We start from the raw sequence: 57,671 nt of genomic DNA on the forward strand, positions 1-57,671 counted from the left end.
CGCATTATCACTGCTATTATAAAACATAGCTTTTATGCTTTCATAATCTATGGAGCGAATACCTAAATAGCCTGAAATAGTATAAATTTTATTTACTTCTGCTTCCGTTACATGACCATCGGCTTTGGCTATTCCAAATAGAAAATGTAATAATTGTAAACGCGACGGATGATCCATCATTTGTCTGATTTGTAAACACACTTGCTGCACAGGAATTTCCTGCTTATTAATTCTTTTAAACAACTGAAAAGCATGATTAGCACGCTCTTTCCCGTACATGTGTGCAAACTGCTGACGTACAAAATCCAATTCGCGTTGGTCCTGCTTCCCATCGGCCTTTATAACCACTGATGCTAACACCAACAAACTAACCTCAAAATCGCCAGAACGGGTTTGTGCTCTTGTTGGTCGGGATCCATAGGTTCCGCCCTTTTGACCTTGACCGAAAATAGTATCCAAATCTGTTCTATCTGAAAACACATCCATTAATCCACCTAAAGCCAAGCCTATTATAGCACCAATTGGGCCACCAAACGACCAGCCTATAGCGGCTCCTATCCATTTTGAAAAATTCATGTAAACGCTAATTTTTTATTTATATAAAAACCTGAAACTATTAAAATACTTCTAAAAACTGAAGAATGGATTTTCAGGTTTACGAAATCCATTCTTAAAAATTAAAATTTTGCGTAAATATACTATTTGTTAGTAGATTGCTTACGGCATTTGTTACACAATTGGTATCTTTGCAATTCAATATTTATTAATCATATAAAACAGAATATATATGTATCCAGCAGAATTAGTAAAACCAATGCGTGAAGACTTAACCAAAATTGGTTTTGAAGAATTACACACTGCCGAAGCTGTAGATGCAGCTTTAGCAAAAGAAGGTACAACACTTGTGGTTGTAAATTCCGTTTGCGGTTGTGCAGCAGCCAATGCACGTCCAGGAGCGCGCATGAGTTTAGATAACACTAAAAAACCAGACCATATTGTAACGGTTTTTGCAGGTGTTGATAAAGATGCCGTTAACCAAGCGCGTCAGCACATGGTACCATTTCCTCCAAGTTCACCTTGTATGGCTTTGTTTAAAGATGGCGAATTAGTACACATGCTTGAACGTCATCATATTGAAGGTCGTCCAGCTGAAATGATAGCAGAAAACTTAAAAGATGCCTACAACGCAAATTGCTAAAACAGGTATTTAATTCAAATTTAAACCACGATTTTATCGTGGTTTTTTTTGTGCATGAAACAGTTTAAAGTAATTTAGCAGTACTTATTAGATATCATTAAAATGGAAAAAATTGTCGCCTATATTTTAACGAGTATTTATGCCGTTTTCTTTTTATTAACATTGGTTGTTTTCCACCCAATTCAATGGTTTTGTTTTAATGTGCTAGGTCGTAAAGCCCATAAAATTAGTGTAGATTGGTTGCAATTCTTCATTATGCGCTGTACCAATATTTTAGGAACGCGTTACACTTTTACCAACACCCATGATATTCCAAAAGGTCACCCTGTAATTATTGTGGCTAACCATCAAAGCATGTATGATATTTCGCCTATAATGTGGTATTTGCGCGAGATTAATCCAAAATTTATTAGTAAACAGGAACTTGGAAGAGGTATTCCAAGTGTGTCCTATAATTTACGTCATGGTGGATCGGTTTTAATCGACAGAAAAAACCCAAGACAAGCACTTCCAGCACTGATGAAATTTGGTGAATATATTGAAGAAACCAAGGGTACAGCTGTTATTTTCCCAGAAGGTACGCGAAGTAAAAATGGCCAACCTAAACCATTTCAAACAAAAGGACTCGAAATTTTAATTAAAAAAATCCCGTCCGCCATTATAGTTCCTATTACCATTAACAATTCCTGGAAGCTATTAAAATATGGGAAATTCCCAATGGGAATTGGAAATCATGTAAAATTAACGGTTCATAACCCTATAAAATTAGCTACCTTTGAGAATAAGTCGAAGCTAATTGAGCAAATTGAAAGCACAATTGCCTCGGCAATAGAACTTTAAAATTCAACATTATGTCTTTAAAAAACGTACGATTGGAAGTCATGCAACACCTTGAAAAGGATGTGGATGCACTTATAGAAAAATATTTAATTCCTGTTGATAGTATTTGGCAACCATCAGATTTTTTACCGAATTCTGAAAGTGATAATTTTCTAGAAAGTGTGAAAGAAATCCGTGAGCTTTCTAAAGAATTGCCTTACGATTTTTGGGTAGTTTTAGTAGGTGATATGATTACTGAAGAAGCCTTACCAACCTACGAATCTTGGTTAATGGATGTAGAAGGTGTGGATCAAGTGGGACGAAATTCTTGGGGAAAATGGGTTCGCCATTGGACCGCTGAAGAAAACCGCCATGGTGATGTACTGAATAAATACTTGTATTTATCGGGACGCGTAAATATGAAAGAAATTGAAATAACCACACAGCACCTTATTGCTGATGGTTTTGATATTGGAACTGATCGTGATCCTTATAAAAACTTTTTATACACCAGCTTTCAGGAATTGGCAACTTATATTTCGCACAACCGCGTAGCCAAATTAGCAAAAGATAGAGGCAACAAGCAACTATCTAAAATGTGTAAAATTATTTCTGGTGATGAAATGCGTCACCATCATGCTTACTGTGAGTTTGTAGAACGCATTTTTGCTGTAGACCCTAATCAGATGATGCTTGCGTTTCAACACATGATGAAATTAAAAATCACGATGCCAGCACATTTTTTAAGAGAATCTGGAAATAAAATAGGAACAGCTTTTGAAGAGTTTTCAAACACAGCACAGCGAATAGGTGTCTATACATCTGCTGATTATGTGGCTATTTTAGACAAATTATTAGTACGTTGGGAAATTGATAAAATTACCAATCTGTCTGATGAAGCTGAAAAAGCAAGAGATTACCTCATGAAATTACCAGCGCGTTTAACCCGACTTTCGGAACGCATGAAAGTACCTGAAAACTCATTTCAGTTTAAGTGGGTGGAGCCCGCTTCTTTAAAGTAATATTTCAGATATTAATTTTTAAATTCCTTTCAGTTTACTGGAAGGAATTCTTATTTTTAACACTTTATGAAAAATCAACAAACACTAACAAATACCATCGCTTTTGTAAAAACCCAGTTACAAGATGCCGAAGGGGGACACGACTGGTTTCATATAGAACGTGTATATAAAAACGCCTTACTTATTTCAAAAAACGAAGCTGTCGATGATTTTGTGGTCGCTTTAGGAGCTTTACTTCATGACATTGCAGATAGTAAATTCCATAATGGCAATGAAACTATTGGTCCACAAACAGCACGTGAATTTTTGTTTAAAGAAAATGTGGATTCCAAAACCATTGAGCATGTCGTTCAAATTATTATGCATATTTCATATAGTTCAAGTTTAGATCCCAATAAATCTTTTTCATCACCCGAATTGGATGTGGTTCAAGATGCAGACAGACTAGATGCATTAGGAGCCATAGGCATTGCCAGAACTTTTAATTATGGTGGCTTTAAAAATCGGGCACTTTATAATCCAGAAATTAAACCTGATTTAACTATGGATAAGGAGACTTATAAGAAATCAAAAGCTCCTACCATAAATCATTTTTATGAGAAGCTACTGCGCCTAAAAGACACCATGAATACCAAGACGGGAAAAAAAATAGCTGAAAAACGGCATCAATTTATGCTCGGGTTTTTAGAGCAATTTTTTGCCGAATGGGATGGAAAGCGATAAATTTCATTAAAAATTTTCACCATTTGCCATAAAAAAACCTGAAAACAAAGTGTGTTCAGGTTTTAATTTACTACAAATTATTGAGTTTTATTTCCCTGGGAAATCGGCTTTACGTTTTTCTAAAAAGGCTGTTGTTCCTTCTTTAAAATCGTCTGTTCCAAAGCAATTTCCAAATTCTTCAATTTCTACATCGTATCCATTTACACCATCTTTAAAATTCGCATTAACGGCTTTAATAGCACCTTTTATGGCTACGGATGAATTACGCATAATTTTGCCAGCAATTTTTTCTGCAAGCGGAATAAGTTCTTCTTCTGTTGTTACGTGGTTAACCAATCCGTATTCCAAAGCTTGATTGGCATCAATCATTCCCGCTGTCATAACCATTTCCATGGCACGACCTTTACCTACTAATTGTGGTAAACGTTGTGTACCACCATAACCTGGAATAACACCTAATGACACTTCAGGAAGTCCCATTTTAGCATTCATACTCGCTATTCTAAAATGGCAAGCCATAGCCAATTCTAATCCGCCACCCAATGCAAAGCCATTAACGGCAGCAATAACTGGTGTGCTTAAATTTTCAACAAAATTAAAAAGAAGGTCCTGACCTTTAGCTGCTAATTTCCCGCCATTATATTCATCAAAGTTGGCAAATTCGCTAATATCTGCTCCTGCAACAAAGGCCTTTTCGCCACTTCCCGTAATAATAATAACTTTAGTGGCCGAATCCGAATTGGCAGCTTTAAAAGCATCATGCAATTCCTGAATGGTTTCCTTATTTAAAGCGTTTAATTTACTAGGTCTGTTTATTGTAATGGTTGTTAATCCGTTTTGGGTTTCGGAAAGAATGTTGTTATATGACATGTATATTGATTTTTAACAAGTGGCTCCAAGTAATCAGAGCACTCCTAATTAATATTAAATTTATTTTTTAGGAATCGTTACTGTAAACGTCGTTCCTTTATTTAGTTGTGATGTAAAGGTAATATTTCCGTTATAAGTTTCCACAATATTCTTAACCATTCCTAAGCCTAATCCCATTCCACTATTTTTGGTTGTAAATTTGGGCTCAAATATTTTTTCTTTATTTTCTTCTGAAATACCTTTTCCATTATCGGTTACAATAATGTTTACAAACCCATTATCGTCCCGAACCTCAACAACAATTTTTGGTGTTTTTAAACCATCTTCAGGAATGGCTTGAATACCATTTTTAACTAAATTAGTTACCACACGAATGAGTTGTGTTCTATCAAAATTGGCTATAATTTCCTTCTTTTCGGCTATAAAAACAATGTAATCTTCATTAAAAATATCCAAGGCTAACTTAACAATTTTTACCACATTTAAGGTTTCATTTTCTTGAGCAGGCATTTTTGCAAAATTTGAAAATGCCGAAGCAATAGAACTCATAGTATCTATTTGTTGAATTAAGGTTTTGCTATATTCATCTACTTTTTCGTAAATATTAGGGTCTTCAGGATCAAATTTACGTTGAAAACTTTGGACACTCAACCGCATGGGTGTTAGTGGGTTTTTAATTTCATGAGCCACTTGTTTAGCCATTTCGCGCCAAGCTTGTTCACGCTCGCTAGTTGCTAATTTTACCGCACTGGCTTCTAGCTCGTCAATCATACTATTATACGAGTTTACTAGAATAGCAATTTCTTGACTGGTAGAGCCAATATCAATCTTTTTATTACGTGTTTCAAAGCGTGTTTCATTCATTTTATCACTTATAGTTTTAAGTGATTTTGTAATGTATTTTGACAATAAATAGGCTAAACCAATAGCAATAATTAACATTACAAAATAGGCATAGCTTAAGCGTTCTAAAAATTCGCGTAATTCTTTATTTAGAAAATCATCGTTTTCTAAATAATGTAAATTCAATATAGCTAGCGGTTTAAAACGTTTATCTGTGATGATGGAGTAGGATGATAAATAATTATCAGAATTCTCCAAAGTATTCGTTACGTAGCGATGGTCTAACGAATGAGAAATGGTATTTAATATTTTAGCATCCAAACATTTGGTTAGTGAATCAGATTCAAAACTGGCTTTAGATGATTTTAACAAACCACCTTCTAAATCATACAGATTTATTTCCATATTATGGATGGTAGCTATTTGATAGATGGCATCCTTGAAAATAAGCGTCATCATTTCAGGAATTACCTCGTAAGTGGTTTCCTTAATGGTATACTCTATACTGGCCCGAATGTTTTCCTCCTTACGCTCCAGTCTATCTTGATGATATTCTCGAGCTTCCTCATTATATTGATAAATGGTAACACCCGCAATTAGAATAGAAGCCAATAACACCAACAAAATCATGGCAATAAAAATGCGTAATCTTAAAGAGAGTCTGGCTAATTTCATGTATCGCGTTTAAGTTTTTAAGTCATCAAGAATTACGCCAATATTTTAAGCATTGGGATTTTTGCTTCTAATATTTTTATAAATCTTAAACCCTAACATCAATAAAATACCTAAAACGAATATACCTATTACACCAAATACCCAATTTATAGCGCTTTTCAGGATGACTAAAAACACAACGGCAAATAGAATAAAAGTGGCTCCTTCGTTCCAAAGTCGCATAAAATTTGATGATTTCCGTACATCATCATTCTGAAGTTGTTTATAAAATTGATGTGTTTTTAATTGGTAAATAATAAGTAGTAAAACAAATAGTAATTTAACATGCATCCAAGGTTGTTCCAACCAAACCGGTTGTAAAACCAGCAACCAAACAGCAAAAACAGTTGCTAAAATAGCAGATGGCCAGGTAATGATATTCCAAAGTCGCTTGGCCATTAATTTTAATTGCGTGCCTAAAATTTCTTTGTCTGGTGATGGTTTATGATATGCTTCAATTTGATACACAAACAATCTAGGAATGTAAAACAAACCTGCAAACCAAGTAACGACAAATATAAGATGAAGGGATTTTATGTAGTTGTAATATTCCACGTGATTAAAATTATGAGTTATTTTCAGTTACGGGTAAGGTAAGACTCTTTTTTATTTCCTTTTGAAGAAAAAATCCGGTAACAATAGTTGATAACACATCAGCAATAGGAAAGGACATCCAAACACCCATTTCGCCATAAAAATGGGGCAAAATTAAAATGAGCGGGATAAAGAAAAATCCTTGCCTTGTTAGTGTTAATAGTAATGCCGGAATAGCCTTTCCTACAGCCTGAAAATAGGCAGCACCAATCAGTTGTAGTGCAATAATAGGTGTGGCTGCAAAAACCCATCGCATAGCGCTTGGAGTTTCCGCAATTACTTCGGTATCTGATGTAAATAAACGCGTAATTGCTTCTGGAAAAATCATTAATAAAAGAAAAACTAAAGTAGCTAAACCCGCAGCATATTTTATAGCCGTATATATGGTTTCTTTAACACGATCATACTTTTCTGCACCATAATTATAACCAGCTATTGGCAAGAATCCTTGGGTAACGCCAAAAACGGGAAAAAGCGCAAACATGAGCATTCGTCCTACAATAGCGTACGCCGTAACGGATGTTTCGCCACCTAAATCGTACAGAATATTATTCATAAATAAATAGGTAATACTAACAACAGCTTGTCTAGCAAGAGTAACGAAACCTAATGAACTGATTTCTGAAACGATGCTTTTATTGAGTCCTAAATGCGAAAAATTCAGTTTTAATTCAGAATGTTTAGATAGAAAAAACCAAACGATAAAAGCAAGACATAGAATATAAGAACCCGTTGTTGCCCATGCGGCTCCTGCCATACCATAATCCAACAGGTTTATAAAAACGTAGTCTAAAATTAAATTTCCCACGGACGGAATTAGCATGGCATACATGGCAAATTTGGGTTTGCCTTCTGCACGAATTACCGTGTTTCCCATCATGCTTAATGCTAGAACAGGAACACCATACAATACAATTTTATAGTAAATTTTGGCTGGCTCAAAAATAGCACCTTGACCACCAAAAGCAGGAATAATATCATTTACGTAAATTAAACCAAAGGTAACCATGGCAATGGTTAGCAACAACGTTAAGGTAATTTGATTTCCAAAAACTTTTAAAGCTTTTACGGAATTATTGGCACCAAGAGCTCGGGAAATAATGGACGACCCTCCTATTCCAATGCTCATACCTAAAGCGGCAATAAAGAAGGAAACAGGCAACACAACATTAATAGCTGCAATAGCCGTTGAACCAATCCATTGACCTACGAAAATGGTATCGACTAAAATATTTAGCGACATAACCAAAATACCTATAGATGCCGGTACAGCTTGCTTGATAAGCAATTTACCGATGGGACTTGTACCTAATTCTACAGATGCAATTTTAGCCATATTTATTTCCTAGATAATCGGAATTTCACTACAATTTATACGGTTTCAGTTTCAGAAGTTGCCCAGTTATTAATCCATTTAGCTAATAAATCAACCCAAGGCTTATCAGCGTTTAAACAAGGAATTGTGGTAAATTCATTACCGCCCATTTCGTGGAAAATTTCTTCACCTTCCATGGCAATTTCTTCTAAAGTTTCTAGGCAATCACTCACAAAGGCTGGCGTTACAATTGCCATGTTTTTAATGCCTTCTTTTCCTAGTCGTTCAATGGTTCGGTCTGTATATGGTAACAACCACGGATCGAAACCTAAACGGGATTGAAAACTAGACGAATATGTACCAGGTGCAAAACCTAATTTTTCAGCCACTAAACGCGTCACTTCGAAACATTGATGTCTGTAACAAAATTCATGTGCTGGAGATGGTGTTGCACAACAACTTCCATCAATTTTACAATGCGACTTGGTAATATCACTTTTTCGAATATGACGTTCCGGAACACCATGATACGAAAACAACAAATGTTCGTAATTTTTGCCTTCTAAATGTCGGGCAATACTATCGGATAGCACGTTAATATAATCAGAATTATTATAAAAAGCAGGTAAACTAGTGATGGTAACGTTTGGAAAATGTGCTTGACGAATTTCCTCTGCCAACACCAAAATAGTTTCCGTTGTTGCCATAGCAAACTGCGGATATAATGGTATTAAAAACACGGCATCAACACCTTTATCTACTAATTCTTGAATTCCCTTTTTAATAGTCATACTGCCATAACGCATGGCCAAAGCTACAGGATAATCCACCTCTTGCTGAATACGTTCCTGCAACTGTTCAGAAAGCACAATTAATGGCGAACCGTTTTCCCACCATATTTTTTTATAAGCAGCTGCTGATGCTTTTGGACGCGTATTTAAGATAATACCTTTTACAATCAAGGTACGTGCCCAAAGTGGCACATCAATTACACGTTCATCCATTAAAAATTCTCCTAAATACTTTTTTACATCTTTCGGTTCTGGACTATCTGGTGAACCTAAATTAACGAGTAAAACGCCTTTTTTCATTCAATATTTTTTTTGGTAACTAAAGCTCTTTTTGTATTCCGAATTTGAATTTACGAAGATACTGACATTATGTATTTTTTTGGCGTTGTGCCATATTTCTTTTTAAAGGCGGCAATAAAATGACTAGATGTACTGTAACCAACTTTTAAACCTACTTCATTGACGTTATTATCACCAGATTCTAATAATTTTCTGGCAACTTCCATTTTATAATCAAATAGAAAACTAAATACAGAATCGCCATAAATTTCTTTAAAACCTTCCTTTAGTTTCTTTAAACTTAATTGAATTTCATCTGCTAATTCCTGAAGCGTTGGAGGTTCAGACATGCGTGAAATAATAATATCTTTCGCTTTCTTAATTTTCAATACATTGGTTTCATCCGCTAAAAATGGACATTGTTCAATATTAGCATCTTCGCTTCTATTAAAATACAAACTCAATAATTCGTATGCTTTCGCTTTAAAATACAAGCTTTTAACAGATGAGTTTAAATTATAATTAATCAATTGATTAAGCACAATAGCCATTGATGGCGAAATGACACTATCCTTATAATACTTTTTGTCCTTATTGTCACCACTTAAAAACGTGATGTAATTGGCTTCTTGCGAAAATAATCCGTGAAATTTTTGAATCGAAAAAATCATGGATACCAACCAAGATTTTGGTTGAACACTCATGTGTATCGGTAAATCACGTTGCGGATTGTATAATAATAAAGCCGTTTCTTCTTTTATATTTAAAGAATAACTCCCATTATTAAACATAAAGACACTAGAACCTTTTACACAGAAATGAAATTGAATAAAGCTACTATCAATCTCGCGTTCAACTATTTCGGCTTGGTCATTATCATTTTGATAGGTTAAAATGATAAATCCATCATCTACATTCGTTTCTTTAAAAGTTCTTTGAGCGACATTTTTTACAGTATCTGCCATAGATATTTTTTCTTTCTATTTAGATTCATTCTAAACTAATAAGTCTAAATTCGTTGGTACGACTGCAAAAGTATGACATTTATCATATTATTTTGAAAAATAACGTTAAAAAACCCGTAACGATACTAATAGTTCTTTGAGCGTTACTTTATTCCACATTACCAATCTACATTTGTTAGGAATTTTGAAAACGATTATGGAGCAATACCAAATTTCTAAAGGAACCTACTTCTACGCCATCGGGATAAGTTATAAAAAAGCGGATGCCGAAATACGTGGCCACTTTAGTTTAGACGATTCTGGAAAACAAGCCCTGTTAGAACAAGCCAAAAACAGTGGTGTTGAAAGCTTGATAGTTACCTCTACGTGTAATCGTACAGAAATTTACGGCTTTGCAGAACATCCATACCAACTTATCAAACTCTTGTGTGATAACACCAAAGGTACCGTTGATGAGTTTCAAAAAGTAGCTTACATATATAAAAACCGTGATGCTATCTCACACATGTTCCGCGTAGGTTCTGGATTAGACAGTCAAATTTTAGGTGATTTTGAAATAATAGGTCAATTGAAAAACGCCACGATTGCGTCAAAAAAATTAGGTCTTGTTAATTCATTTTTAGAACGTTTAATAAATTCCGTTATTCAAGCAAGTAAACGCATTAAAACAGAAACAAATATTTCATCTGGAGCTACATCGGTTTCATTTGCATCTGTTCAATATATTTTAAATGAAGTTACTGATGTTGCTTCAAAAAACATCCTATTATTTGGAACAGGCAAAATAGGGAGAAACACCTGTGAAAATTTGGTGAAACACTCTAAAAATTCACACATAACCCTTATTAATAGAACAAAAAATAAAGCAGAACGCATTGCAGGTAAATTCAATTTAATTGTAAAAGATTACGCCAATTTACAAGAGGAAATTAGCGCGACTGATGTTTTAATTGTTGCAACAGGCGCACAATTACCAACCGTTGATAAAGATATTATTCAGAACAAAAAACCGTTATTAATTTTAGATTTATCCATTCCGAAAAACGTTAATAGCAACGTTACAGATTTACCAAACGTAACTCTAATTCATATGGATCAATTGGCGGAAATGACAGATGCCACGCTTGAAAACAGACGTTTGGACATTCCGCGTGCAGAAGCTATTATTGAAGACATCAAAGCCGAGTTTAGCAGTTGGTTGGTAACTAGACGTTTTGCACCAACCATTAAAGCTTTAAAGTTAAAATTAACGGATTTTAAAAATGCGGAACTAGATACACAACGAAAAAAAATAGCCGATTTTAACGAATCGCAAGCTGAACTGATCAGCAATAATATTATTCAAAAAATTACCAATCATTTCGCGCATCACTTAAAAGATGATGCCGTTACTACTGATGAAAGCCTAGAACTTATAAAAAAGGTATTTCAACTTGAAGAAACCATAAAACATGTCTAAAACAATACGCATTGGCACACGTGATAGTGAACTAGCACTATGGCAAGCCAAAACAGTCCAAAGCATCATAGAGCAACTTGGACATAAAACTGTAATTGTGCCTGTAAAATCTACAGGCGATTTAGTTTTAAACAAACCCATTTACGAACTTGGAATTACAGGTGTTTTCACAAAAACATTAGATATTGCCATGTTAAATGATGACATTGATATTGCAGTACATTCCTTTAAAGATGTACCAACCTTATTGCCAGCTGGCATTGTTCAGGCAGCCGTAATTAAAAGAGGAAATGTTAGAGACACGTTGGTATTTAAAAATAACGAAGAATTCTTATCACAGAAAGATGCCGTAATTGCCACTGGTAGTTTACGCAGACGTGCACAATGGCTAAACCGCTATCCAACACATACTGTTGAAGATATTCGTGGAAATGTAAACTTACGTCTACAAAAATTAGAAGATAACGAACACTGGAATGCCGCTATTTTTGCCGCTGCTGGATTGGGACGTATTGATAAAAGACCCGAAAATGCCATTAACCTAAATTGGATGATTCCGGCTCCTGCTCAAGGTGCTATTATGGTTACGGCTTTAGAGGAAGATGAAGAAATTCGCGCCATCTGTGCCGAAATAAATCATGAAGAAACCGAAATTTGTACAACCATAGAACGCAAATTTTTAAACCTATTAGAAGGTGGTTGTTCTGCTCCTATTGGTGCATTAGCTTTTATTAAAGACGAAGAAATAAACTTTACAGGTGTTTTATTAAGTCCTGATGGAAGTAAAAAAATTGAAGTTACTAGAAACGAGAAATTAGGTGAGCACCATAATTTAGCACAATTTTGTGCCGAGTATGTTATTGAACGTGGCGGAAAACGCCTCATGGATGATATAAAAAATTCAGATAGAAAAATAAATATCTATTCAACCAAAAGATTAACGGAAGACCAACGATTATTGTTTCATAATGATGTGGTTGCCGATAGTAGTGATTTTGCTAAAATCAACTTAAATCGTATTCACCCAAGTATTTTAAAGAAAGAGATTGAAAACGTGATTATTACTAGTAAAAATGGCGTTGAATCTTTAACCACAAATTATTCTGCTGCCGAATTACAGTTTAAAAATATTTACTGTGTAGGTCGTCGTACCAAGCGTATGATTGAAAAACGCATCGGTCCCGTTAAGTTTGCTGCTAATTACGCACAAGATTTAGCAGAATATTTGGTAGAATTTATGGAGGGTACAGAAGTTACTTATTTCTGTAGTAACTTACATTTAGACACCATACCAACTATTTTGGCCGAGAATAATATAACTGTTAATGAGGTAGAAGCTTACGAAACAAAATACGATGGAAAAGTTATAGCCGATTCGGTTGAAGGTGTTATGTTTTACAGCCCATCAACGGTTGAAAGTTATATACAAAAAAACAAAGCCAAAGGTGTTGCATTTTGCATTGGTACGACCACAGCAGACGAAGCCAAGAAATATTTTAAAGATGTGCGTATAGCAAAAGTACCAACGGTTGAAAGTGTGGTAGAATTGGTTAATGAATTCTATATTTAAAATTTAAGGATTTCAAATCTGTCAAACGATTTAAAGTTAAGTATTAAAATAAAAACAGCTAGTAGCAAATTGCCAGTAGCATATAGCAAGATATGATTAAGAACGATTTATTTTTAAGAGCATTAAAAGGTGAAACCGTAGAGCGTCCTCCAGTTTGGATGATGCGTCAAGCAGGGCGTTATTTACCAGAATTCATGGAAATAAAAGCCAAATATGATTTCTTTACGCGTTGTCAAACCCCAGAGTTAGCAAGTGAAATTACGGTTCAACCTATCCGCAGGTACGGCATGGATGCAGCCATTTTATTTAGTGATATTTTAGTGATTCCGCAGGCTATGAATATTGAGGTTCAAATGAAACCTAATTTCGGGCCTTACTTACCCAATCCTATTCGCACGCAAAAAGACGTGGACAACGTTATTGTTCCGGATGTAACGGTTGCTTTGGATTATGTATATCAAGCTATTAAAGCTACCAAAGAAAAGTTAAACGATGAAGTGCCATTAATAGGTTTTGCAGGTTCACCATGGACTATTTTATGCTACTGTGTACAAGGGCAAGGCAGTAAAAACTTTGATAAAGCGAAGGAATTTTGTTTTACAAATCCCGTTGCTGCACACCAATTATTACAAAAAATTACAGATACAACTATTGCTTATTTAAAAGAAAAAGTAAATGCTGGTGTTAATGCCGTTCAAGTATTCGATTCTTGGGGTGGCATGTTATCACCTGTTGATTATCAAGAATTTTCTTGGCAATATATCCAACAAATTATTGATGCTTTAAAAGATGAAACGCCTGTAATTGCTTTTGGTAAAGGCTGCTGGTTTGCCTTAGATACTATGGCAAAATCTGGCGCATCAGCTTTAGGCGTTGACTGGACATGCTCACCAAAAAATGCCCGTTATTTAACTGGTGGGAACATTACTTTACAAGGTAATTTTGATCCAACGCGTTTGTTTTCGCCACCAACGGAAATTAAAAAAATGGTTCATCAAATGATTAATGAGTTTGGAAAAGATAAATATATCGTAAATTTAGGTCACGGTATTTTACCTAATATTCCTTTGGATAATGCCAAAGCGTTTATTGATGCTGTAAAAGAGTATCGTGCCTAAACGTCATTATGAAGTTAAAAACAGAATCCTTTTCATTGGAAGTCTTAAAACCACAAGATGCGCAAAGCTTAAGTCGGTTAATGATTTCCAATGGAAAACGATTTCAACAATATCTGCCTAAAACCTTATCTGAAAATTTATCTGAAGCAGATTCTAAAAATTATATACAGAGAAAAACAAAGCAAATAAAAAATAAAACGGAGTTCACTTTTGCCATTAAGGATATTGATTCTGATGATGTTGCGGGTTTAATTATATTAAAAAATATAGACTATCAATTAAAACAAGGCGAATTTTCCTATTGTTTAGGTCAGAAATATTCTGGACGAGGCTGGATGACACGAAGTATAAAAGCTGCAAAAAACTTTGCTTTTAATGAACTAAAACTAAAATCCTTACAGATAATCATCCATAAATCCAATCTGGCCAGCATTCAGATTGCCGAAAGAAATGGCTTTACTTGGATAAAAACCTTGGACAATGAATATGTTTCGGGTAAATCGGTTTTAGATATGGAACTATACGAATTACAGTATGAAAAATAAATTCTACCAATACATTCAAACATTACAGGATACCATTACAGCTAAATTAGAAGCGGTGGATGGTAAAGCTACATTTCAAGAAGATATTTGGAAACGACCAGAAGGTGGTGGTGGACGAACACGTGTTATTGAAAATGGTGCTGTTTTTGAGAAAGGTGGTGTGAATATTTCTGCTGTTCATGGCAAATTACCAGACTCCATGCAAACCTATTTTGGCGTGGAAGATGCTGATTTTTTTGCCTGCGGATTAAGCTTGGTTTTGCATCCAAAAAATCCAATGCTTCCAACCGTTCACGCTAATTGGCGCTATTTTGAAATGTATGATAAAGATGGAAATATTGTAGATCAATGGTTTGGTGGTGGACAAGATTTAACACCCTATTATTTATTTGAAGAGGATGCAATACACTTTCACCAAACCTGTAAAACGGCATGCGATAAACATGATCCGGAGTTTTACCCAAAATATAAAGCCAGATGTGATGAATATTTCTATAATACACATAGAAATGAAGGTCGCGGTTTAGGTGGTTTATTTTTCGATTATTGCAAAGCTACCGAAACCATGAGCATGGAAAACTGGTATAATTTTGTAACCGAAGTTGGCGATAGCTTTTTAGAAGCTTACGTGCCTATTGTAGAAAAAAGAAAAAACCTACCCTTTACATCAGAACAACGCACCTGGCAAGAAATTCGTCGTGGTCGTTATGTAGAATTTAATTTGGTTCATGATAAAGGCACCCTTTTCGGACTGAAAACAAATGGTAGAATAGAAAGTATTTTAATGAGTCTGCCACCTCATGTTCAATGGGTTTATGATCATCATCCAGAAGCTGGTAGTGCCGAGGAAAAGCTCCTTGACGTTTTACAAAATCCAAAATCATGGGTTTAAAACGTGCTATAATCATATTATTTATTGCTTTTACAACAAGCCCACTTTTTGCACAGGACAGCATTCCAGAAATTATTTACCTAAAACAAACAGAATACAAAGAACTATTTCCTAATAGAATTACAGCCCGCTTGTTTTATGTAAACACCTCCAATTCTTTAGAGCTTAAGGACAGAAATTCCGATTTGTTTTTCAAACTAAATCCGAATAAACAAAATAGAATTGGTGCTTCTATATCGTTTAGATCGCTTACCATATCGTATTCGTTTGCTCCGGATTTCCTTTCAGAAAATAAGGATAATGACGACTCTAAACTCTTTAATTTAAATTTAAGACAATACTTTGGAAAACATTGGATGCAAACACTGGATGTGTTTTCAGAAAAAGGATTTTATCTGTCAGATGGCAGTAACTCGGCATATTTTCCAAAATTTAAAAACTTTAAAATAGGCGGAAGTACATCCTATATTTGGAACGAAAACTTCTCGTTTCGTGCTATTGTAAGCCAAGATGAAAAACAACTTAAAAGTGTTGGCAGTTTTATTCCTAGATTTGTTTATTATTACTCAAAATTCTCTTTAAAAACAGAAGATAATTTTCTTGATAGCGACTACTATACTTTTGATATTGCTTTTGCTCCTTCCTATTATTACAATTTTGTCCCTACAAAAAACCTATTTATTTCGGCTGGAGCTTCGGTTGGAATGGGGTTAAATTATTCCACGTCAGACGAGGAAAGTCTATTCTCATTATTAACGGAATTAAATTTTAGAGGCGCAATAACTTATGATATTAATGACTTTTATTTAGGTGCTGATTATAGTTACCTCATTATAAATCACAATACAGACCGAGAAACCTATGTAAAGGATGATATCCCTTTTTTTCAAATCTTTTTAGGCTACCGGTTTAAAGCTCCTAAAAAATTGGTTTATAAAACGGAAGAATTAAATAAAAAAATAAAGCTAAAAAAATAATATGTATCCATTAAAAAGAAACAGACGTTTACGTAGCAATGAAGCTATTCGCTCGTTAGTTCGTGAAACTATAATAACGCCAAACGATTTTTTAGTACCACTTTTTATAGTTGAAGGTAAAGGCGTAAAAGAAGAAATAGCATCCATGCCAAATTATTTTCGCTATAGTTTAGACCTTTTGGAAAACGAAGTAAAAGAGCTTTGGAATCTAGGTTTGAAATCGGTTTTGCTGTTTGTAAAAGTACCTGATAATTTAAAAGATAATAAAGGAACGGAAGCTTTAAATCCAAACGGTTTAATGCAACGTGCCATTAAAACGGTTAAGAATACTTGTCCAGATATGCTGGTTATGACTGATGTGGCTATGGATCCATATTCCTCTTATGGTCATGATGGTGTTGTAAAAAACGGCCTAATTTTAAACGACGAGACTGTTGATATATTAACAGATATGAGTCTGTCTCATGCTGAAGCTGGCGCCAATTTTGTAGCACCAAGTGATATGATGGATGGTCGTATTTTAAGCATTCGTGAAGCTTTTGAAAATAACGGTTTTCACAATACAGGAATTATGAGTTATTCAGCTAAATACGCATCGGCTTTTTATGGCCCGTTTCGTGATGCTTTGGATTCTGCACCTGTAGATATGGAAAATGTCCCAAAAGACAAACAAAGCTACCAAATGGATCCAGCAAACCGTTTTGAAGCCATCCGAGAAACCGAAATGGATATTGACGAAGGCGCTGATATGGTTATGGTAAAACCGGGTTTATGCTATTTGGATATTGTTCGTGAAATTAAAAATGCGGTTGATGTTCCTGTTGCTGTTTATCAAGTTTCTGGCGAATATGCCATGCTTAAAGCAGCTGCCGAAAAAGGCTGGTTAAATCATGATGCCGTTATGATGGAACAAGTAACAGCCATTAAACGTGCTGGAGCAGATGTAATTGCTTCCTACTTTGCCAAGGATGTGGTAAAATTATTAAACAAATAAAAAAGCAAAAAACCTTACAGTTCAGAAATTCATAGCTGTAAGGTTTTTTTATATTATTTAGGAATGGATACCACAAATTGCGCACCTGTACCTTTTCCTGCACTATAAGGCTCAAGCGTTCCACCGTGTTTCTCTACTATCTTTTTAGTTAAATAAAGCCCCAATCCTGTTGTTGGTTCGCCACTAGTTCCTAAATGACCGGGCACAAATTTTTTGAATAAAGTGCTTTTTGTGCGATCGTTAAAACCAATTCCATAATCTTTTATTATAATTTTCACCTCATTTTTGGTTTCTTCACCTGAAATACGAATTTCACCGTTTTTTTGCGAAAACTTAATAGCATTATTTACTAAATTTTCAAAAACCTGTGTTATCCCATTGGCATGTCCACGTATGGATAATTGAGCGGGTAAGTTGATACCAATAACCAACTGTTTGGCTTCAATAGGTTTTTTATAGGTGTGAATAATGGCATTAATAATTTCAGAAGCCGATAGCATTTCAAAGTTTTTAGATGATATTTCAAGATGTTTTGCCTTCAAAATTTTAAGCATATCTTCTAAAAATTTCACTTGTTTAGTAGCAACCTCGTTTAATAGCGTAATATACTCTTGCCGTTTTTGAGGATCATCACCATCTTCTTTTAAAAAATCAATAATACCTAACGTTTGTAAAACAGGTGTCCGTAAATCGTGCGAAATGAGTTCAATTATGTCTTGTTTTTCTTGATCTACCTCATCCAAACGCTCAATAGTAAATTGAATGTTTCTTAACATTTCCCCTACCTCATCTGTATAATTGGTAGGTAAATCTGGCTCTGTTTTGTCCTGAACAAAAGCATTAAGTGCATTTTTACCTTTTATAATGGGGTCTAATAATGCATCTAAAACTTTTAAAGTTAATGCCGTTGCTCCCAACGTTAAGCCTAACGTAATAAGTATAAACGTAGTCGTAGAAATTGTTGTAGCAAAAAGCGCATACATAATGATACCTAATAATGGTATGTGGATTCCTAAAAAAGCAACAAAGAGAAATTTATACGAATATTTTTTAAGAAAAGATACTTGCGAAAGTTTGTGATAAGTTTTCATGTATTTAGGGCTTTAGAGAGTATTAAATTGTTAAGACAAGATGAAACTTTTTTTCTACATTAATTACCTTAATGCCTTATATTAATAACCCAATGCCATTTTATAGTCTTAAAAAAAAGCCCACAAACTTTTGAAACTACATTTAAAATCTGAAATTCCCTTACGATTTTGTAAATTAGCAAGAAACTAAAAATACGTTAATGACCACACTCATTCTTTGGGCTACAGTATCTATTTTCTTTTCATTTTTATGCTCCATTTTGGAAGCTGTATTATTAAGTATCACACCTACGTTTATTACTGTTAAAAAACAAGAAGGCAAGGATTATGCGCTCAAGTTGGAAGCGTTAAAAAAAGATGTTGATCAACCACTTATTGCCATTTTAACCTTAAACACCATTGCGCACACTTTAGGCGCCATGATGGTTGGTATTGAAGCTGAAAAATTACCATTTAAAATTGAAGTTTTTGGTATAAATACCGTTGGTATCGTCTCGGCAATAATGACCTTGCTTATTTTAGTCGTTTCTGAAATTATACCTAAAACTATTGGAGCATCCTATTGGAAATCATTGGCTGGGTTTACAGCAACAACGCTTAACATTTTAATGTTTCCTTTAAAGTATTCAGGAATTTTATGGCTTCTACGCCTTACAACCAAACTGATTGGTGGCAGTCCACATGGTAGCGTATTAAGCCGCGAAGATTTCCATGCTATGACCAATTTAGCAGAAGAAGAAGGTGTTTTTCATGAATCTGAAAGTAAGGTTATAAAAAACATGCTCACATTTAAAGAGGTTTTAGCCAAAGACGTCATGACACCTAGAACGGTGATGTCTTTAGAAAATGAAAATCAAACCATCGAAGATTTTTTTAAGAAAAATGCCAACACCAAATTTTCGCGAATTCCTGTTTATACAAAGAAGTCAGATAATATAACAGGACTCGTTTTAAAAGATGAAGTTTTTAAGGAAATGGCTTTTGGAAATGGTGACAAGCTACTTTCAGCTATTAAAAGACCAATTATTATTATAAATCGCAACCTTCCTATTCCCCGCTTATTCGAACAGTTGGTAGAAAGTAAAAACCACTTGGCTTTAGTGGTAGATGAATATGGCTCTGTGAGTGGTTTAGTTACAATGGAGGATGTTATTGAAACTCTTCTAGGTTTAGAAATTATGGACGAAAGTGATGACGTTCCAGATTTACAAGTTTTAGCTAGACGTGGATGGGAAGCGCGCGCTAAACGACTCGGTTTAATTGATAACGAAAAGCCAACCGATTAATGGAACAAGAGCGTTGCATTATAAAATCACCACTTGGGTTCACCCAAATTACAGGAGATCCAGATGGTATTTCGGCTATAACCGTTTTAAATTCCGAAGAAAAACTAACGGATATTATTCCGGAACCTCTTCAAGATTGCGTCTATCAGCTTAATGAATATTTTGAAGGAAAACGTAAGCAATTCGATTTAATATTAAATGCAGAAGGCACCATTTTTCAAAAAAGCGTTTGGGATGCTTTGCGTAAAATCCCCTATGGTAAAACGGTGTCGTATTTGGAACTTTCTAAAAAACTAGGAGACATAAAAGCCATTCGTGCTGTAGCAAATGCCAATGGTAAAAACCCACTTTGGATTGTAGTTCCATGCCATCGGGTAATTGGTTCAGATGGGAGTTTAACAGGTTATGCTGGTGGTCTGCACCGAAAAAAATGGCTGTTAGAGCACGAAAGCCCTTATAAACAACAAGCCTTGTTTTAACCTAACATGTGGCGTAATTATAATTGGTATTAATCACATCAACTACAACAAGCCTCAATAAAAATTCCTATATTTATTTTCTAAATCTTACGGTATGAAATTCCTAAAATCGATCTTGAAATGGATCCTAATTGTTTTTGTTCTACTCATTGCAACCTTGTATATAACCGATACCGATTACCTTATAAAAGCCGTTAGAACTATTTATTTAAAGGGTTATTCCACAGCATATTTAGAAGATTATAAAGAATTTGATAATCAAGTTGTGGAAAATGGCACACCACAACCATGGCCAAATCATCAAGATTATAATAGCGTAAAAGAAACTGAAGCCTTAAATAAAATTAATAATGAAAACGGCACCATTGCTTACGTAATCATTAAAAATGATAGTATTTGGTTCGAAAATTATTACGATGGTTTTGATGAAAGTTCCAAATCCAACTCATTTTCCATGGCCAAAAGTTATGTATCCGCTATGTTAGGAAAAGCACTCATGCAAGGCCATATTAAGAGTTTGAATCAACCTGTTAGTGATTTCCTTCCTGAATTCACAGAAGGTTTAGCCGCCAAATTAACGGTTGGCGATTTATCATCTATGGCATCAGGAACCGATTGGGACGAAGCCTATTATTCGCCTTTATCTATCACTACACGTGCCTATTTTGATGATGATTTAGATAAGGTGATTAACGGTTTAAAAGTCGTGAAAGAACCAGGACAATCTTACACCTATTCAAGTGGTGACACCCAAATGCTAGCTATGGTTATTGAACGTGCAACTGGCAAAAAACTATATGATTATTTAACCGAATCGTTTTGGAAACCATTAGGTTCAGAAAACGCAACACTTTGGCAAGTAGACAGCGACGATCATGACATGGTAAAAGCATATTGTTGTATTGCTAGTAATGCGAAAGATTTTGCACGTTTAGGCAAACTCTATAAAGATCATGGAAAATGGCAAGGCAAGCAACTTTTAGATTCGGCCTTTGTTGCTAAATCTATTAAACCACGTTTTCCTGCTAGTCCAGAATACGGCTATGGTTGGTGGTTAAAAAATATTGATGATAAGGAATTTTTTATGATGCGTGGCCACTTGGGTCAGTACGTTATTGTGGAACCAAATGACAACGTAATTATTGTAAGATTAGGGCATTCTAAAGGACCAGGAGACGCACTGGCAACGTTTACGCCCGATATTTTTACGTATATTGAAGAGGCTTACAACATGCTTAATAAAAAATAAACCATGATTTCTAAACTAAATCTCGAAAACATTCTATTCCTGGATATTGAAACCGTTCCAGAAACGAGGCATTTTTCAGATTTAGATGAAACCAAACAAATGCTTTGGGACGCCAAATCCAAATACCAACGTAAAGACGAATTTACTGCTGAAGAATTTTATGATCGTGCTGGAATTTGGGCTGAATTTGGAAAAATAGTCTGTATTTCGGTGGGATATTTTAAAATGGAAGGCGATGTTCGCACCTTTCGGGTAACGTCCTTTTATGGTGAGGAAATCAAGATTCTAAAAGACTTCAAAAATTTATTAATTTCGCATTTCAGTGAAAATAAACACTTGCTTTGTGCACATAATGGTAAGGAATTTGATTTTCCATACATAGCACGACGCATGATTATTCATAATATAGAATTGCCTTATAAACTTAATTTATTTGGTAAGAAACCCTGGGAAGTTCCGCATTTGGATACGCTAGAATTGTGGAAATTTGGTGATTATAAAACCTATACCTCTTTAAAATTATTGACTAATGTGTTGGGGATTCCTTCGCCCAAAGATGATATAGATGGCAGTGAAGTCTACCGAGTTTTTTACGAAGAAAACGATATCGATCGGATTATAATATACTGCGAGAAAGATACCATTGCCGTAGCGCAAATTTTCTTACGCTTGCGAGGTGATGAACTCCTTCATGATAACGAGATTATTCATATTTAAGTCTGCAAAAAGGATGGAGCGCATGTTTGAAATCCTTTTTTTATTTTAGAAAAAAGATTGAGTAGCGAGAGCCTGGTTTTTTCTTTCAAAAAATTTGCCCAAAAAACTTAAAAGTATCCATTGTCTTTTTTAACCACAGCAATAAAAAAGTCCAGAGCTTTCACTCTGGACGTTTTCATTAAAAAATAATTTATAATTACTGCTTGATAAAGCGTTTTACTTTCGTTTTCTCACCAATATTTAATTGAATTATGTACATGCCATCATTCAATTCTGAAACATTAATGGTTTCGGTAAATACGCCTTTCATTACTATTTGACCAAGCATATTCGATATTTGATAACTTTGTGCTTCTAATCCATTTAAAGCGATATTCAATGCTTGCTTTGTTGGATTTGGATATAGAGTAAACAAATCATCCGTGGACGATGTTACGGTTCCAAGACCTCGAGATGCACCGCCAACACAGAAGTTTGTTGTTTGCGAACTTGTAAAAGAACCACCACTTGCTAATGTTGTAGTTCCAGCTTTTAAAGTATACGAACCATTCCCGTATGAGCAGCAAATACCATCGCCATAAACATCTCTAACAACTAATGCATAACAACCTGCAGGTAAATTGACATCAATATTTAAGGTAGAACCATCTGGTTGCGAACCATACGTACCGCCAGAAGCTACAGTAGTGCCACCATCAAGGATTGCCCATGAGGTTTCTTCCGGGTAATTATCAAAGGTAATGGATAGACTAACGGTTGTATCACCACCAGAATTTCCACCACTTACAATATTTACTGTGTAATCTTCCACTTCGCCATAACTAAATGTTTCACAAGATGTTGGAATAGCATTGTATTTCATAGCCACACGCATTCTGGTTTCACCTAATGTAGCCGATGTAGGAATTGTAAAACTTCCGCTTACAGGACTTGTTTTAGAAGCTGATCTAGACCATACCTGCTCACCTGAATCGGTAAAATCGCCATCTTGGTTATAATCTATCCATACAGCGTATCCTTCATTATAACTAGTTCCTGTCCAGGTAGGTGTTACGGTAACTGTATAATTATTTGCTTTGGTTAAATTAGTGGAAGTTGCGGTAAAGTCTGAATAGGATTGTGCGCCAGAAGCCTTATTAATGGTTCCTAATTGCACACGTGAAATGTACTCGTCATTGACACTGTTTCCTTGAGCGCTACAGTATTGAGAACCTGTTTGACATGGCTGACACGATGAACCTCCGCAATCTACACCCGTTTCAGTTCCATTTTGCACACCGTCATTACATGTTGGTGTTGTTGTACTACCGCCACATTTTTCTGATAGTGCTAAAGATCTTCTAGCACCTCCAGCATTCAGCACCGCGCGCATTCTGTTTTTTTGTCCCGCTGTAAATAAGTTCATACAAGAATCGTTTGTATAATCCATATAGTTTTGAACCATATCTGCAGATCCACAAGAAACGCGTCCTGTTGGACAACCTCCATTTGAGGTTTGATGCGTAGGAGTATCACTAACAAAATCGTTTCCACAATTAGCATCTCCCCAAATATGTCGAAGATTTAGATAGTGTCCCACTTCGTGTGTGGTTGTACGTCCGCCATCAAAGGGAGCGGATACATTTCCAACGCGACCAAAATAGTTATAAGCCATTACAACGCCGTCTGTAGCAGCATTTCCGCCAGGAAATTGGGCATAGCCTAAAATGGTGTTTCCACCACTAGTCATTTTTGGTACAATCCACATATTAAGGTATTCAGAGGTATTCCAAGGGTTAACACCACCTTGCGATGATTTTTTCATGTCATCAGTTGTTCCCCAATCTTGACGTGTTGTAGACTTTCTAGTAATTCCTGATGTTGCATTTCCATTAGGATCAATAGACGCTAAGCAGAATTCAATTTGGGTATCAGCCGCTTGAGACCATGTGTTATCTGCATCTGGATTTGTACGTCTAAAATCTTCATTTAAAACATCTAATTGCGATTGGATTTGTGCAACACTTATATTTTCTGTACTGTTTCTGTATAGTACATGTACAACAACAGGAAGTGTTATTATAGAACCATCGATTCTATTATTTTCCATCTGTTGGATTTGGGTTTGCGTAAACGCTTCAATTTGCGCCATGCGTAGTTCGAGACCTGGGTCTTGTTGTTTTCGGTATTCCAAGTTTTCCATAGTTGAGCAATTGCGTTCTTGGGCAAAAATCGCGATGCTAAACAGAAAACACATAAAGAATAATGTAGTAGGTTTTTTCATGTGAAATGTTTAAAATTTTAAGTTAATAATTGAATTATTCTACACGAATGTATTTTAAAAATGATAATTTCAAAATATAATAGCCTTATTTTCGTTGAATAACCATTAGAAAAAATTCTTTACGGTTTTACCACAACAGGTTTGAAGAAAAAACTTACATTTTTTCATGTCTATTCAGTTTGAAATTTTCACAATTAGCAACTTAAAAAGTTTGATTTACACAATTTAAATTAAAAATATTCTCATAAAAAAACGCCCAGATTTTTCAACCTGGACGTTTTTACTTCAATTTAATTTATACCTATTGCTTAATAAAACGTTTCGTTACTATACCGCTTTCCGTTTTAAAACGAATTTGATACAATGCTGTTTCTAAATTACTAACATCAATAGTTCCATTGTTCAACGCGCCTTTTCTAACCATTTGACCAATGCTATTAAATACTTCATAGGTTACATCTTGAAAGGTTGTTTTAATATTTAAAACGTTTCCTTTTACAGGATTTGGATACAAGGTAATATCTTGTTCTAATTGAGGCGTATTCATATCAACCACCTCACGTGAAGCCGACTCTATACAGAATACGGTTGATTCAGAAGCCGCAAAACTACCACCAGACGCTAAAGTTCCCGTAGACCCCGTTAAAGTATACGAACCATTTCCGTACGAACAGCAAATACCATCGCCATACGCATCGGTAATTGTAAACGTATATTCGCCAGCCGCCAAACCACTAAAGGTTCTGTTAACGGTTGAGCCATCTGGATTTGATGTGGAATAGGTTGCAGATGCAACTGTCGTTCCCGAGGCATTTTTAAGCGTCCAACCCGTTTCTTGAGGATAATTATCAAAGGTTAAACTTAAGGTAACGTTACCTACGTTACAGTTTCCACCTGTTCCACCTCCTCCAGTGGTTAAACTTATATTATCAATGGCTAAATCAGCCTGCCATGTTGTTCCAACGTTTCTATTAAAACGCAATTGAACGGTTCCACCAACATAAGTTGATAAATCCACACTTACCGATTGCCAAGAATTTCCTTTATTCCCCGACTCATTCCAAATAGAAGTCCAAGATGTGCCATTATTCGTACTCGCTTCTAACGCAATAGTCCCAAAGTTATTTGAACCATACATGTGGTATTGGAAATTGAATGTTGCAGCATTCTCGGCTGACAAATCAAAACAAGGTGAGTTTAAAATGGCCCGTTTGTTGGGATAATTAGGACTCGATGCCTCCACAAAAATATAATAACTGCCTTGAGCCGCACTTGATGGTCCTGTGTTGCTTGAAGGCGTTCCGTTTGCATCAACGGTCCAGTTCGCATCATCAGCAGTGGATTGTGTCCAAGCGCCTAATGTGTTTTCAAACCCTTCAGTATACGGAAATGCCGAAACACTTCCTGAACAACCTGTGTTTGTAATTGGTAAGGTGGTAACGTTTACCGGATTACTATAGTCTGAAATATTTCCCGCAGCATCTTTAGCTCTTACTCTAAATGTATAAGCCGTGTTCGCTGTTAAGCCCGTTACTTGTCTCGTAGTTCCAGAAACACTAGCAATAATAGCGGAACCTTGATATACATCATACCCTGTGACTCCTACATTATCAGTGGACGATGACCAGCTCAAACTCGTACTTGTTTGCGTTGTATTAGTTGCAGATACATTAGCTGGCACACTTGGTGCTTGCGTATCTGGCGGATTTAATGTTGTAACATTTACCGTATTACTAGCAACGGACACATTTCCTGCGGCATCTTTAGCGCGGACACTAAATGGATATGATGTGCTGGCACTTAAACCAACTACAGCATACGATGTTCCAGAAACGGTTGCAATAATACTAGCACCTTGATAAACATCATAGGCCGTAACGGCAATATTATCAGTAGCGGCATTCCAACTTAAATTGGTTGTTGTTTGCGTTGTGTTGGATGCTGATAAATTGGTTGGCGCACTTGGCGCAACGGTGTCAGGACCTTGAGATTGAATTACGATGGTATAATCTTCAACTTCGCCATAATTAAATGTTTCACATGGTGTAGGAATTCCATTGTATTTCATGGATACACGCATACGTGTAGAATTTTCAACAGCACCTGCAGGAATGGTGAAATTACCACTTACAGGTGTTGTTTTTGAAGCTGCACGCGTCCAAACTTGCTCGCCTGCATCATTAAAATCGCCATCACGATTGTAATCAATCCAAACAGAATACCCTTCATTATAAGTAGTGCCTGTCCATGTTGGTGTTACTGTTATCGTGTATTGTGTACCTTTAGTTAGCGTTGTGGTAATACCTGTGAAATCTGAATAAAATTGCGCTCCAGAGGCATTATTTATGGTGTTCAATTGCACACGACTAATGAATTCGTCATTCACATTCGTACTTGCTGACGAACAGTAATTTAGTTGCACATCCGTGGTTGTGAAGTTGATTGAACTGCTATAAGCTGAACTACTTCCACCACTACATTTACTGCGAACTTGCGCTTCATACTGTGTTAAACTACTTAATCCTGAAATAGATGTTGAAATTCCAGTTACATTATTTGTTGTCCAAGTTGTTGTTCCTGTTTGACGGTAACGTAAATCGTAAGTCGCTCCTGAAACAGCACTCCATGATAGGTTTGCCGAATTAGAATTAACACCAGAAGCATTTAAACCAGTTGGTACTGTAGCATTACAAACTACTTGACCAGCAATGGTGAAATTACTGTTAGAAATATCGAAGAAAATATGATTACTTCCCTTAACCATGATACGGTTTTGATTCCCTTGATTATTTGGAACAACCACATTTTGAGCGCCATCATTTGGAACATTTGTTGCTAAAACAATCGGATAGGTATCGCCACCATCGGTTGATAAAAAGATATCCACATTAGTAGCATTCACGCCATTACCTGTAGTTCCGGCAACATTCCACGTTACGTTTTGCGTACTTCCTGCAGACCACGTTACATTAGAGTTTGGTGCGTTTACTACAAATGGACCAGCTGTTCCATTTACCGTTACAACCATATCATCACTATTATTGGCTGCACCTCCAGCTTTATTATCTCTAACCGTCATACGGAAATTTAATGTTCGTGCTACATTGGGAACCGCTTCCCATTGCCAAGATGTACTCCCTGACTTAATGGTAGATAACCTTGGAAAATATCTTTTTGTATCCGTTGAAGGATTATAAGAACGAAACGCTACACCAGTTGTTGCTGTCGTGCTAGGGTACGTTGTGGCTGCGTTGTTTTCATCAAATTGTTCCCAGCAATACGTTAATACATCACTAGAATTAGCATCAGAACCTGAACCATTTAAAACAAAAGGCGTTCCTTTTGGAATGGTATAATTAGAGCCTGCATCGGCTGTTGGAATGGCATTTCCCGTATTGGTATTGGTCTGACAACTTCTTGATTTAATATAATTAGTAACTTGCTGAATAGAGAAGGCATGAAAATAAGGATCACTATTGGATTGCACATCTGTAGCTCCCGTAATTCCGGCATAACCCATAATTGTTGTACCACTTCCCGGCTCAAAATGCGCATTGGTACTTTCATTTCTAAAAGAAAATGTATGGTTGGCACCAAATTGATGACCCATTTCATGGGCTACATAATCAATATCAAATGGCTCACCTTCTGGATCTGTTCGCGAGGTAAAAGCACTTCCTTTTTGTCCATTCACGCAAATACATCCTATACAACCCGCGTTTCCATTATTGGAGTCGCGTGCAAATAGGTGACCAATATCATAATTAGATTCCCCAATCACACTTGTGAGTGTTGATTGTAATTGACTATTATAATTTGACGACGAATAAGGGTCACTACTAGCATTGGTATAAATAACATTTGTATTATTAGGAATAACAACCATGGTTACATTAAAATCGTTTTCAAAAACACCATTAACACGCGTCATTGTTGCGTTTATTGCAGCTAGTGCTAATGCTTTAGTTCCACCATGGTACGCCGTATATTCGCCTGTTGTAGACACCGCCAATCTATATGTCCGCAATAAACCATCATCTGCATTTCGTAAAGAACTACCATCACCCGTAATATTCGTGTTCATAGCATCTGTTACGGTACATTCAAAATCATCTTGCTCAATTCTGCGGTCTTGACGATTAAACGCCACGTATTGACTTAAATCATTAGTATAAGCTTCAATAAAACTTGCGGGTTTATCTGGCGACAAACGCATACTCTGAAAACCTTTAGGCGACATACTAAAGCGAATAACATCCGCTGGATTGTCAATTCCTTGTCCAGCGTACGAACGAATATCAGGAAAACGCGCTTGTAAATCTGGATGCAAAACCGAAGCTTCCACTATCCGAAAGCGCTCCATGACGCCTTGATCATTTGGAAAAGACAAGATAACTTGCGATTGACGCCCAATTTCTTCGCGTTTAGAAACGTTTTGAAGCGATTGCTTTAGCGCGTTAAAATTCAATGAGAAAATCTCTGAATCTGACAAAAGAAGTTTACTGCTTTTAACAGCCTTTTTGCTGACAGCGACTTGTTTTTTCCAAAGTTTATCACTTTGAGAAAAACCTACGCTCATGCTGAATAGAACTAATAAAAAGAATAGTTTTTTAATCATAATTAATTGCTATTTATGTGATTATTTAATGAAATTTTCACGAATTTAATATAAAAATGACCATATTACTTATGTAATTGTTATTTTTTTATTGAAATAAATACAGAATTATTAACATTACGGTTTTACCACAGTAGTTTTGAAGAAAAGACTTACTTTTACATGTATGCAAACAAATAAAATTTTAGAGGTTACCAACTTAAAAATTTCATTTTCTAATAATAAAATTGAAAATGAAATTATTCATGGCATCACATATAGTTTATTTCCAAATGAAATTTTAGGCATTGTAGGTGAGTCCGGGTCAGGCAAATCAGTTTCATCATTAGCCATTATGGGACTACTCCCTAAACAGATTTCTAAAATCACTGAAGGCTCCATTCACTTTGATAATGTTGACTTAACGCAAATTTCATCTAAAGATTTTCAGGACATTCGCGGAAACGATATCGCTATGATTTTCCAAGAACCAATGAGTTCCTTAAATCCTTCAATGCGATGTGGCGAACAGGTTCGGGAGATTCTTTTACAACATACCAATTTATCCAAGTCTGCAGCAAAAACAGAAACAATTAATCTTTTTGAAAAAGTAAAACTACCCAATCCGGAACGTGTTTTTAAGGCTTATCCTCATGAAATTTCAGGCGGCCAAAAACAACGGGTTATGATTGCCATGGCTATTGCTTGTAAACCCAAAATTTTAATTGCGGATGAACCTACAACCGCTCTAGATGTAACCGTTCAAAAGGAAATTATTTTATTGCTGAAAGAACTTCAGCAAACTGAAAGCATGAGCATTTTATTCATTTCACATGATTTATCGCTTATTTCAGAAATTTCCAATCGGGTTTTGGTTATGTATCAAGGTCATATTGTGGAACAAGGATTGGTTACTGATATTTTTAATAAGCCACAACACACGTACACCAAAGCATTAATTAATGCCAGACCAGCCTTAGATGTGCGCTACAAACGTTTAGCAACCATTAAAGATTACATGAATAACACCATTGATAAAACAGTTGTTAACACTGAAGATCGCGCCAGAAATCATGAGAAAATTTATGCAAAACAACCACTTTTAACGGTTAAGAATTTAGAAAAAATCTACTTTTCAAAATCGGGTTGGTTTAAAAAAGATGAAGCTTTTAAAGCTGTCAATCAGGTTAATTTTAACTTATATGAAGGCGAAACATTGGGATTGGTTGGCGAATCTGGTTGTGGGAAATCCACATTGGCAAATGTTATTTTACAATTGGACAAAGCGTCTGCAGGGGAGATTATTTATAAAGGAAACGATATAACCTCCTTACCAAAAAACGCTATTCGAGAATTACGAAAAGATATTCAAATTATTTTTCAAGATCCGTATGCATCGTTAAATCCGAGGATTCCCGTTGGAAAAGCCATTATGGAGCCTATGAAAGTTCATGGCATTGGAACGTCAGATGTAGACAGAAAAACACGTGTTTTAGAATTATTGGAGAAGGTTGGTTTAGATGCCTCGTTCTTTTCGCGCTATCCACATGAGTTTTCTGGTGGCCAAAGGCAGCGCATAGGAATTGCGAGAACCATTGCTTTGGAACCTAAATTAATTATTTGCGATGAATCGGTTTCGGCATTAGATATTTCCGTTCAGGCACAGGTACTTAATTTACTGAATGATTTAAAAGAAAATTTTGGGTTTACCTATATATTTATTTCACACGATTTAGCTGTGGTAAAATATATGTCCGATAATTTAATTGTAATGAATAAAGGAGAAATTGAAGAAATGAATGATGCAGATATCATTTACGCAAATCCGCAAAAGGCGTACACCAAAAAACTTATTCATGCTATTCCAAAAGGATTATAGCATGAATAATTTCTTTGTTAAATACATAAAGCTTTTAATGAATCGTTTGGTGTTTTGAATACTCAAATTCAAGCTGTTTTCATAACGTGTAGGTTGTTCGGGTAGATTTGAGGCAAAATTCATAAGTAGGTTAGGTTTATGTTAGATTTGGGGTTTTTTGCTAATTTAAATTATAATAGATTTGGGGCAAATTATAATTCAAATTTCAAAGGATTCAGTTCAATTCATTAGTTAGGTTTGGGATTGCTAATATGACATATATTTTGAAAGTATCAGTTAAAATACATTATTTTTCGATGAAATACATATTATTTTAACATTTAAGATAATTTTTGAATATTTTTCCTACAAAAAATGTTATTGAAATTTATTTGATTACATTTAAACTTTAAAATTATACGATGAAAAAGTATCTACTTTATGCTTTAGGATTGTTTTGCTTGAGTTGTACTATTCAATATGAAGGTGATACGCGTCTTGTAGCCAATGGGCAATTGCTAGACCGCAATGCCAATCCAATTCCAAATCTTGATATTGAAATTTGGGCTTACACAGATTACAACGGTTCCTATGGAAATTCTAGCGATTTAATTTCCTTAACAAAAACCAATAATTTAGGCGAATTTGAAATGGTGTTTCCAAAAGCCAAAGAAAATATATCTTACGAAATAAAAGCTTTGGACAACACGTATACGTATCAAAACAAAACGGTTTCAAATATTAAAGCTTTCAATTTTGTAGACTATACGTTTTCATCAACCAACCTATTTACTTTGATTGAAATAGATGACATTATGCAGCTAACCATTATTCTGAATAATGTAAACACAGAAAATCAAATTATAGATATTTCCATAGATGGCATTTTGGCTAAAAATCATGTTTATGCGAATCCTATAGAGGAACCTGAACCTTATTATTACGGCAGTTATTATGAAACCGTTGCTAAAAACCAAACGCTTATTATCCATTACGATGTAAGAAATAATAACACACAAACCGTTTCTTCGTTTCAAGAAATACTTGATGTTAGCGATGAAGATATTTATGAATACACCCTAAATTATTAAGGAATGAAACATTTTTTAATAGTGATTCTCTTGTGCCCAGTTTTTGTTTTTGCACAAGAAAATCGCCGTACGGAATTTGAATCTGAGTTTGAACCTCGACCAGAATTCTACATTTACATGATAAATCATAATAATTTTGGCGACAACTATCTATCCGAAGCTAATGATCCAAACTTTCTAGGAGTTGGACTTAAAATAAATGCTTTTAAAGCTTATAATTTTAAAATAGGTATTGGTGGTGAATATATGGAGTATACGGTAACCAACAAAACATTAGGTGGCAACATTAACAAGTCCTTTTATTATGCTGCGTATCTTAAACTGCAATATGAAATAGATTTTAAGGACAGTTGGGCTGTTGAACCTTTAATAGGTATTGGTAGAACTAGAATCCACCAAAAAAGTGGTTCGAAAGATTTCGATGATTTTTACGGAACCGCATTTTACATAGGTAGTAACTTACTCTATAAATTTACAGATCATGTGGCTGTGTATCTAGGCGCAAATTATAATTATACACAGTTTGATGTTAAAACAGCTACTGCTTATAAGGATTTCTTTCAAAAAGCCAATCAAATTCAAGTCCAGCTAGGCTTAATTTTTTCGATTGGCAATAATTAGAAAAACTGTTTTGAATATTTTTTTAAAATGGAATTCCGCTAAAGCTCCATTTAGTTTTGCATTTCTATTTTATGCGAGGGTTAAACTGAATTCGCTCAAATGCTCATTTCAGGGATTGTGCCTTCTATAATTAAAGTGCCTTCCGTTGCTTTTTGAATCTCTTCAACAGAAACACCTGGCGCACGTTCTAAAAGCTTGAAGCCTTTATCTGTAACTTCTATAACCGCAAGATTCGTCACAATTTTTTTAACGCAACCAACACCAGTTAATGGCAATGAGCAACGTTTTAGTAGTTTAGATTCGCCTGCTTTGTTTGTATGCATCATAGCCACGATTATGTTTTCAGCACTTGCCACTAAATCCATAGCACCACCCATACCTTTTACCATTTTGTTTGGAATTTTCCAGTTGGCAATGTCGCCATTTTCCGCCACTTCCATGGAACCTAATATGGTTAAATCTACATGTTGCCCACGAATCATAGAAAAACTCATAGCCGAATCGAAGAAACTAGCTCCTGGTAAGGTGGTAATGGTTTGTTTTCCGGCATTTATAATATCGGCATCTTCTTCGCCTTCAAAAGGAAATGGTCCCATGCCAAGCACGCCATTTTCACTTTGAAATTCTACTTCTATATCGTCTCGCACGTAATTGGCAACCAAGGTTGGAATACCAATTCCTAAATTCACGTAGTAACCGTCTTGAACTTCCTGTGCTATGCGTTTTGCTATTCCGTTTTTATCTAACATGTTTTAATAATTTGAAGATTTGTTAATTTGATGATTTGAAAATTAGCTTTGTTTACTACTTGATATTATTTTCGACATAATTTTAATTATGGATTTCAAATCGTCATTAATTAGTTTGTCTGGCGTTGGATAATGCTGTGATTGTTCACATAACTTTAACCAATACTGTAATTCATCTGCTTCTTTAGCCGCAATTTTAAATTTATGAATAAAATCTTTTTTGCTCTCTGCATTCTGTGCTTCTGCTACGTTAGCACCAATAGATGTTCCACTTCTAAATATTTGAGAAGCCATTTCATATTTATGATTCTTTCAAATTTCTTCAGAAAAATCAATGATATTTAATGATAATTTGAAAGTTAGCGTCACTATAATATTTTCCTTATCGTTCCTCATCTTCAAATTTTCAAATCATCACATCGTTTAATCCCTTTTTCTAACTGTACGTTGTTCAATACGTTTTTCGTAGTTTTTACCTTCAAAAATACGTTGCACAAAAATTCCAGGTATATGGATTTGGTTGGGATTTAGTTCACCAACTGGCACTAATTCTTCAACCTCAACAACGGTTATTTTGGCTGCACCACACATATTGGGATTAAAGTTTCTGGCTGTTCCCTTAAAAATTAAATTCCCAGCAGCATCACCTTTCCAAGCTTTTATAAAGGCAAAATCGGCTTTAAAGGCATGTTCTAATACATACATTTTACCATCAAATTCGCGGGTTTCTTTGCCTTCGGCAACTTCCGTCCCATAACCAGCAGGTGTGTAAATAGCTGGGAAACCAGCCTGTGCTGCACGACAACGTTCGGCTAATGTTCCTTGCGGAATTAATTCCACATCCAATTCACCACTTAACATTTGACGTTCAAATTCATCATTTTCACCAACGTAAGATGAAATCATTTTGTTTATTTGGCGTTTGTGCAGCAATAATCCCAATCCGAAATCGTCCACACCAGCATTATTAGAAATACAGGTTAAACCTTTTACTTCCAATTCTACCAATTTGGCGATACAGTTTTCTGGAATACCACTTAATCCAAAACCGCCAAACATAAAGGTCATATTATCGGTTACGCCTTGCAAGGCTTCGTTAATATCTGCAACTTGTTTATTAATCATAGTGCTGTTTTTTTGCTTCCGAAAAATACAAAATAAAAAAGCCATTCGGAAGGGAATGGCTTTTGAAATTTTTGGGTGTGAATTACTTATCAATAAAGACAAATTGACATTATAGTTTATAAGCCACTTTAAACATAAAAATTCGTGGCATAATAAAGGTTTTGCCATCGCTTATATAAAAGCTTGAAAATGAATTTTGCTGTTTAAATTCGGTATTAAAAATGTTTGAAATACCCATTTCAAAACCCCAAGGACTATTTTCTGTTTGATAGAAAAGTGATGCATTAGCGTTGTCAAATTGATTTTTTATACCAGCTGTTTTATTCTTATAATTGTTGAATGTGTAATCGGCTTTGAAAATAAAATCGTTTAGAAAATCATATTCTAAAGCGGCGAAAATCTCATTGTTTTCAAATTTTGTTTTGTTTCCAAAGGCTTGATAATTACTAAAATCCTTGGTGTAAGCAATTTCGAAATTAGGCCAATTTTTAAAAAATGATTCTGCGCTAATCGTGGAAGAAACGCCTTTAGAAATATTTAAATTTGTTTGATTATTAACCAACTGATAAAAATCATTATAGGTAAAGCGACTTTTAAATTTATAGCTAATTTTTCTAATTTTCTTATTAATGGCGCCATTTACCGTCCACGTATGCTCTGGTTGACTAAACATTATTTGTGTACTGAATTGTTCAATACCATTTAACTGCGTAACGGTTTTAATTTGCTCAATTTTTTTAGTTAGGTTCGTCCCAACATTTAAATAAAAACCTTTAAAAAAACTAGATTTATAATAATTTAAACTAGCTGAATGATACAATTGATTTTCCAAACTCGTGTTCCCTTTATAAACCCTATTAAAGTTAGATAGTACAAAATTGCCTGCAAGCTGGTCAACACTTGGAAAACGCGCTTGCAACTGGTATTTAAAATTAATTTTTTCGCTATTATTAAATTCAATTTTAGTTGAAAATTGGGGTAATAATAAGGCTTTACTTTTAGAGTCTTTATCATTAAATTGGCTGGTGTTCCATAAATAAATATGGTAATATAAAGCTGGCTTAAAGGTTGCAATACCTATTTGAAACTTATATTCTAAACCTATAAATGGATTAACAAACTGATATTGAAAATCATTACCAAAACCAGCACTTGAAAAATTGTTGATGCTGCCATCACTCAATAATTGCGCGTCATTTGAATACAGGTTATCAAAAGCGGCATTAATACCAATACTTGTATATAAATGATTAAAACTATTTAATACCCAATAATCCTTAACTATAGCATTTGCCACATGGGTTTTTATTTTTTTTGTTTGACGAATATTATAAAAATCATCGGTTTCCAACGGAATTAACCCTTGTAGAATTTGCTGATTCGTTTGCCAATTAACAACAGGTTTATTATTTTGGAAAGTATAAGAAGCTTCTAAAGTACCAGTATGACTGTCAGTTAGTTTTTTACTGTAACTAACCTGCTGTTCCAGATTAATATTTTTAATATCAGATTGCGTTGCTATTTGGTTGTTTTGCACAGGATTTATAGTTGAAATAAATCCTTGACTATCATTGTTAGAAATCTTTACAAAACTATTATAACTCAAATCTTCTTTAAAACTTGGTTTGTATTCATAGGTTAGTTTTCCGATGGTGAAAAAAGTATTTACTGTGTTATTGCTTGTTCTATCTTCTATAAATGGTGTTTCATTATCTAAATAAGCCGTATTCGTTTCGGTTTGTGTTTCTATTTTGGCATTATTAGTAATAACATAAGCACTTATATCCGAATTTTTACTTATGGATTGCCTAATATTTCCAGCAGCAAATTGGTTGGTATTGGATTTATAATCGTTATTGTTTAAATACCTGGAAAAATCGCTATTAAACAAATTAAAATAACTCCCAACATCGTCCATGAGTTTACCAAAACCTCCTTCAAACTCTAAATAATCTCGAAATGTAAAACTCTTAACACCTGTATTATTCAAATCGCCTATAAAATTCAAGGTTGTTTCTGGACTATAGTAAAATATGTTTGGATGCACCACATAACGTTCTTTTATTCCAGTTCCCGCTTCTACATCGCCAAACACAAACTTCTTTTTATCTGCTTTCAATTTTATGTTCATGGCTAAGGTCTCACTATCTTTTAAGCCTTTCAGCATAGCAACTTCATTATAATTATCTAGCATTTCTACCTTATCAATGGCATCGGCAGGAATATTGTTTACGGCTAGTTTACTATTTCCAGTAAAAAAGACTTTATCTTCAACCAACACTTTGGTTACACGCTTCCCGTTGGATGTTACGTTACCATCTCTATCCACCTCAACACCAGGCAATTTTTTTAAAACATCACGCAGTTTACGTTCTTCGCCTGTTACAAATTTATCTGCTAAATATATAATGGTGTCTTTTTTTACGGTTACAGGTGGTGTGTAGTGCAGCTCTACTTCTGTAAGTTGATTTAAACTTTCTTTCAAAGAGAAATTTTTAGAAATATTTGTTTCGGCTGTGACTAGTGTAAACGTTTGTGGCTCGTATCCCAAATAACTAACTGTAACTTCATACGTTTGGTTCATCTCTAATTTTAAGAGATAGTTACCTGCTTTATCGGTAATTGAAAAACGCATATCGGCATTTTCAGCATCTGGAACAGCCAGAATATTAGCATATTCTAATGGGTTTTGGAGCGTATCTTTAATAACGCCTGTTACCTCAATATTCTGGGCTTGTAAAACTACATGTGCCAAGAAAATGATAGCAGAAGTCAGTATATATTTCATGCAATGACACTTTGAGTTTAGAAATAATAATTACCTTCCAGAATTTTCTTTTAAAGTAGAAAAGGAAATAGTTTGCTGTTTTTGATAGTCCTCTTTACTTATAGTTTCACCTTCAGGCCAATTGATAACAATGAGTTTTTTAGGATTTAAGACGACTTTTTTAGCTACAAAATGCACAATATGGTCTTTATATTCCAAAACCAGACCAGGTAAATTGCCTACGTATTCTTTTGGCCCAAATGCTATTGGTATTTGTGGTGTGTACCAAACTTCAATGGCAACGGTTTCTTCATTCATTAATTCCTTGTATGCCATGGCTTTGTAACAAACATAATCACCAATTTTTTTAATATTTTTTGTTAATTTCCAATCAATGTGTTCAAGGTTACTTTCTATATAAAGATCGGTACTTGAGTTATCTTGTAAAATTTGTTTTTTTAGTAATAAATTGGTGTAATAGTCACCTTGAGCTACCGCTCTTACAGCTAACATTTTATTTCTATCCAAACCTCCCAAAACCATAGCATTAACTAATCCAAATTTAGATTGAAATCCATTAAAGCTTAATTTACATTCAAAATTTGATGCTGTTTCAGCCATACTACTAAAAATTTGAAGGGCTGATTTATTTGATTCTCTTTTATAACGTTCTGCAACTGCGTTATAAATTGGCTCTAAACTCACAGAATAGGCAACAACACCTGATACTTGCTTGCTTTGAGCAATACTATTTAAATGCATAAGTAGTACTAAAATACTGAAACAATATTTTTTCATATTTGGATAAAATTAAAAAACCATATTACAAATAAATTAAGATAAATGTAATATGGTCTCTAGTTAATCTATAGTTTTTACTCGCACAATTCTAGTGCTGATTGCAGTACTGCACCAGCATAAAAACCGTCGCCACCAGAATACTCGTATATAAAATCTGCCAAATACCATGCATTCTCTTCACAAGTTTTTTGTTTTTGTTCAATTTTTAATGCGCTTAAATTAACAGCATTAATGCTTCCTGCAAAAAATAATGTTAGAATGGTAATACTTAGTACTTTTCTCATAATTTCTAAAATTTTAAACCTGTTATTAATTTTTAGAACAGGTTGCTTAATAAACATTTTTGGCTTATAGTAAAGCCTTGACGTTTTAACTTTAGAAGTTTTGTTGAAGTTATTGTTTTGAAGTTTTGTGTACGTTATCCATAATAGAATATAAATAAAAAACTGACGCCAGTTTAAGATCTCGATCATGCTTCGAGCAACCATTTTAGAAACTTCAAATCTAAAACAATTCCTCTCGGCTTTTCAAACCTAAAAAAAAAACTATTATGTACACAAGCTTTTTTAGAGAATTTTATGTATTTCATCGAAAACTCAAAAAACCGTTACGGTTTTACCGTAAAAAGGGATCCTGTCCGCACTAATACTTTTTTACCTCTACTAAAATTGGTAAATTCGATTGGTGTATTTTTAACTACTTTTAGTTTTTATCAAAAAAATCTGCCATTTTATCACCAACCATTTTTAGAAATTCAGCTTCTTTTATTGTTTTATCAGAATTGGGTCTTTCTATAAATTTGACACTAGTGTCTTTTATTATTATATGTGACGCGTAAAATGTTAACTTTCTATTTATGGTTGCTTCTAATATCAATCCTGGTAAGCCAGTTAATCCGTTTGGACCATAAGAAACCGGTATTTTATTAGTAAACCAAGCTGTAATATTTGAGTTTAATGACGCCGCCTTATAGCATGTGAAATCTCCTATTTGTTTTGTTTCGTTCATAATTTTCCAAGACTCTTTGTTAAAAGGCATCAAAATATTAAAATTTATCCCAGAAAAATTCTTGTTTAATATTTTCACCGAGTCTTGTGTGCTTGTGTAGTAAAGTCCTCGAATAAATATGGACGCCATATTATAATATGGATCTGTATCTAAAGCCATTTTTTCAACTTGATAAAAAACACTTTCTTTTGAATTAAACTGAAGACGACATTCAATTAATTGACTGGCCTTGTTAATAGCCGTTATCCTGTTTTTAATAGAATTATCCAAGTTTTGATTTTTTAGATCATCTATTACTTTAACTTTATAATGTATTGTAGATATCGTCTCATGCTGTTGAGCAGTTGATATATGGATACAAAAAACTAAACTTAAAAAAGATGGAAAATACTTAACAAAACTAGGATAATTCATATGTGATAATTTACTTACTGGAGTGAATGCAAATAATGAATATTAACAACCCTGAATAAGCAATAAAACTAATTCAGCTCCTTGGTCTTCAGAATAACCGTAATTTTCCATATAGTAGAAAGCTATTTCTCTTGCCTCATCAATACAGTCTTTTTTCTGAATTACCTCTTTGGCTATACTTTTATTTGATGTCATACTCATCATAAAGATAGACAAACAAAAAATACTCAATAATTTTCTCATAATTTCTAAAATATTAAACCTGTTTACAATTTATAGAACAGGTTGATTAATAAACGTGTTTAGCTTATAATAAAGCCTTGAAGTTTTAATTTAGAAGTTTTATTTGAAGTTATTGTTTTGAAGTTTTGTGTACGTTATCCATAATAGGATACAAATAAAAAAACTGACGCCAGTTTAAGATCTCGATCAAGCTTCGAGCAACCATTTTAGAAACTTCAAATCTAAAATAATTCCTCTCGGCTTTTCAAACCTAAAAAAAAAAATTACAATTTACACAAGCCTTTTTAGAGAATGTTATGCATTTCATCGAAAACTGAAAAACCCGTTACGGTTTTCCCGTAAAAAGGTCCAGTTTCAGCACTTTAGGTTTTTTGGAGTTTTAGGTTTTGGCTGGAATTCTTGTTACCGTTATCGATACTTCCATTTTGAACTATTGCTCAAATGACCACTCCTGTTTGCTGACAGGCAGGCGAGTTGATGGAAAGTTTTAAATAGTTTTTAGGAGATTCCTCGGTATACCCGGAATGACAGTTTGCTTATTAATTTAAAATAGAAAATATGTAGTACTGTATTAGTATTAAGAAATCAAAAATCATAAAACGTTACTCCCTAAAATGAGATTCCCGCTTTCGCAAGAATTTTAAAAATCCAACTCATCCGGAATTTCTTCCGCTGGAACGGTTTCTTCACCTGCTTCCACATAATCATCACAATCTACTTGAATGGTTAAATCTTTTGGCGCTTCAAAATCGCTTGTAGAAATACCCAATGCTTCATCGTCAATGCAACTACGCATATACATACCCCAAATAGGTAATGCCATAGCAGCACCTTGGCCATAGGTAATAGTTTTAAAATGTGTGGCACGATCTTCTGCACCTACCCAAACGCCTGTTACTAAATTCGGCACCATACCCATAAACCAACCGTCACTTTGGTTTTGTGTGGTTCCTGTTTTTCCAGCAATCGGGTTTTTAAATTCATAAGGATACCCTGTAATAATTTCGGGATAAACACCAGTTTTAGGCATCCAAGTTCGTCTTAAACGCGCTCCAGAACCTACTCTAGTTACACCTTCCATTAATTTAACAGTTACATAGGCCGTTTCTGCACTAATAACATCGCGAGATTCTGGTGTAAATTGGTATAAAACGGTTCCGTTTTTATCTTCTATATGCGTTACCATAACCGGTTTAGTATAAACACCTTGATTGGCAAAAGTGGCATATGCTGCCACCATTTCATAAACACTTAAATCAGCTGTTCCTAAACCAATAGAAGGCACGGCAGGAATATTAGATTCCACGCCTAATTTTTTAACTAAATCTATAACAGGCTGCGGCCCCACTTTATCCATTAAACGTGCGGTAATAGTATTTACTGAATTTGCCAAAGCCGCTTGCAGAGTTACTTCTCCGCCATAATTACCATCGGAATTTTTTGGTGTCCAAGGCTCTGGATTTCCAAATTTCAGAGCTTCAATAGTGATTTGCGATTGTGGCATTTTATAACAAGGTGATAAATGCAATTGATCTATAGCTGTAGCGTAAACAAACGGTTTGAACGTAGAACCTACTTGACGTTTACTTTGCTTAACATGATCATATTGAAAATGTCTGTAATTCATTCCGCCAACCCATGCTTTTACATGACCGGTTAAAGGATCCATAGACATCATACCTGGATGTAAGAATTTCTTATAATAACGCATAGAATCCATGGGTTTCATAATGGTATCTATTTCGCCTTTCCATGAAAAAATAGACATGGCTGTTGGTTTATCAAAAGACGCTATAATTTCTTTATCGCTTTTTCCATCTTTTTTCATAACACGCCAACGCTCTGATTGGCGCATACCACGATTCATTAAGGATTCAATTTCATTTTTATCTAAATCTAAAAACGGTGCCGTTGGGTTGCGTTCTGGTGTGTTTTGATTATCAAATTCGGCCTGTAATCTTGGCATGTGTCTTTGTACAGCTTCTTCAGCATAGTTTTGCATGCGCGAATCAATTGTGGTGTATACTTTTAAACCATCGCCATATAAATTATATTTCTCACCGTCTGGTTTAGGATTGTTTCTAATCCAATCTTTCATAAAGCCATCTAAATATGCTCGGAAATAGGTAGCAATGCCATCCCTGTGTGATTGTGGCGAATAGCGTAAACCTAATTCTAACGCTTTTAATGAATCGCTAGTTTTTGTATTAATATAATCATACTTTTCCATTTGGTTTAAAACCACATTTCGGCGGTTTCTAGTTCCTATAGGATTTCTATGGTCACGTGGATTGTATAAGGATGAGTTTTTAAACATCCCAACCAACATAGCAGATTCTTTTATATCTAATTCATTCGGTTCCTTATCAAAATAAATGCTAGCTGCCGAACGAATTCCGTCAGCATTATTCCCAAAATCATAAATATTAAAATACATGGCAATAATTTCTTCTTTAGTATATTGGCGTTCCAGCTTGATGGCTATTATCCATTCCTTAGCTTTTTGGAGTACGCGTTCTGCAATATTTGAAGAGCCTTCGCCATGGAATAACTGTTTAGCCAATTGTTGAGAAATAGTACTGGCACCACCTCCGCTACCTAATTTTACCACAGCACGCAGTGTTCCACGTGCATCAACACCGGAATGCTCATAAAAACGCGCATCTTCGGTTGCCACTAGAGCATCTACTAAATGTTTTGGGAGTTCATCAAAACTCACCGGCGTCCGATTGTCATTGAAGTAAAATTTACCCAATGTTTTTCCATCTGAAGAAATAATTTCAGTGGCTAAATTTGTTTTGGGATTCTCCAAAACAGTATGATCTGGCAATGCACCAAAAACGCCCCATGACGCCAATAAAAACATTAATACAACAGCAGAAATGCCACCTAAAAATAACGTCCAAAACCAACGCACATATTTTTGAAACCCGTTGGACGTATTTGCTTGTTTTTTTGCTTGTTTCTTTTTTGCCATTGTATAAATACTAATTGATACTGGAATTTAATTTTTTGGTTCTATTGGGTGTTCAATTCTAAAGCCTACTTCTGTAATCCCTTCTAAATTTATAACGCCATTAACCTTGCCATTTTCACGCATGGCTTGTTGAATTTTTATTTGATAGTCGCCTGATTCACTAAAAACAACCCCTTCTTTATACCATAATTTGCTTTCTTTTACATCTGTAAAACCAGTACCTAAAAGTTCGCCATTAGGTTTTGCCATTCTATATTGCAAGGTATCCTTGATTACCTTTCCGTTTGGAAAATCCATTTCAACAATTAAATAGAGATTATTAAATGGGTAATCGTTATTATTACGTAAATTAACAAACAAGTTATACGGGTTAATAGAGTCTGGTGCTTGAAATTTAAATTGCACCACAGAGTCTTTATGCCATGTATTTGGAACCGATTTGTAGGTGTCGTAAACCCGGTTAGAATCGCATGAAGTTACTCCCAAAAACGCCATAACAGCTATTAACATCAAAAATTTATTTGGCATCATTGGAATCGTTCTTTTTACCTTGTGGCTTACGTCTTTTATTTGGCTTAGTCGGTTTATTAGCACCTGCTTTAATATTCGTATTAGTGTCTTTATTTACCGTTTCTTTTCTAGGTTTAGGTCTATTTCTAGGCTTAGGCTTATTAGCTTTTGGTCTGTTTCCATCTTTGGCTTGTGCATCCTTATTGGTTGCTTTGGCTCTGTTTGGCGGTCTGTTTCCCTTTCGGTTATTACTTTTACGTTTTTTATTGTGTTTTGGACTATCAAAACGTGTTAAACTATCTTGTCCCACAACGTTTTCATATTCACTTTTAGTATCTTTTATTAATTCAACCGCATACTCTTCTAAGCTTGCCGGTTTTTTCTTTTCTTTATTAAGCGCAATAATTTCATTGGCTTGAGCCGTTGTAATTAAATGCCAATTCATCCATTCACCTTCGTATGCATACCACATGTGGCCTTTAAAAATATCTGTTTTTTGGCAAACAGCTGTCCCTTTTTCTGTATAGAGTTTTATTTCGGTTTTTGGAAAATCTTTAAGCGCATCCAAATAGGTATCCAATTCATAATTTAAACAGCATTTTAATTTACCACACTGCCCAGCAAGTTTTAACGGATTTAATGATAATTGCTGATACCGTGCAGCTGATGTACTTACCGAACGAAAATCTGTTAACCAGGTAGAACAACATAATTCCCGACCACAAGAACCTATACCTCCTAAACGCGAGGCTTCTTGACGGAAACCAACTTGTTTCATTTCAATACGGGTTTTGAACTCTTTGGCAAATAGTTTAATTAGCTCTCTAAAGTCCACACGCTCTTCTGCTGTATAGTAAAAAGTAGCCTTGCTACCATCACCTTGATATTCTATATCTGAAATTTTCATGTGTAATTTCAAATCGATAGCAAACTGACGTGCTTTCACTTTCATAGGCTCTTCTAAATCACGAGCATCAGACCAAATATCTATATCTTTTTGTGAAGCTTTTCGGTATATTTTGAAAAATTCCGGATCTGTTTCCGAAACTTTTTTACGTTTCATTTGTACACGTACTAATTCACCTGTTAACGTAACCATACCAATATCGTGGCCATACTCCGCCTGGGTTGCCACAATATCCCCAATACTTAAAGTTAAATTTTCTGTATTTTTATAATAGTGTTTTCGTCCGTTTTTAAAACGAACCTCAACCCAATTAAATGCTTCTTGACCATTAGGTAGTGTCATGTTTGCTAGCCAATCAAATACCGTTAATTTATTACAACTATCTGTGCCACAGGTACCATTGTTTTTACAACCTTTTGGTTGTCCATCTTTGCCTGTTGAGCAAGTGTTACAACTCATAATTTATATATATATAGATTCTGAAAACCTAAATGCCTTCAGAAGACGATTAATAATCCTTTTAAAGATGTAAAGATAAGATTATTTATTAAGTTAAATAATATATGATATATGCGGGTTTTAAAAATAATAAACTATCTTTATGTATTGATTGCTAGTTGTTTAAAATTTATTTTTTTTAATTAAAGCACATTATTAAGCTTTTGTTTTTTTTAATACTCCCCATTTCTTTTTTTTTAGATCGTACTATAAACCACTTAAAACTTTAATTATGAAATCTAATTTTACTTACGCCATTTTTATTAGTTTTTTAATATTCTCGTTTAACAAAACCTATTCTCAAGATTTTATGTCTGGAAAAGGAGATGCTGAATTCATTTTTAATGAAGCTAAAACACCTTGTTTAACAGTCGCACAAAGAGAACAGATTAAAAGCCAATTACAGTATAATGTGAATGTATTAAAACAACAAAATAAATTAGCTTACAATAAAGCCCATAAAGTTGGTGGCCATGTATTGTTTGCATGGCCGCTGCAACAGGCACCTGCCTTTAATTACAATGATACATGGGCCATTTCTGGATATGTAGATCACAATACAGCTTTCCCCAATCAATTATTAGACTATAATTGTGGAAGCATTACCTATGATACTGCTTCTGGTTATAATCATCAAGGTTTAGATATTTATTTGTGGCCATTTTCTTGGAAACAAATGGATGATTCTCAAACAGAAATTATTGCAGCTGCGGCTGGTCAAATTATAAATAAAGGCGATGGTCAGTTTGATAGAAGTTGTAATTTTAATAGTAATACTTGGAACGCCGTTTATGTACAGCACAATGATGGAAGTATTGCTTGGTATGGCCATATGAAAAACGGCTCTGTGACTTCAAAAAATATTGGAGATATGGTTTCTGTTGGTGAGGTTCTTGGAACCGTAGGTAGTTCCGGTAACTCCACGGGTCCACATTTACATTTTGAAGTTTATACAGACAATAGCTACACACAACTTATAGACCCCTATTATGGCAATTGTAATAGTATGAATGTGGATTCTTGGTGGTTAAACCAAAAACCATATAGTAATCCAAACATTAATGCTGCCTTAACGCATACTGATAATCCTATTGTATTTCCAACTTGTCCAACCGCAGAAACAACTTATGAAAGCAACACGTTTGAACTAGGCGATACCATTTACTTAACGGCCTTTTTAAGAGATCAGGTAGCAGGAACCAATTTAAGCGTCCAGATTATAAGACCTGATAACTCCTCCTTTTATAGTTCTTCCTTTAATACAACTACAACTAGTTCTTCGTGGTATTATTATTGGTATTTCAACTCTTTTGATGCCATTGGTGATTGGAAATGGCAAGTTACATACGAAGGGCAAACGGTAACACATTTGTTTACGATTCAAACGCTTGGTATTGACGAAAATGAATTACAAACCGTTGCTGTTTATCCAAATCCAACGACAAGTAATATTTATATTTCTTCAGGAAATCAGATTATAACAAAAGTTAAAATAGTTGATATTCATGGTAAAATAATCAAAACTATAACTAATAACGTTGATGGTATTACAACTGTAAATTTAGAGGATATTTCTAACGGGCTTTATTTTTTAAGCCTTGAAAGTACTACAAATCAGAAGAAAACTATCAAAGTTATAAAAGCGTAATTATGAATTAAATTCAATTTCATAATTCAACCGATTAGAAGCCGACTTTAATTCTGTTTTCGATTTAAAAATATTGCGAAACAAGAGCTTATTCCATCCAATTTTTTTGGAATAGCTATTAAAGCTTTCTTCCTGCCAATTAAAGCCTTCACGCCAAAATTTTTGTGGAGAAACATAGCAAAATGTATAATCGAAAATAAAGCTAGAATCGTTTATTTTATTGTGATTTGGTATGGTGTCAGACGCTAAAAGTGTTATATTATTAGCTTTACAACGCGCTTTAATTTGGTTAATAATTTTTGGGTAATCTGCTCTTAAAGTCTCTAAATCAAAATCGTTGTATTCGGTATTTCCAATTTTCTGAATCGGTCGAATTTGAAGTATATCAAAACTTTCGCCATTAAAATGCTCAAAGAAATCGGCTAATTCATAAAAATTATCCTTGTTGAAGGTGTAATTGATACGTACTTTAAACTCATAGTGTTTTTTCAATTTTTCGAAAGCCTTGAATGCTGCATGAAATTTTTCGTAGCTGGCCTTTTTCATAAAGTTTTCATAGCTTTCCTTATGAACACCATGAAGGGAAATGGTAAATTCATTTAAACCAGCCTTTATTAGTGCTTCAATTTTTTCTTCGTCTAATAAATTGGCATTCGTAGTAATAGAAATATATGGAACGTTGTAAGCTTTTCCTAGCGCTACCACCTTCACCAAGTCCTTATATAAAGTTGGTTCTGTTCCACAACCAATTTGAAGTTTTAAAGCACGTTTAAAAATAGTTTGGGCAACCTGCTCCAATTCAGCTTCTTTAAACTGACCTTTTAGCGTTTTTACGTAATCCGCATCCGTAAAATAGCACATTTTACAACGCAGATTACAAGCCATAACGGGATCTAAATTTACAGCCAAGTAGCGTTGATTAAACGTATGCAACAAATAGAGGCCAAGAAATTTAATTCTGTGGCTTTTAATTTTTCTATTGAGTTGTAACAGTTTATAAATATTCATTACGGGATGTTAATCAATTATTTTTAACGCTTATAATCTTGACAGGACACGCTTTTGATGCATTTTCACACGCTTCCAAGATGCTAAAATCGTTTGATTTTAAAGTGAAAAAACCTTTCTTTTCTATAGCGTGCAACAACACTGTTTTCCCGTCTTTTTTGGACATCTGGAATTGGTTTGGTGCCATTTCCACACAGTAATTGCAGCCAATACATTTATGCCGTTGTAAGGTAATAATTACCATTAGGCTTCTACTTTATTTTCAACAATTTTATACAATTTATCTGAAGGTCTTATTCTAAAATCCATAGGAATAGTCACTAAATCACCTTTAGAACCTTTATCAGTCCTTGAATTGTTCACCATCAGTCCTATTACTACCATTTCTTTAGCTCCAGTAGTTGGACCCGTAACTAAAATAGTATCTCCAACGGTTACATCAAAGGCTTCAATTTTAAATTCGCCTATTTTAGCTTTCGGGTAAAAATGTGTGCCTTTACCTATATACACCTTTTTTTGTGTAGCTTGAGACCCAGAACTATTGCTCCATTCGCCAAGTTTCTGACCTAAATAATAGCCACTCCAAAACCCACGATTGTAAACTTTTTCTAATTCCTGCATCCAGGAAATAACCTTTTCTTTGTTATATGTGTCATTTGCAACACTATCTATAGCATCGCGATAACATTTAATAACTTTTGCTACATACTCTGGTGCACGTCCTCGACCTTCAATTTTCAAAACTTTAATTCCGGCGTCAACAATTTCATCAAGAAAATCTATAGTACACAAGTCCTTTGGAGACATAATGTACTCATTATCCAGTTCCATTTCAAAACCTGTTTCTTGGTCTATAACGGTATATTTTTTTCGGCAATTTTGTTTGCAAGCTCCCCTGTTTGCTGAAGAATTATACGAATGCAAACTCATATAGCATTTTCCGGAAACAGCCATACAAAGCGCGCCATGACCAAAAATTTCAATCTCTATTAATCTACCAGAAGGCCCTTTTATTTGCTCTTTTTCTATGTGTTCGGTTATTTTTTTTACTTGTCGCAAACTCAATTCACGACTCAAAACCATGGTGTCTGCAAACATGGCATAAAATTTAACCGTTTCAATATTCGTGATGTTTAATTGGGTAGAAATATGCACTTCCATACCAAGCTCTCTAGCCGAAGAAATAACGGCCTGATCCATAGCAATAACTGCTGTAATATTAGCTTCCTTAGCTTGCTTTAATAAGGTTTTTACAATGGATAAATCGTGATCATAAATAATGGTATTTAACGTTAAGTAGGTTCTCACATTATTGGTCTCACAACGTTTAGCTATTTCGGGTAAATCGGCAATGGTAAAATTAACCGTTGCACGAGCTCTCATATTTAACTGTTCTACACCAAAATAAACAGAATTGGCCCCATTATCTAAAGCAGCTTGAAGTGATTCGAAATTCCCTGCAGGTGCCATTAATTCTATATGCTGCATACTCGTGAAATTTTAGGAATTAGAATTCTTGAAATTTTCAAAAATGTTACGCAGGTCTTTTTTATACGGCAAATGATCGGCTCGTCCCTTTTTAAAGATATCATTGCTATTACCCTGTCCTTTACGCAAGGCTTTTTGCTCTTCGAAAGATAATTGAATAATTTCCTGACAGGTTGTAGAACAGCAGTTTTCCATTTTTTCCTTACAAGACTCACACTGAATAAAAAGTAAATGACACGCCTCATTGGCACAATTGGTGTGCAAATCAGCAGGCTCACCACATTGGTGACATTGTGCTATAACATCGTCTGAAATTCTTTCAGAACGACGCTCATCAAATACAAAATTCTTGCCTATAAATTTATTCTCTAATCCTTTTGCTTCCACTTGGCGCACATAATTAATGATACCACCTTCCAATTGATACACATTTTTAAACCCCTTATGTTTGTAATACGCACTCGCTTTTTCACAACGAATTCCACCTGTACAATACATTACTAGTTTTTTATCTTCTTTGTGGTCTCGTAAATCCGCTTCAATAATATCTAAAGACTCCCGAAAAGTATCCACATCTGGTTTTACGGCATTTATAAAATGACCTATTTCACTTTCATAATGATTTCGCATATCTACCAAAACCACGTTTGGATCGTCAATAAGTTGATTGAATTCTTCGGCTTCAACGTGAATGCCTTTATTGGTTACATCAAACGTATCATCGTTTAAACCATCGGCTACAATTTTATCACGCACTTTCACTTTTAGTTTTAAGAATGAAAAATTATCGTGTTCAATAGCAATATTTAATCGCACATTTTCCAGAAATGATATGGTGTCCAAGTGATTTTTAAACAGCGTGAAATTATCTGCTGGCACGGAAAGTTGGGCGTTTATGCCTTCATGAGCCACATATATACGTCCTAAAACGTCTAGGTTATTCCAGTTTAGAAATAAGTGATCTCTAAATGCGTTTGGATTGTCAATTTTCGCGTATTTATAGAAAGAAATAGTCAAGCGTTCTTTTCCCGCTTGCTCAATAAGTTCAGTTCTTTCTTTGGCGCTTAAGGTATTGTACAGTTGCATGCTATACTAATGTTTAAGGTTAAAGAATATTTTAGCTGCAAATGTACTATTTTTTGAGCGAATCTGATTTTTCATCAAACAAAAAGCACTTTATAATGATTTATAAAGTGCTTTAAGTAGACTAACTCGTTATTACTATTTTTTTTAATTCAAAAAAATAACAATCCGAGCTAACCTCCATCGGCTTTGCAGCTTCCGTTTATAACTACGGTTACTGAAACGCCTAATTCTCCTATTAATAATATTTTTCTAATAAATCTCATAGCAAAAGTTTCCCAGCTTTATTAAGTAGATGCAAAAACAACAAAAAGGTTGCGTCATAAAATTGTAAAGTGAAAAAAGAGTGGTATTTTAGCAACACTTTTACAAGATAAAATATACAGAAATGAGCAACGAAAAAGACGCAAAATTAAAAGCGCTACAACTTACTTTAGACAAACTAGATAAGGCTTACGGCAAAGGAACGGTAATGAAAATGAGTGATCAAGCTGTTGTTGATGTCGACGCTATTCCTTCGGGGTCTTTAGGATTAGATATTGCACTAGGTGTTAATGGCTATCCAAGAGGTCGTGTTATAGAAATATATGGTCCAGAATCTTCTGGTAAAACAACGTTAACCTTACATGCTATTGCTGAAGCTCAAAAAGCTGGTGGAATTGCTGCTTTTATTGATGCAGAACATGCTTTTGATAGAACTTACGCTGAAAAATTAGGAGTAGATATTGATAACTTAATTATTTCGCAACCTGATAATGGTGAACAAGCATTAGAGATTGCCGATAATTTAATTCGTTCTGGTGCTATTGACATTGTCGTTGTTGACTCGGTAGCTGCTTTAACACCAAAAAGTGAAATTGAAGGTGAAATGGGCGATTCTAAAATGGGATTACATGCTAGATTAATGTCTCAAGCCTTACGTAAACTAACAGCCTCTATTAGCAAAACCAATTGTACGGTAATTTTCATTAACCAATTACGTGAAAAAATTGGGGTTATGTTTGGAAACCCAGAAACAACAACAGGTGGAAATGCATTAAAATTTTATGCTTCGGTACGTTTAGATATTAGACGTTCAACACAAATAAAAGACACAGACGGAAATGTGCAAGGAAATAAAACCAGAGTTAAAGTGGTTAAAAATAAAGTTGCACCACCTTTTAGATTAGCTGAATTTGATATTATGTATGGCGAAGGTATTTCCAAAGTAGGTGAAATATTGGATATTGCTGTAGAATTTGATGTTATAAAAAAAGCAGGATCGTGGTTTAGTTATGGCGACACCAAATTAGGACAAGGTCGTGATGCGGTTAAAGCGCTTATTAAAGACAATCCAGAACTCATGGATGAGTTAGAAGTGAAAATAAAAGAGCTTATAAAATCAGCTTAAATTTTAAAAAAATCCCAATCTATTTGGGATTTTTTTATATCCCAACGCAACCTTTTGTGTTTTAGTGCATCTATATAATGAAACACACTATTTAAGGTTTGCCTCGAATTATGAAAAAATTGTTTGTTTGCCTGTTTGCCCTTGCATCATTAGCCTGTAGTGTTAATGATGAAGATATCCAGTCAAGCACTGTAATCATGTTACCAGTAGAAAGTGCTATTGTTCCAGATGAATTTGTTGGTGGTCAAGAATATGAAATCTTCATAACCTACAAACGGCCAACAGAATGTCATGTTTTTAAAGACATTTATTCTCAAACACAATCAGATGGATTGATGATAGCCATAATGTCTACCGTATTTAATGAAAATAATGATTGTCCACCAAGTAACGAAACGGTAGAAAAATCATTTAAATTCAAACCGAGTAGAGATGAAAATACGTATGTATTTAAATTTTGGCATGGTAGCAATGGATCAGGAGAAGATGAATTTATCATTTTTGAAGTTCCAGTAGTCGATTAATTAATGTTTAACTAAATGTGTTTCATGTGAGTTTAAACCAACTCATACAAAAATGTAGTAATCATGATACTCAAGCACAAAGCGAATTATATCAGCTCTTTTCGAGCAAATTGTTTTCGGTTTGTTTAAAGTATTCAAGAAATTACGCCGAAGCGGAAGATAATCTGCAGGACGCGTTTTTGACTATTTTTAAAAAAATTAGTCAGTTTAATAATAAAGGTTCTTTTGAAGGTTGGTTGAAACGCATTGCTATTAATACGGCGTTACAACGCTATAGAGGTCAAGGCGTTTTTGAAATAATAAACGAAGATTTCATAGCAGATGAAGATATAGAAATTGATGATGAAGACATTTCTCTTGATTTTTTGCTAAAAATTATTCAAGAATTACCAGACCGATATAGATTGGTTTTTAACATGTATGTGTTGGATGGTTATTCGCATAAAGAAATAGCTGATTTATTGCGCATTACAGATGGCACATCAAAATCGAATTTGGCTAGAGCACGAAAAATATTAAAAGATAAAATTGAAGCATATAAAGCGGGTTTTAACGCGCAATCATTATAATGAGTAGTAAAAAACACATAGATAGAATTTTTCAAGAATCTTTTAAGGATTTTGAGGCGAAGCCCAATCCTGAATTGTGGTCTAAAATTCAAAACGAGTTACCATTAAAAACGGAAAAGCCTAAAACAGCTTTCCCTATCTGGATGCGTATAACTAGTGCTGCAGCTGTGTTAGTTTTATTGGTAACTATTGGTTCTGTAATTTTTACTGGAACAAATAACCCGGTTTCTACAGATGAAAAAATTGTAGATACTCAAACACGATCAAGTGATGGTATTTTAAATTCTAATAATGCGCCTAATATTTCTGAAGAAAATTCAACAAACAAAAACAATATAGTTGTTGATGATCCGAAAGCGACTTCAAATAAGGCCTCAAAATTTAACAATGAAAGCATTGCGAATACAGACATAGAAAGTAATGGTAATCCAATAGCTAGTGAAAATTCTGGAGAGGATTCTATTACAAATTCTAACAAATTAAATAATGCAATTGCAGCCTCAAGCAGAAATACAGCCGTTGCCAACTCTGAAAATAGAAATAATAAAAAAGATAGCCATACCAATAGTAATTACGCCACGAATCCTAATACAATAAAAAATAATAATAGTCTTAAAACTCAAAATACAAAGACTATTAATAAGGGAATTGTTACTCAAGATACCGCATCAAATCCTAACACAAAAGGATTGGTAAACCAATCTAATACTACAAGTAACAATGTTAAACCAAATAATACGATTGAAGCTACAAATAATGTTGTGGTTCAAGAATCTCAAGCTTCAAAAAACGCAATTAATACTTCAGTAAACAGAACAGGTATTGCAGCAAATTCAGTTTCAAAAAATAGTTCTAAAACTGATGCTATTTCTGCGAACGAAACCATAAATAACAGTATTAAAACACCACAAAATAATAACAATAATACGGTAGCTTCAACTATCAACAGCGCGAACCAAAGTAATAAAACGGCATCTGATGTTCAGCGTGCCGTTTCTACTTCGGAAACCGATAATGTGTTGAAAGAAACAAGCGCGCAAAATGCTATTGCTTGGAATGCTAAGACAAGCAACACACCTCAAAATGAAAAAGAAAAAGAGGAAAACTTAATGGTTGGTGATTCGCTAGTTAGTGAATCACCTTCAATTGAGGAAGCTATTGCTCAAGCCGAAGAAACTAGTGAAAAGGAAGAAGAAGAAAAACTAGTAAATAGGTGGCAAGTTCAAGCAAACATTGCGCCTGTTTACTACAATTCGTTAGGTAAAGGCTCGCATATTGATGACGAATTTGTATCCAATTCTAAAAGTGGTGAAACCAATACCAGTTATGGTGTAAATGTAAGTTATGCCATTAGTAAAAAATTAGCAATTCGCTCCGGAATTAGCTCCTTAAATTTAAGTTACGACACGGATAATGTTATTTTATACAATTCGCCAACAACCAATACGCCAAATAATACAAATCCGCTGCGCAACATAAATTTAGTGCCAGAAAATCAGGAATTAACTGCTTTTAGCGGTGATAATTTAGGTTTTCAACAAATAAATAACGTGTTATTTAATGCCGCTATTAGTCAACGTTTAAGCTATTATGAAGTTCCTGTCGAATTGGAATATAAATTAGTTAATAACCGCTTTGGTGTTCATATTATTGGTGGGATGAGTACCTTCTTTTTAAATGATAACGAAGTGTATTCAGAATTTGAAGAGTATAAAACCTATATAGGTGAATCAAGTAACGTAAACAGTGTGAGTTTTAGTACCAATTTAGGAATTGGGTTGAATTATAAATTTACGGATAAACTTCTATTTAATTTTGAACCTACTTTTAAATACCAATTAAATGGTTTTGAAAATACATCTGGTGATTTCAGACCTTACATTATAGGTGTTTATACAGGTTTTAGTTACAAGTTTTAATTTTAGTTGGTTAGATTGATGCTGTTTTTAAGAAATTGAAACAGCATGATAAGTAAAAAAGCTATTCTGTGCCAAGAGTAGCTTTTTTTGTTTTACAACGCTTTAATATCTGTCTCTATGGCATCTGAATATGAAGAATATTCTTTAATTATAATCCCATTTTTATCGACCAGAAAGTACGTAGGGAAGCTGTTTATATTGTAATCTTGAAGTGTTTTTTCTGTTCCTTTTAAATTAATATAATCTACTTTTTTGCTTAACAACATCCTCTTACTTTTTTCAGGACTTTCTGTTGAAATCCCAATGACACTAATTTTATCATTATATTTATTTTGAAGATATTTCAGTTTTGGTAATGATTTAATACAAGGACTGCACCAAACTTCCCAAAAGTTAATAAGAGCAGGAAAATTTTCTGAAATAACAAGGGGCTCGTCATTCCACAAATTAGGGAGATTATTAGTTTTAAATTGAGTGCCAACCATAGAGATTTTATTAAATGACTGACTATTAATTATGTCTAGCTCTAAAAGTCCGTTTTTCTTATTATCTATAAATTTGGTAACTTTATCATTTACTAACACTTTACTAATTAGAAATGTTTTTGAAGTTCTTTCTCCTAATTTTTCTAATGTTATTTTAATTTTTGAAGGAGAAAATGTAGTTTTATTTATATTTATAATTTTTTGAATATTGTTAATTTGAAAAGTTGTGTCGTTTTCGAAGGTAAATTGTAATTGATACTCATCTTCATAGTCCACTAAATTAACTGTTTTATAGAAACTATCTAAACCAAAAATCTCTTCTATAATTAGTTGACCTCCTGGACTTCCCAAGAAACCATATGAACTTACCAATTCATAGTTACCATCTCTGTTTGAAATTTCAAAACTTTTATAATTATCATATAAATAGCTTATTTCAAACGAATAAGATTCAACAAAAAATGACATTCCAAACAAGGTGTCATTTTTGGTTTTCTCAATTAAAACCTGTCCGGTTCTATTCCAAACATCATTTAAAGAGAAACTATCTATCAGCGTTATATCGTATTGAATTTTACTATTCGCTTTGGCTCTTAATTCATACTGATTGATAACATTTTTTGCCGTCTCTTTCTTGTGACAATTAAAAAAAAATAAGGTTATAAAAAAATAAATATATAGTTTCATAAAAATAAGAAATAAAATAATCCAATTAATAACAAGCAAATATTATTAATTGGATTAAAATTTAACAACCTGTAAGACAAATATATCTTGTCAGTTTTTCACAATTGTAAGGACTTGTACATTTGTACTCCTTATAATCTTCATATGCTAATTTACTCATACCAAATAACAACCAAAACTCCTCATTATCCATAGCTGATAATTCGCTTTCGATTATTACATAATTTGCGGTTGTTATTATTCCATCTCTGAATTCCATACTCTTGATAAACTCTGATTTGGTTTCTCCACTTAATTTACTAACAACAGAGTTTTTATCAATTGCATAACGCTCAAAATCTGAAAGTGTAAAGATTTCTTGAATAACTCCTTTGTTTAGTTCTTCTTTGCTTTTAACAACTTTGTTAATTGACTGATCTTCCAAAATATTACTTTCTGCATCACTACAGGAAAAAGCAAAGATTAAAATGGTAAAAATCAACGTTCCATTAAATAGTTTTTTCATAATTTCTTAAAGTTTATTAGATTAATAATAAACTAAATCTATAATCTATAATCTATATTCTAATAAACCTAAATTATTTAAACATAAAATTAATTTAATGAGTGATTTACGGTTTTACCGTAACTGTATTGAAGAAAAATATTACAAATGAAGTTATGAGTCCTTTAATAATTGCTTCAAAATAGTTTGTCGTGTATCCTTATTCAACGCTTTAGTATCGGCAACATGTAAGCCATCAGTTGGTATAAAAGGAAATCCAATGGCGCGCATTTTACCCGGACTTCCGCTAAAAAAAGTAAAGGGAAACCGTTTTTTATTATCTAAAAACACTAAAGGAACTATAGGAATTTGATGATTAATAGCTAACCTGAAAGCGCCATCTTTAAAGTCGTCTAAAATAACATCCTCATCAGGCACACCACCTTCAGGAAAGATACAAATACTCAATCCTTGTTTTAAACGACGCTGCGCTCTTAAAAATACGGCTTTTCTGCTTTTTTCAGAACTTCTATCTACCAGAATACAGGTACGCTTATAAAAGAAACCGAATAACGGAATTTTAGCCAGTTCTTTCTTACCAACAAATACAAACGGATTTTTGGACACTACTAGCATGAGCATAATATCAGCCATAGAGGTGTGATTGGCAATAAACATATAACTAGCTTTTCGTTTTGGCTTTTCGGCTAAAGAAATGTGTGTGTTAAATCCCATGCCTATTAAAATAAATCGTGCCCAAAGTCGCGCTAATCTGTAAAAATAAGGATACCAAGATTCTTTAAGTATGGAAACTAATAATAAAGGTAACAAGATGATAATAGGTACTGCCACAAGTACATAAAACCAAATGCGATAAAATACCCAGAAAATATATTTAAAAACCGTCATGGAGACCAAAACTACTTAAATAAATTGAGCTTTTGTACTAAAAAAATTACCTTTGACATATTAAAACAAATTTGAACTTAAAACAAGATTCCCATTTCCATGGGAAATGAGCATGGCAAGAATACTAACAGGCATACAAAGCACAGGAACACCGCATTTAGGTAATATTTTAGGCGCTATTTTACCAGCAATAAACATGGCAAATAAACCAGAAAACGATTCGTTTTTGTTTATAGCTAATTTACATACCCTAACCCAGATTAAAGATGCTGCACTATTAAGACACAATACCTACTCTACGGCTGCAACCTGGTTGGCTTTTGGTTTAGATATTGAAAAAACCGTGTTTTATAGACAGAGTGATGTACCTCAAGTGACTGAATTGTCATGGTATTTAAGCTGTTTCTTTCCGTTTCAGCGTTTAACATTAGCGCATAGTTTTAAGGACAAAGCCGACAGACTAGAAGATGTAAATGCAGGGTTATTTAACTACCCTATGCTAATGGCTGCGGATATTTTAGCTTATGATGCTGAAATT

The 57,671-nt window shown here is 34.3% G+C and carries 51 protein-coding genes and 1 pseudogene (1 of these 52 running past the window's edge); 24 read left to right on the forward strand and 28 right to left on the reverse strand.

Annotated elements, in window-relative coordinates:
- A partial coding sequence (locus tag ACN0QX_RS04395) for a TerB family tellurite resistance protein (RefSeq protein ID WP_417195685.1) occupies positions 1-576 on the reverse strand: 576 nt, incomplete at its 3' end.
- A gap of 211 nt (positions 577-787) precedes the next feature.
- Between ACN0QX_RS04395 and ACN0QX_RS04400 the strand changes: the two genes are divergently transcribed.
- The 4 genes from ACN0QX_RS04400 to ACN0QX_RS04415 all read left to right on the forward strand — a co-directional run bounded on the left by ACN0QX_RS04400 (position 788) and on the right by ACN0QX_RS04415 (position 3,762).
- Complete coding sequence (locus tag ACN0QX_RS04400) at positions 788-1,198, forward strand: BrxA/BrxB family bacilliredoxin (RefSeq protein ID WP_248396640.1); 411 nt, start codon at positions 788-790, stop codon at positions 1,196-1,198.
- Between the two features lie 102 nt (positions 1,199-1,300).
- Positions 1,301-2,038, forward strand: coding sequence for a lysophospholipid acyltransferase family protein (locus ACN0QX_RS04405; RefSeq protein ID WP_248396642.1), 738 nt, complete (start codon positions 1,301-1,303; stop codon positions 2,036-2,038).
- An 11-nt stretch (positions 2,039-2,049) separates the two neighbouring features.
- A complete protein-coding gene (locus ACN0QX_RS04410) occupies positions 2,050-3,039 on the forward strand; it encodes an acyl-ACP desaturase (protein WP_248396644.1) in 990 nt (329 codons plus the stop codon).
- 66 nt (positions 3,040-3,105) lie between these two features.
- On the forward strand, positions 3,106-3,762 hold the full coding sequence (locus tag ACN0QX_RS04415) for an HD domain-containing protein (protein ID WP_417195686.1): 657 nt from the start codon (positions 3,106-3,108) through the stop codon (positions 3,760-3,762).
- 87 nt (positions 3,763-3,849) lie between these two features.
- Here ACN0QX_RS04415 and ACN0QX_RS04420 read toward each other — a convergent pair whose 3' ends face one another.
- From ACN0QX_RS04420 to ACN0QX_RS04445, 6 genes are read right to left on the reverse strand one after another with little or no spacing between them, the layout of a single operon-like run.
- Positions 3,850-4,632 carry an enoyl-CoA hydratase/isomerase family protein gene (locus ACN0QX_RS04420; RefSeq protein WP_248396648.1) on the reverse strand — a complete coding sequence of 261 codons (783 nt, stop codon included), beginning with the start codon at positions 4,630-4,632 and terminating at the stop codon, positions 3,850-3,852.
- A 60-nt stretch (positions 4,633-4,692) separates the two neighbouring features.
- Entirely contained in the window at positions 4,693-6,150 is a 1,458-nt protein-coding gene (locus tag ACN0QX_RS04425) for a sensor histidine kinase (RefSeq protein WP_248396650.1), read from the reverse strand.
- 45 nt (positions 6,151-6,195) lie between these two features.
- Positions 6,196-6,744 carry a CopD family protein gene (locus tag ACN0QX_RS04430; RefSeq protein ID WP_248396652.1) on the reverse strand — a complete coding sequence of 183 codons (549 nt, stop codon included), beginning with the start codon at positions 6,742-6,744 and terminating at the stop codon, positions 6,196-6,198.
- Between the two features lie 10 nt (positions 6,745-6,754).
- Entirely contained in the window at positions 6,755-8,119 is a 1,365-nt protein-coding gene (locus ACN0QX_RS04435; protein WP_248396654.1) for an MATE family efflux transporter, read from the reverse strand.
- 35 nt (positions 8,120-8,154) lie between these two features.
- Positions 8,155-9,189, reverse strand: coding sequence for a ferrochelatase (gene hemH, locus ACN0QX_RS04440; RefSeq protein WP_248396656.1), 1,035 nt, complete (start codon positions 9,187-9,189; stop codon positions 8,155-8,157).
- Between the two features lie 50 nt (positions 9,190-9,239).
- Positions 9,240-10,133 (reverse strand): helix-turn-helix transcriptional regulator, encoded by an 894-nt coding sequence (locus tag ACN0QX_RS04445; protein ID WP_248396658.1) that lies wholly within the window; start codon positions 10,131-10,133, stop codon positions 9,240-9,242.
- Positions 10,134-10,329: 196 nt separating this feature from the next.
- On the opposite strand from ACN0QX_RS04445, the gene hemA reads away from it, so the two are divergent.
- From hemA to hemB, 7 genes are all read left to right on the forward strand, one after another.
- Positions 10,330-11,592 carry a glutamyl-tRNA reductase gene (gene hemA / locus ACN0QX_RS04450; RefSeq protein ID WP_248396661.1) on the forward strand — a complete coding sequence of 421 codons (1,263 nt, stop codon included), beginning with the start codon at positions 10,330-10,332 and terminating at the stop codon, positions 11,590-11,592.
- Positions 11,585-13,162, forward strand: coding sequence for a hydroxymethylbilane synthase (hemC, locus tag ACN0QX_RS04455; RefSeq protein WP_417195687.1), 1,578 nt, complete (start codon positions 11,585-11,587; stop codon positions 13,160-13,162). Before hemA ends, hemC begins: the two co-directional genes overlap by 8 nt.
- Positions 13,163-13,254: 92 nt before the next feature.
- A complete protein-coding gene (hemE, locus tag ACN0QX_RS04460; protein ID WP_417195688.1) occupies positions 13,255-14,280 on the forward strand; it encodes a uroporphyrinogen decarboxylase in 1,026 nt (341 codons plus the stop codon).
- 8 nt (positions 14,281-14,288) lie between these two features.
- The gene (locus tag ACN0QX_RS04465) at positions 14,289-14,825 is read left to right on the forward strand and encodes a GNAT family N-acetyltransferase (protein WP_248396667.1); all 537 of its coding nucleotides are present in this window, start codon (positions 14,289-14,291) and stop codon (positions 14,823-14,825) included.
- A complete protein-coding gene (gene hemF, locus ACN0QX_RS04470) occupies positions 14,815-15,717 on the forward strand; it encodes an oxygen-dependent coproporphyrinogen oxidase (protein WP_248396670.1) in 903 nt (300 codons plus the stop codon). The genes ACN0QX_RS04465 and hemF overlap by 11 nt, the downstream gene beginning before the upstream one ends.
- Positions 15,708-16,694, forward strand: a complete 987-nt coding sequence (locus ACN0QX_RS04475) for a DUF4421 domain-containing protein (protein WP_417195689.1) — start codon at positions 15,708-15,710, stop codon at positions 16,692-16,694. The genes hemF and ACN0QX_RS04475 overlap by 10 nt, the downstream gene beginning before the upstream one ends.
- Position 16,695: 1 nt before the next feature.
- Positions 16,696-17,688: a porphobilinogen synthase gene (gene hemB, locus ACN0QX_RS04480; protein ID WP_417195690.1), complete on the forward strand. Its 993-nt coding sequence runs from the start codon at positions 16,696-16,698 to the stop codon at positions 17,686-17,688.
- Positions 17,689-17,741: 53 nt separating this feature from the next.
- Here the strand turns inward: hemB and ACN0QX_RS04485 are convergent, their stop codons facing one another.
- Positions 17,742-18,779, reverse strand: coding sequence for a sensor histidine kinase (locus ACN0QX_RS04485; protein WP_417195691.1), 1,038 nt, complete (start codon positions 18,777-18,779; stop codon positions 17,742-17,744).
- Positions 18,780-18,979: 200 nt separating this feature from the next.
- Here ACN0QX_RS04485 and ACN0QX_RS04490 point away from each other — a divergent pair, with 200 nt between their 5' ends.
- From ACN0QX_RS04490 to ACN0QX_RS04505, 4 genes are all read left to right on the forward strand, one after another.
- A complete protein-coding gene (locus ACN0QX_RS04490) occupies positions 18,980-20,065 on the forward strand; it encodes a CNNM domain-containing protein (protein WP_248396679.1) in 1,086 nt (361 codons plus the stop codon).
- A complete protein-coding gene (locus ACN0QX_RS04495; RefSeq protein ID WP_417195692.1) occupies positions 20,065-20,544 on the forward strand; it encodes a methylated-DNA--[protein]-cysteine S-methyltransferase in 480 nt (159 codons plus the stop codon). The genes ACN0QX_RS04490 and ACN0QX_RS04495 overlap by 1 nt, the downstream gene beginning before the upstream one ends.
- Positions 20,545-20,638: 94 nt before the next feature.
- Entirely contained in the window at positions 20,639-21,793 is a 1,155-nt protein-coding gene (locus ACN0QX_RS04500; protein WP_417195693.1) for a serine hydrolase domain-containing protein, read from the forward strand.
- A gap of 3 nt (positions 21,794-21,796) precedes the next feature.
- Positions 21,797-22,510 (forward strand): 3'-5' exonuclease, encoded by a 714-nt coding sequence (locus ACN0QX_RS04505; RefSeq protein ID WP_248396685.1) that lies wholly within the window; start codon positions 21,797-21,799, stop codon positions 22,508-22,510.
- 196 nt (positions 22,511-22,706) lie between these two features.
- Here ACN0QX_RS04505 and ACN0QX_RS04510 read toward each other — a convergent pair whose 3' ends face one another.
- Positions 22,707-24,773, reverse strand: coding sequence for a GEVED domain-containing protein (locus ACN0QX_RS04510; RefSeq protein WP_417195694.1), 2,067 nt, complete (start codon positions 24,771-24,773; stop codon positions 22,707-22,709).
- Positions 24,774-25,074: 301 nt separating this feature from the next.
- On the reverse strand, positions 25,075-29,391 hold the full coding sequence (locus ACN0QX_RS04515; RefSeq protein WP_417195695.1) for a reprolysin-like metallopeptidase: 4,317 nt from the start codon (positions 29,389-29,391) through the stop codon (positions 25,075-25,077).
- 166 nt (positions 29,392-29,557) lie between these two features.
- Here ACN0QX_RS04515 and ACN0QX_RS04520 point away from each other — a divergent pair, with 166 nt between their 5' ends.
- The 3 genes from ACN0QX_RS04520 to ACN0QX_RS04530 all read left to right on the forward strand — a co-directional run bounded on the left by ACN0QX_RS04520 (position 29,558) and on the right by ACN0QX_RS04530 (position 32,940).
- Positions 29,558-31,249, forward strand: coding sequence for an ABC transporter ATP-binding protein (locus tag ACN0QX_RS04520; RefSeq protein WP_417195696.1), 1,692 nt, complete (start codon positions 29,558-29,560; stop codon positions 31,247-31,249).
- Positions 31,250-31,650: 401 nt separating this feature from the next.
- Positions 31,651-32,319, forward strand: coding sequence for a hypothetical protein (locus tag ACN0QX_RS04525; protein WP_417195697.1), 669 nt, complete (start codon positions 31,651-31,653; stop codon positions 32,317-32,319).
- Positions 32,320-32,322: 3 nt separating this feature from the next.
- Positions 32,323-32,940 (forward strand): outer membrane beta-barrel protein, encoded by a 618-nt coding sequence (locus tag ACN0QX_RS04530; RefSeq protein WP_417195698.1) that lies wholly within the window; start codon positions 32,323-32,325, stop codon positions 32,938-32,940.
- A gap of 95 nt (positions 32,941-33,035) precedes the next feature.
- Here ACN0QX_RS04530 and ACN0QX_RS04535 read toward each other — a convergent pair whose 3' ends face one another.
- The 11 genes and pseudogenes from ACN0QX_RS04535 to ricT form a co-directional block, all read right to left on the reverse strand.
- A complete protein-coding gene (locus tag ACN0QX_RS04535; protein ID WP_417195699.1) occupies positions 33,036-33,689 on the reverse strand; it encodes a CoA transferase subunit B in 654 nt (217 codons plus the stop codon).
- A gap of 42 nt (positions 33,690-33,731) precedes the next feature.
- Positions 33,732-34,085 (reverse strand): annotated as a pseudogene (locus ACN0QX_RS04540) (four helix bundle protein).
- A gap of 27 nt (positions 34,086-34,112) precedes the next feature.
- Positions 34,113-34,814 carry a CoA transferase subunit A gene (locus tag ACN0QX_RS04545; protein WP_417195700.1) on the reverse strand — a complete coding sequence of 234 codons (702 nt, stop codon included), beginning with the start codon at positions 34,812-34,814 and terminating at the stop codon, positions 34,113-34,115.
- A gap of 109 nt (positions 34,815-34,923) precedes the next feature.
- Positions 34,924-37,602, reverse strand: a complete 2,679-nt coding sequence (locus tag ACN0QX_RS04550) for a carboxypeptidase-like regulatory domain-containing protein (protein WP_417195701.1) — start codon at positions 37,600-37,602, stop codon at positions 34,924-34,926.
- Positions 37,603-37,632: 30 nt separating this feature from the next.
- Entirely contained in the window at positions 37,633-38,379 is a 747-nt protein-coding gene (locus ACN0QX_RS04555; RefSeq protein ID WP_248396705.1) for a GLPGLI family protein, read from the reverse strand.
- Positions 38,380-38,456: 77 nt separating this feature from the next.
- Positions 38,457-38,666: a hypothetical protein gene (locus ACN0QX_RS04560; protein ID WP_417195702.1), complete on the reverse strand. Its 210-nt coding sequence runs from the start codon at positions 38,664-38,666 to the stop codon at positions 38,457-38,459.
- Positions 38,667-39,084: 418 nt separating this feature from the next.
- The gene (locus ACN0QX_RS04565; RefSeq protein WP_417195703.1) at positions 39,085-39,804 is read right to left on the reverse strand and encodes a GLPGLI family protein; all 720 of its coding nucleotides are present in this window, start codon (positions 39,802-39,804) and stop codon (positions 39,085-39,087) included.
- A 42-nt stretch (positions 39,805-39,846) separates the two neighbouring features.
- Positions 39,847-39,999 (reverse strand): hypothetical protein, encoded by a 153-nt coding sequence (locus ACN0QX_RS04570; RefSeq protein WP_248396711.1) that lies wholly within the window; start codon positions 39,997-39,999, stop codon positions 39,847-39,849.
- Positions 40,000-40,687: 688 nt separating this feature from the next.
- Positions 40,688-43,024, reverse strand: coding sequence for a penicillin-binding protein 1A (locus tag ACN0QX_RS04575; protein ID WP_248396714.1), 2,337 nt, complete (start codon positions 43,022-43,024; stop codon positions 40,688-40,690).
- Positions 43,025-43,051: 27 nt separating this feature from the next.
- Positions 43,052-43,555, reverse strand: a complete 504-nt coding sequence (locus ACN0QX_RS04580) for a gliding motility lipoprotein GldH (RefSeq protein WP_376858288.1) — start codon at positions 43,553-43,555, stop codon at positions 43,052-43,054.
- Positions 43,542-44,900: a regulatory iron-sulfur-containing complex subunit RicT gene (gene ricT / locus ACN0QX_RS04585; protein WP_417195704.1), complete on the reverse strand. Its 1,359-nt coding sequence runs from the start codon at positions 44,898-44,900 to the stop codon at positions 43,542-43,544. Before ricT ends, ACN0QX_RS04580 begins: the two co-directional genes overlap by 14 nt.
- A gap of 271 nt (positions 44,901-45,171) precedes the next feature.
- Between ricT and ACN0QX_RS04590 the strand changes: the two genes are divergently transcribed.
- Positions 45,172-46,587, forward strand: a complete 1,416-nt coding sequence (locus ACN0QX_RS04590) for a peptidoglycan DD-metalloendopeptidase family protein (RefSeq protein WP_417195705.1) — start codon at positions 45,172-45,174, stop codon at positions 46,585-46,587.
- Here ACN0QX_RS04590 and ACN0QX_RS04595 read toward each other — a convergent pair whose 3' ends face one another.
- From ACN0QX_RS04595 to ACN0QX_RS04610, 4 genes are all read right to left on the reverse strand, one after another.
- Positions 46,588-47,496, reverse strand: a complete 909-nt coding sequence (locus ACN0QX_RS04595) for a radical SAM protein (RefSeq protein WP_376858291.1) — start codon at positions 47,494-47,496, stop codon at positions 46,588-46,590.
- A gap of 112 nt (positions 47,497-47,608) precedes the next feature.
- Complete coding sequence (locus tag ACN0QX_RS04600) at positions 47,609-47,839, reverse strand: ferredoxin (RefSeq protein ID WP_248396723.1); 231 nt, start codon at positions 47,837-47,839, stop codon at positions 47,609-47,611.
- Positions 47,839-49,083, reverse strand: a complete 1,245-nt coding sequence (locus ACN0QX_RS04605) for a peptidase U32 family protein (RefSeq protein WP_417195706.1) — start codon at positions 49,081-49,083, stop codon at positions 47,839-47,841. Before ACN0QX_RS04605 ends, ACN0QX_RS04600 begins: the two co-directional genes overlap by 1 nt.
- A gap of 12 nt (positions 49,084-49,095) precedes the next feature.
- A complete protein-coding gene (locus tag ACN0QX_RS04610; protein WP_248396727.1) occupies positions 49,096-50,169 on the reverse strand; it encodes a rhodanese-related sulfurtransferase in 1,074 nt (357 codons plus the stop codon).
- 385 nt (positions 50,170-50,554) lie between these two features.
- Between ACN0QX_RS04610 and recA the strand changes: the two genes are divergently transcribed.
- From recA to ACN0QX_RS04630, 4 genes are all read left to right on the forward strand, one after another.
- Positions 50,555-51,556 carry a recombinase RecA gene (recA, locus tag ACN0QX_RS04615; protein WP_248396729.1) on the forward strand — a complete coding sequence of 334 codons (1,002 nt, stop codon included), beginning with the start codon at positions 50,555-50,557 and terminating at the stop codon, positions 51,554-51,556.
- A gap of 110 nt (positions 51,557-51,666) precedes the next feature.
- Positions 51,667-52,080: a hypothetical protein gene (locus ACN0QX_RS04620; RefSeq protein ID WP_417195707.1), complete on the forward strand. Its 414-nt coding sequence runs from the start codon at positions 51,667-51,669 to the stop codon at positions 52,078-52,080.
- 26 nt (positions 52,081-52,106) lie between these two features.
- On the forward strand, positions 52,107-52,649 hold the full coding sequence (locus ACN0QX_RS04625; RefSeq protein WP_417195708.1) for an RNA polymerase sigma factor: 543 nt from the start codon (positions 52,107-52,109) through the stop codon (positions 52,647-52,649).
- Positions 52,649-54,568: a hypothetical protein gene (locus tag ACN0QX_RS04630; RefSeq protein WP_417195709.1), complete on the forward strand. Its 1,920-nt coding sequence runs from the start codon at positions 52,649-52,651 to the stop codon at positions 54,566-54,568. The genes ACN0QX_RS04625 and ACN0QX_RS04630 overlap by 1 nt, the downstream gene beginning before the upstream one ends.
- Before the next feature lie 92 nt (positions 54,569-54,660).
- Here the strand turns inward: ACN0QX_RS04630 and ACN0QX_RS04635 are convergent, their stop codons facing one another.
- From ACN0QX_RS04635 to ACN0QX_RS04645, 3 genes are all read right to left on the reverse strand, one after another.
- Entirely contained in the window at positions 54,661-55,740 is a 1,080-nt protein-coding gene (locus ACN0QX_RS04635; RefSeq protein WP_417195710.1) for a TlpA family protein disulfide reductase, read from the reverse strand.
- 61 nt (positions 55,741-55,801) lie between these two features.
- A complete protein-coding gene (locus ACN0QX_RS04640; RefSeq protein ID WP_248396739.1) occupies positions 55,802-56,245 on the reverse strand; it encodes a hypothetical protein in 444 nt (147 codons plus the stop codon).
- Positions 56,246-56,398: 153 nt separating this feature from the next.
- The gene (locus ACN0QX_RS04645; protein ID WP_417195711.1) at positions 56,399-57,133 is read right to left on the reverse strand and encodes a lysophospholipid acyltransferase family protein; all 735 of its coding nucleotides are present in this window, start codon (positions 57,131-57,133) and stop codon (positions 56,399-56,401) included.
- A gap of 112 nt (positions 57,134-57,245) precedes the next feature.
- On the opposite strand from ACN0QX_RS04645, the gene trpS reads away from it, so the two are divergent.
- Positions 57,246-57,671, forward strand: partial view of a tryptophan--tRNA ligase gene (trpS, locus tag ACN0QX_RS04650; RefSeq protein WP_417195712.1) — the beginning only. It continues 543 nt past the right edge of the window; the window shows 426 of its 969 coding nt (coding positions 1-426); the start codon lies at positions 57,246-57,248; its stop codon lies beyond the right edge, outside the window.

It is taken from the genome of Bizionia sp. (assembly GCF_048259285.1).
GTDB lineage: Bacteria > Bacteroidota > Bacteroidia > Flavobacteriales > Flavobacteriaceae > Algorimicrobium > Algorimicrobium hallyeonense.

Bases quoted from the DNA above. Each gene is read 5' to 3' on its own strand.
- ACN0QX_RS04400 (WP_248396640.1), top strand. From the start codon at position 788: ATGTATCCAGCAGAATTAGTAAAACCAATGCGTGAAGACTTAACCAAA.
- ACN0QX_RS04405 (WP_248396642.1), top strand. From the start codon at position 1,301: ATGGAAAAAATTGTCGCCTATATTTTAACGAGTATTTATGCCGTTTTC.
- ACN0QX_RS04410 (WP_248396644.1), top strand. From the start codon at position 2,050: ATGTCTTTAAAAAACGTACGATTGGAAGTCATGCAACACCTTGAAAAG.
- ACN0QX_RS04415 (WP_417195686.1), top strand. From the start codon at position 3,106: ATGAAAAATCAACAAACACTAACAAATACCATCGCTTTTGTAAAAACC.
- ACN0QX_RS04420 (WP_248396648.1), bottom strand. From the start codon at position 4,632: ATGTCATATAACAACATTCTTTCCGAAACCCAAAACGGATTAACAACC.
- ACN0QX_RS04425 (WP_248396650.1), bottom strand. From the start codon at position 6,150: ATGAAATTAGCCAGACTCTCTTTAAGATTACGCATTTTTATTGCCATG.
- ACN0QX_RS04435 (WP_248396654.1), bottom strand. From the start codon at position 8,119: ATGGCTAAAATTGCATCTGTAGAATTAGGTACAAGTCCCATCGGTAAA.
- hemH (WP_248396656.1), bottom strand. From the start codon at position 9,189: ATGAAAAAAGGCGTTTTACTCGTTAATTTAGGTTCACCAGATAGTCCA.
- ACN0QX_RS04445 (WP_248396658.1), bottom strand. From the start codon at position 10,133: ATGGCAGATACTGTAAAAAATGTCGCTCAAAGAACTTTTAAAGAAACG.
- hemA (WP_248396661.1), top strand. From the start codon at position 10,330: ATGGAGCAATACCAAATTTCTAAAGGAACCTACTTCTACGCCATCGGG.
- hemC (WP_417195687.1), top strand. From the start codon at position 11,585: ATGTCTAAAACAATACGCATTGGCACACGTGATAGTGAACTAGCACTA.
- hemE (WP_417195688.1), top strand. From the start codon at position 13,255: ATGATTAAGAACGATTTATTTTTAAGAGCATTAAAAGGTGAAACCGTA.
- ACN0QX_RS04465 (WP_248396667.1), top strand. From the start codon at position 14,289: ATGAAGTTAAAAACAGAATCCTTTTCATTGGAAGTCTTAAAACCACAA.
- hemF (WP_248396670.1), top strand. From the start codon at position 14,815: ATGAAAAATAAATTCTACCAATACATTCAAACATTACAGGATACCATT.
- ACN0QX_RS04475 (WP_417195689.1), top strand. From the start codon at position 15,708: ATGGGTTTAAAACGTGCTATAATCATATTATTTATTGCTTTTACAACA.
- hemB (WP_417195690.1), top strand. From the start codon at position 16,696: ATGTATCCATTAAAAAGAAACAGACGTTTACGTAGCAATGAAGCTATT.
- ACN0QX_RS04485 (WP_417195691.1), bottom strand. From the start codon at position 18,779: ATGAAAACTTATCACAAACTTTCGCAAGTATCTTTTCTTAAAAAATAT.
- ACN0QX_RS04490 (WP_248396679.1), top strand. From the start codon at position 18,980: ATGACCACACTCATTCTTTGGGCTACAGTATCTATTTTCTTTTCATTT.
- ACN0QX_RS04495 (WP_417195692.1), top strand. From the start codon at position 20,065: ATGGAACAAGAGCGTTGCATTATAAAATCACCACTTGGGTTCACCCAA.
- ACN0QX_RS04500 (WP_417195693.1), top strand. From the start codon at position 20,639: ATGAAATTCCTAAAATCGATCTTGAAATGGATCCTAATTGTTTTTGTT.
- ACN0QX_RS04505 (WP_248396685.1), top strand. From the start codon at position 21,797: ATGATTTCTAAACTAAATCTCGAAAACATTCTATTCCTGGATATTGAA.
- ACN0QX_RS04510 (WP_417195694.1), bottom strand. From the start codon at position 24,773: ATGAAAAAACCTACTACATTATTCTTTATGTGTTTTCTGTTTAGCATC.
- ACN0QX_RS04515 (WP_417195695.1), bottom strand. From the start codon at position 29,391: ATGATTAAAAAACTATTCTTTTTATTAGTTCTATTCAGCATGAGCGTA.
- ACN0QX_RS04520 (WP_417195696.1), top strand. From the start codon at position 29,558: ATGCAAACAAATAAAATTTTAGAGGTTACCAACTTAAAAATTTCATTT.
- ACN0QX_RS04525 (WP_417195697.1), top strand. From the start codon at position 31,651: ATGAAAAAGTATCTACTTTATGCTTTAGGATTGTTTTGCTTGAGTTGT.
- ACN0QX_RS04530 (WP_417195698.1), top strand. From the start codon at position 32,323: ATGAAACATTTTTTAATAGTGATTCTCTTGTGCCCAGTTTTTGTTTTT.
- ACN0QX_RS04535 (WP_417195699.1), bottom strand. From the start codon at position 33,689: ATGTTAGATAAAAACGGAATAGCAAAACGCATAGCACAGGAAGTTCAA.
- ACN0QX_RS04545 (WP_417195700.1), bottom strand. From the start codon at position 34,814: ATGATTAATAAACAAGTTGCAGATATTAACGAAGCCTTGCAAGGCGTA.
- ACN0QX_RS04550 (WP_417195701.1), bottom strand. From the start codon at position 37,602: ATGAAATATATACTGACTTCTGCTATCATTTTCTTGGCACATGTAGTT.
- ACN0QX_RS04555 (WP_248396705.1), bottom strand. From the start codon at position 38,379: ATGAAAAAATATTGTTTCAGTATTTTAGTACTACTTATGCATTTAAAT.
- ACN0QX_RS04560 (WP_417195702.1), bottom strand. From the start codon at position 38,666: ATGAGAAAAGTACTAAGTATTACCATTCTAACATTATTTTTTGCAGGA.
- ACN0QX_RS04565 (WP_417195703.1), bottom strand. From the start codon at position 39,804: ATGAATTATCCTAGTTTTGTTAAGTATTTTCCATCTTTTTTAAGTTTA.
- ACN0QX_RS04570 (WP_248396711.1), bottom strand. From the start codon at position 39,999: ATGACATCAAATAAAAGTATAGCCAAAGAGGTAATTCAGAAAAAAGAC.
- ACN0QX_RS04575 (WP_248396714.1), bottom strand. From the start codon at position 43,024: ATGGCAAAAAAGAAACAAGCAAAAAAACAAGCAAATACGTCCAACGGG.
- ACN0QX_RS04580 (WP_376858288.1), bottom strand. From the start codon at position 43,555: ATGATGCCAAATAAATTTTTGATGTTAATAGCTGTTATGGCGTTTTTG.
- ricT (WP_417195704.1), bottom strand. From the start codon at position 44,900: ATGAGTTGTAACACTTGCTCAACAGGCAAAGATGGACAACCAAAAGGT.
- ACN0QX_RS04590 (WP_417195705.1), top strand. From the start codon at position 45,172: ATGAAATCTAATTTTACTTACGCCATTTTTATTAGTTTTTTAATATTC.
- ACN0QX_RS04600 (WP_248396723.1), bottom strand. From the start codon at position 47,839: ATGGTAATTATTACCTTACAACGGCATAAATGTATTGGCTGCAATTAC.
- ACN0QX_RS04605 (WP_417195706.1), bottom strand. From the start codon at position 49,083: ATGCAGCATATAGAATTAATGGCACCTGCAGGGAATTTCGAATCACTT.
- ACN0QX_RS04610 (WP_248396727.1), bottom strand. From the start codon at position 50,169: ATGCAACTGTACAATACCTTAAGCGCCAAAGAAAGAACTGAACTTATT.
- recA (WP_248396729.1), top strand. From the start codon at position 50,555: ATGAGCAACGAAAAAGACGCAAAATTAAAAGCGCTACAACTTACTTTA.
- ACN0QX_RS04620 (WP_417195707.1), top strand. From the start codon at position 51,667: ATGAAAAAATTGTTTGTTTGCCTGTTTGCCCTTGCATCATTAGCCTGT.
- ACN0QX_RS04630 (WP_417195709.1), top strand. From the start codon at position 52,649: ATGAGTAGTAAAAAACACATAGATAGAATTTTTCAAGAATCTTTTAAG.
- ACN0QX_RS04635 (WP_417195710.1), bottom strand. From the start codon at position 55,740: ATGAAACTATATATTTATTTTTTTATAACCTTATTTTTTTTTAATTGT.
- ACN0QX_RS04640 (WP_248396739.1), bottom strand. From the start codon at position 56,245: ATGAAAAAACTATTTAATGGAACGTTGATTTTTACCATTTTAATCTTT.
- ACN0QX_RS04645 (WP_417195711.1), bottom strand. From the start codon at position 57,133: ATGACGGTTTTTAAATATATTTTCTGGGTATTTTATCGCATTTGGTTT.